General features: G+C 68.2%; 49 protein-coding genes and 11 pseudogenes (1 of these 60 cut by a window edge). 32 read left to right on the top strand and 28 right to left on the bottom strand.

Annotated features, from left to right (window positions below):
• Window positions 1–191: 191 nt before the first annotated feature.
• A complete protein-coding gene (locus tag ACWDAG_RS41790) occupies window positions 192–542 on the top strand; it encodes a peptidase inhibitor family I36 protein (RefSeq protein ID WP_450700802.1) in 351 nt (116 codons plus the stop codon).
• A 174-nt stretch (window positions 543–716) separates the two neighbouring features.
• On the opposite strand, the pseudogene ACWDAG_RS41795 reads toward ACWDAG_RS41790, so the two are convergent.
• Window positions 717–839: pseudogene (locus ACWDAG_RS41795) on the bottom strand (IS701 family transposase); the annotation flags it as partial.
• Window positions 840–1108: 269 nt separating this feature from the next.
• On the opposite strand from ACWDAG_RS41795, the gene ACWDAG_RS41800 reads away from it, so the two are divergent.
• From ACWDAG_RS41800 to ACWDAG_RS41815, 4 genes are all read left to right on the top strand, one after another.
• A complete protein-coding gene (locus ACWDAG_RS41800) occupies window positions 1109–2080 on the top strand; it encodes an ankyrin repeat domain-containing protein (RefSeq protein WP_450700803.1) in 972 nt (323 codons plus the stop codon).
• 32 nt (window positions 2081–2112) lie between these two features.
• Window positions 2113–2445, top strand: a complete 333-nt coding sequence (locus ACWDAG_RS41805; protein WP_450700804.1) for a HEAT repeat domain-containing protein — start codon at window positions 2113–2115, stop codon at window positions 2443–2445.
• 480 nt (window positions 2446–2925) lie between these two features.
• Window positions 2926–3276 carry a hypothetical protein gene (locus ACWDAG_RS41810; protein WP_450700805.1) on the top strand — a complete coding sequence of 117 codons (351 nt, stop codon included), beginning with the start codon at window positions 2926–2928 and terminating at the stop codon, window positions 3274–3276.
• A gap of 136 nt (window positions 3277–3412) precedes the next feature.
• Window positions 3413–3997, top strand: a complete 585-nt coding sequence (locus tag ACWDAG_RS41815; protein WP_450700806.1) for a GNAT family N-acetyltransferase — start codon at window positions 3413–3415, stop codon at window positions 3995–3997.
• 389 nt (window positions 3998–4386) lie between these two features.
• Here the strand turns inward: ACWDAG_RS41815 and ACWDAG_RS41820 are convergent, their stop codons facing one another.
• On the bottom strand, window positions 4387–5082 hold the full coding sequence (locus ACWDAG_RS41820) for a TetR/AcrR family transcriptional regulator (protein ID WP_450700807.1): 696 nt from the start codon (window positions 5080–5082) through the stop codon (window positions 4387–4389).
• A 104-nt stretch (window positions 5083–5186) separates the two neighbouring features.
• Between ACWDAG_RS41820 and ACWDAG_RS41825 the strand changes: the two genes are divergently transcribed.
• Together ACWDAG_RS41825 and ACWDAG_RS41830 are read left to right on the top strand one after the other, a co-directional pair.
• Window positions 5187–6563: a serine hydrolase domain-containing protein gene (locus tag ACWDAG_RS41825; RefSeq protein ID WP_450700808.1), complete on the top strand. Its 1377-nt coding sequence runs from the start codon at window positions 5187–5189 to the stop codon at window positions 6561–6563.
• Between the two features lie 740 nt (window positions 6564–7303).
• Window positions 7304–7894: an alpha/beta hydrolase gene (locus ACWDAG_RS41830; RefSeq protein WP_450700809.1), complete on the top strand. Its 591-nt coding sequence runs from the start codon at window positions 7304–7306 to the stop codon at window positions 7892–7894.
• Window positions 7895–7950: 56 nt separating this feature from the next.
• Here ACWDAG_RS41830 and ACWDAG_RS41835 read toward each other — a convergent pair.
• The 3 genes and pseudogenes from ACWDAG_RS41835 to ACWDAG_RS41845 form a co-directional block, all read right to left on the bottom strand.
• A pseudogene (locus tag ACWDAG_RS41835) lies at window positions 7951–8058 on the bottom strand (ATP-binding protein); the annotation flags it as partial.
• A 410-nt stretch (window positions 8059–8468) separates the two neighbouring features.
• Entirely contained in the window at window positions 8469–8771 is a 303-nt protein-coding gene (locus ACWDAG_RS41840) for a hypothetical protein (protein WP_450700810.1), read from the bottom strand.
• Window positions 8772–8895: 124 nt separating this feature from the next.
• On the bottom strand, window positions 8896–10119 hold the full coding sequence (locus ACWDAG_RS41845; protein ID WP_450700811.1) for an acyl-CoA dehydrogenase family protein: 1224 nt from the start codon (window positions 10117–10119) through the stop codon (window positions 8896–8898).
• 374 nt (window positions 10120–10493) lie between these two features.
• On the opposite strand from ACWDAG_RS41845, the gene ACWDAG_RS41850 reads away from it, so the two are divergent.
• Entirely contained in the window at window positions 10494–10661 is a 168-nt protein-coding gene (locus ACWDAG_RS41850) for a hypothetical protein (protein WP_450700812.1), read from the top strand.
• Window positions 10662–10767: 106 nt separating this feature from the next.
• Here the strand turns inward: ACWDAG_RS41850 and ACWDAG_RS41855 are convergent, their stop codons facing one another.
• Window positions 10768–11217, bottom strand: a complete 450-nt coding sequence (locus tag ACWDAG_RS41855; protein ID WP_450700862.1) for an SbtR family transcriptional regulator — start codon at window positions 11215–11217, stop codon at window positions 10768–10770.
• Window positions 11218–11623: 406 nt separating this feature from the next.
• Between ACWDAG_RS41855 and ACWDAG_RS41860 the strand changes: the two genes are divergently transcribed.
• Both ACWDAG_RS41860 and ACWDAG_RS41865 read left to right on the top strand, forming a co-directional pair.
• On the top strand, window positions 11624–13036 hold the full coding sequence (locus ACWDAG_RS41860; protein ID WP_450700813.1) for a DEAD/DEAH box helicase: 1413 nt from the start codon (window positions 11624–11626) through the stop codon (window positions 13034–13036).
• Between the two features lie 206 nt (window positions 13037–13242).
• Entirely contained in the window at window positions 13243–13485 is a 243-nt protein-coding gene (locus tag ACWDAG_RS41865) for a DUF5302 domain-containing protein (RefSeq protein WP_450700814.1), read from the top strand.
• Between the two features lie 640 nt (window positions 13486–14125).
• Here the strand turns inward: ACWDAG_RS41865 and ACWDAG_RS41870 are convergent.
• A complete protein-coding gene (locus ACWDAG_RS41870) occupies window positions 14126–15811 on the bottom strand; it encodes a ribonuclease J (protein ID WP_450700815.1) in 1686 nt (561 codons plus the stop codon).
• Window positions 15812–16888: 1077 nt separating this feature from the next.
• On the opposite strand from ACWDAG_RS41870, the gene ACWDAG_RS41875 reads away from it, so the two are divergent.
• Window positions 16889–17293 (top strand): type II toxin-antitoxin system PemK/MazF family toxin, encoded by a 405-nt coding sequence (locus ACWDAG_RS41875; RefSeq protein ID WP_450700816.1) that lies wholly within the window; start codon window positions 16889–16891, stop codon window positions 17291–17293.
• A 285-nt stretch (window positions 17294–17578) separates the two neighbouring features.
• On the opposite strand, the gene ACWDAG_RS41880 is transcribed toward ACWDAG_RS41875, so the two are convergent.
• The 4 genes and pseudogenes from ACWDAG_RS41880 to ACWDAG_RS41895 form a co-directional block, all read right to left on the bottom strand.
• Window positions 17579–18034 (bottom strand): phosphotransferase, encoded by a 456-nt coding sequence (locus ACWDAG_RS41880; protein WP_450700817.1) that lies wholly within the window; start codon window positions 18032–18034, stop codon window positions 17579–17581.
• 621 nt (window positions 18035–18655) lie between these two features.
• Window positions 18656–19231, bottom strand: a pseudogene (locus ACWDAG_RS41885) (PLP-dependent transferase); the annotation flags it as partial.
• Window positions 19232–19237: 6 nt separating this feature from the next.
• Window positions 19238–20053, bottom strand: coding sequence for a pyridoxamine 5'-phosphate oxidase family protein (locus tag ACWDAG_RS41890; protein ID WP_450700818.1), 816 nt, complete (start codon window positions 20051–20053; stop codon window positions 19238–19240).
• A gap of 231 nt (window positions 20054–20284) precedes the next feature.
• Window positions 20285–21157, bottom strand: coding sequence for an alpha/beta fold hydrolase (locus tag ACWDAG_RS41895; RefSeq protein WP_450700819.1), 873 nt, complete (start codon window positions 21155–21157; stop codon window positions 20285–20287).
• Window positions 21158–21241: 84 nt separating this feature from the next.
• Here ACWDAG_RS41895 and ACWDAG_RS41900 point away from each other — a divergent pair, with 84 nt between their 5' ends.
• The 6 genes and pseudogenes from ACWDAG_RS41900 (at window position 21242) to ACWDAG_RS41925 (ending at window position 26710) form a co-directional block, all read left to right on the top strand.
• Window positions 21242–21799 (top strand): CGNR zinc finger domain-containing protein, encoded by a 558-nt coding sequence (locus ACWDAG_RS41900; RefSeq protein ID WP_450700820.1) that lies wholly within the window; start codon window positions 21242–21244, stop codon window positions 21797–21799.
• A gap of 79 nt (window positions 21800–21878) precedes the next feature.
• Window positions 21879–21995 (top strand): annotated as a pseudogene (locus ACWDAG_RS41905) (IS5/IS1182 family transposase); the annotation flags it as partial.
• A complete protein-coding gene (locus ACWDAG_RS41910) occupies window positions 21961–22359 on the top strand; it encodes an FCD domain-containing protein (protein WP_450700863.1) in 399 nt (132 codons plus the stop codon). The pseudogene ACWDAG_RS41905 and the gene ACWDAG_RS41910, both read left to right, overlap by 35 nt.
• Window positions 22360–22487: 128 nt before the next feature.
• A complete protein-coding gene (locus tag ACWDAG_RS41915; protein WP_450700821.1) occupies window positions 22488–24650 on the top strand; it encodes an MMPL family transporter in 2163 nt (720 codons plus the stop codon).
• A 3-nt stretch (window positions 24651–24653) separates the two neighbouring features.
• Window positions 24654–25331: a response regulator transcription factor gene (locus ACWDAG_RS41920; RefSeq protein WP_450700822.1), complete on the top strand. Its 678-nt coding sequence runs from the start codon at window positions 24654–24656 to the stop codon at window positions 25329–25331.
• The gene (locus ACWDAG_RS41925) at window positions 25328–26710 is read left to right on the top strand and encodes a sensor histidine kinase (RefSeq protein ID WP_450700823.1); all 1383 of its coding nucleotides are present in this window, start codon (window positions 25328–25330) and stop codon (window positions 26708–26710) included. Before ACWDAG_RS41920 ends, ACWDAG_RS41925 begins: the two co-directional genes overlap by 4 nt.
• A 211-nt stretch (window positions 26711–26921) precedes the next feature.
• On the opposite strand, the pseudogene ACWDAG_RS41930 reads toward ACWDAG_RS41925, so the two are convergent.
• Window positions 26922–27114, bottom strand: a pseudogene (locus tag ACWDAG_RS41930) (transposase); the annotation flags it as partial.
• 14 nt (window positions 27115–27128) lie between these two features.
• Entirely contained in the window at window positions 27129–27980 is an 852-nt protein-coding gene (locus ACWDAG_RS41935) for a putative RNA methyltransferase (protein WP_450700824.1), read from the bottom strand.
• A 410-nt stretch (window positions 27981–28390) separates the two neighbouring features.
• Here ACWDAG_RS41935 and ACWDAG_RS41940 point away from each other — a divergent pair, with 410 nt between their 5' ends.
• Window positions 28391–28843 (top strand): DUF5707 domain-containing protein, encoded by a 453-nt coding sequence (locus ACWDAG_RS41940; RefSeq protein ID WP_450700825.1) that lies wholly within the window; start codon window positions 28391–28393, stop codon window positions 28841–28843.
• A 56-nt stretch (window positions 28844–28899) separates the two neighbouring features.
• Here the strand turns inward: ACWDAG_RS41940 and ACWDAG_RS41945 are convergent, their stop codons facing one another.
• Window positions 28900–29520: a TetR/AcrR family transcriptional regulator gene (locus tag ACWDAG_RS41945; protein WP_450700826.1), complete on the bottom strand. Its 621-nt coding sequence runs from the start codon at window positions 29518–29520 to the stop codon at window positions 28900–28902.
• A 36-nt stretch (window positions 29521–29556) separates the two neighbouring features.
• Here ACWDAG_RS41945 and ACWDAG_RS41950 point away from each other — a divergent pair, with 36 nt between their 5' ends.
• The 3 genes and pseudogenes from ACWDAG_RS41950 to ACWDAG_RS41960 form a co-directional block, all read left to right on the top strand.
• Window positions 29557–30354 carry an alpha/beta fold hydrolase gene (locus ACWDAG_RS41950; RefSeq protein ID WP_450700827.1) on the top strand — a complete coding sequence of 266 codons (798 nt, stop codon included), beginning with the start codon at window positions 29557–29559 and terminating at the stop codon, window positions 30352–30354.
• A 219-nt stretch (window positions 30355–30573) separates the two neighbouring features.
• Window positions 30574–30903 (top strand): annotated as a pseudogene (locus ACWDAG_RS41955) (integrase core domain-containing protein); the annotation flags it as partial.
• Window positions 30904–31026: 123 nt separating this feature from the next.
• Window positions 31027–31191: pseudogene (locus tag ACWDAG_RS41960) on the top strand (mycothiol transferase); the annotation flags it as partial.
• A gap of 475 nt (window positions 31192–31666) precedes the next feature.
• On the opposite strand, the gene ACWDAG_RS41965 reads toward ACWDAG_RS41960, so the two are convergent.
• Complete coding sequence (locus ACWDAG_RS41965; protein WP_450700828.1) at window positions 31667–32005, bottom strand: inner-membrane translocator; 339 nt, start codon at window positions 32003–32005, stop codon at window positions 31667–31669.
• A 95-nt stretch (window positions 32006–32100) separates the two neighbouring features.
• Window positions 32101–32310, bottom strand: a pseudogene (locus tag ACWDAG_RS41970) (transposase family protein); the annotation flags it as partial.
• Between the two features lie 62 nt (window positions 32311–32372).
• Between ACWDAG_RS41970 and ACWDAG_RS41975 the strand changes: the two are divergent.
• A pseudogene (locus ACWDAG_RS41975) lies at window positions 32373–32948 on the top strand (transposase); the annotation flags it as partial.
• A gap of 245 nt (window positions 32949–33193) precedes the next feature.
• On the opposite strand, the pseudogene ACWDAG_RS41980 reads toward ACWDAG_RS41975, so the two are convergent.
• Window positions 33194–33493: pseudogene (locus tag ACWDAG_RS41980) on the bottom strand (hypothetical protein); the annotation flags it as partial.
• Here ACWDAG_RS41980 and ACWDAG_RS41985 point away from each other — a divergent pair.
• Together ACWDAG_RS41985 and ACWDAG_RS41990 are read left to right on the top strand one after the other, a co-directional pair.
• Window positions 33467–34981 (top strand): hypothetical protein, encoded by a 1515-nt coding sequence (locus ACWDAG_RS41985; protein ID WP_450700829.1) that lies wholly within the window; start codon window positions 33467–33469, stop codon window positions 34979–34981. The pseudogene ACWDAG_RS41980 and the gene ACWDAG_RS41985 sit on opposite strands and share 27 nt — an antisense overlap.
• 432 nt (window positions 34982–35413) lie before the next feature.
• Window positions 35414–35746, top strand: coding sequence for a hypothetical protein (locus ACWDAG_RS41990; RefSeq protein WP_450700830.1), 333 nt, complete (start codon window positions 35414–35416; stop codon window positions 35744–35746).
• Window positions 35747–36097: 351 nt separating this feature from the next.
• On the opposite strand, the gene ACWDAG_RS41995 is transcribed toward ACWDAG_RS41990, so the two are convergent.
• Window positions 36098–36913 (bottom strand): ArsR family transcriptional regulator, encoded by an 816-nt coding sequence (locus ACWDAG_RS41995; RefSeq protein WP_450700831.1) that lies wholly within the window; start codon window positions 36911–36913, stop codon window positions 36098–36100.
• A 512-nt stretch (window positions 36914–37425) separates the two neighbouring features.
• Here ACWDAG_RS41995 and ACWDAG_RS42000 point away from each other — a divergent pair.
• The 4 genes and pseudogenes from ACWDAG_RS42000 (at window position 37426) to ACWDAG_RS42015 (ending at window position 39363) form a co-directional block, all read left to right on the top strand.
• On the top strand, window positions 37426–38103 hold the full coding sequence (locus tag ACWDAG_RS42000; protein WP_450700832.1) for a hypothetical protein: 678 nt from the start codon (window positions 37426–37428) through the stop codon (window positions 38101–38103).
• Between the two features lie 506 nt (window positions 38104–38609).
• Entirely contained in the window at window positions 38610–38978 is a 369-nt protein-coding gene (locus ACWDAG_RS42005) for a VOC family protein (RefSeq protein WP_450700833.1), read from the top strand.
• A gap of 24 nt (window positions 38979–39002) precedes the next feature.
• Window positions 39003–39281 (top strand): annotated as a pseudogene (locus ACWDAG_RS42010) (transposase); the annotation flags it as partial.
• Window positions 39268–39363 carry a hypothetical protein gene (locus tag ACWDAG_RS42015; protein WP_450700864.1) on the top strand — a complete coding sequence of 32 codons (96 nt, stop codon included), beginning with the start codon at window positions 39268–39270 and terminating at the stop codon, window positions 39361–39363. The pseudogene ACWDAG_RS42010 and the gene ACWDAG_RS42015, both read left to right, overlap by 14 nt.
• A gap of 79 nt (window positions 39364–39442) precedes the next feature.
• Here ACWDAG_RS42015 and ACWDAG_RS42020 read toward each other — a convergent pair whose 3' ends face one another.
• From ACWDAG_RS42020 to ACWDAG_RS42045, 6 genes are read right to left on the bottom strand one after another with little or no spacing between them, the layout of a single operon-like run.
• Window positions 39443–40945, bottom strand: a complete 1503-nt coding sequence (locus tag ACWDAG_RS42020; RefSeq protein WP_450700834.1) for an aldehyde dehydrogenase family protein — start codon at window positions 40943–40945, stop codon at window positions 39443–39445.
• Window positions 40946–40949: 4 nt separating this feature from the next.
• Window positions 40950–41996, bottom strand: coding sequence for a branched-chain amino acid ABC transporter permease (locus ACWDAG_RS42025; protein WP_450700835.1), 1047 nt, complete (start codon window positions 41994–41996; stop codon window positions 40950–40952).
• Window positions 41993–42871 (bottom strand): branched-chain amino acid ABC transporter permease, encoded by an 879-nt coding sequence (locus ACWDAG_RS42030; protein ID WP_450700836.1) that lies wholly within the window; start codon window positions 42869–42871, stop codon window positions 41993–41995. Before ACWDAG_RS42030 ends, ACWDAG_RS42025 begins: the two co-directional genes overlap by 4 nt.
• Window positions 42868–43635: an ABC transporter ATP-binding protein gene (locus ACWDAG_RS42035; RefSeq protein WP_450700837.1), complete on the bottom strand. Its 768-nt coding sequence runs from the start codon at window positions 43633–43635 to the stop codon at window positions 42868–42870. The genes ACWDAG_RS42030 and ACWDAG_RS42035 overlap by 4 nt, the downstream gene beginning before the upstream one ends.
• Window positions 43628–44404, bottom strand: a complete 777-nt coding sequence (locus ACWDAG_RS42040; RefSeq protein WP_450700838.1) for an ABC transporter ATP-binding protein — start codon at window positions 44402–44404, stop codon at window positions 43628–43630. Before ACWDAG_RS42040 ends, ACWDAG_RS42035 begins: the two co-directional genes overlap by 8 nt.
• Window positions 44401–45744 (bottom strand): ABC transporter substrate-binding protein, encoded by a 1344-nt coding sequence (locus ACWDAG_RS42045; RefSeq protein WP_450700839.1) that lies wholly within the window; start codon window positions 45742–45744, stop codon window positions 44401–44403. The genes ACWDAG_RS42040 and ACWDAG_RS42045 overlap by 4 nt, the downstream gene beginning before the upstream one ends.
• Window positions 45745–45887: 143 nt before the next feature.
• Here ACWDAG_RS42045 and ACWDAG_RS42050 point away from each other — a divergent pair, with 143 nt between their 5' ends.
• The 4 genes from ACWDAG_RS42050 (at window position 45888) to ACWDAG_RS42065 (ending at window position 51030) form a co-directional block, all read left to right on the top strand.
• On the top strand, window positions 45888–46733 hold the full coding sequence (locus tag ACWDAG_RS42050; RefSeq protein WP_450700840.1) for an IclR family transcriptional regulator: 846 nt from the start codon (window positions 45888–45890) through the stop codon (window positions 46731–46733).
• Window positions 46734–46929: 196 nt separating this feature from the next.
• Window positions 46930–48390 (top strand): aldehyde dehydrogenase family protein, encoded by a 1461-nt coding sequence (locus ACWDAG_RS42055; RefSeq protein ID WP_450700841.1) that lies wholly within the window; start codon window positions 46930–46932, stop codon window positions 48388–48390.
• 535 nt (window positions 48391–48925) lie between these two features.
• Window positions 48926–50347, top strand: coding sequence for a M1 family metallopeptidase (locus tag ACWDAG_RS42060; protein ID WP_450700842.1), 1422 nt, complete (start codon window positions 48926–48928; stop codon window positions 50345–50347).
• Between the two features lie 227 nt (window positions 50348–50574).
• The gene (locus ACWDAG_RS42065; RefSeq protein WP_450700843.1) at window positions 50575–51030 is read left to right on the top strand and encodes a transposase family protein; all 456 of its coding nucleotides are present in this window, start codon (window positions 50575–50577) and stop codon (window positions 51028–51030) included.
• Window positions 51031–51359: 329 nt separating this feature from the next.
• On the opposite strand, the gene ACWDAG_RS42070 is transcribed toward ACWDAG_RS42065, so the two are convergent.
• The 4 genes from ACWDAG_RS42070 to ACWDAG_RS42085 all read right to left on the bottom strand — a co-directional run.
• Entirely contained in the window at window positions 51360–51971 is a 612-nt protein-coding gene (locus ACWDAG_RS42070) for a hypothetical protein (RefSeq protein WP_450700844.1), read from the bottom strand.
• Window positions 51972–52037: 66 nt separating this feature from the next.
• Window positions 52038–53213, bottom strand: coding sequence for an ATP-grasp domain-containing protein (locus ACWDAG_RS42075; protein WP_450700845.1), 1176 nt, complete (start codon window positions 53211–53213; stop codon window positions 52038–52040).
• 9 nt (window positions 53214–53222) lie between these two features.
• Window positions 53223–56237, bottom strand: a complete 3015-nt coding sequence (locus ACWDAG_RS42080; protein WP_450700846.1) for a lantibiotic dehydratase — start codon at window positions 56235–56237, stop codon at window positions 53223–53225.
• Window positions 56238–56326: 89 nt separating this feature from the next.
• Window positions 56327–56560, bottom strand: partial view of a thiamine pyrophosphate-dependent enzyme gene (locus tag ACWDAG_RS42085; protein WP_450700847.1) — the final stretch only. It continues 336 nt past the right edge of the window; 234 of the gene's 570 nt are visible here — the last part of the coding sequence; its start codon lies beyond the right edge, outside the window; it ends in the stop codon at window positions 56327–56329.

Below are 56560 nucleotides of genomic sequence, written 5' to 3' on the forward strand. Positions count from 1 at the left end.
CGCTACGACAAGACCGCGACCGTCTACCTCGCGGGACTCCACCTCGCCGCCATCTTCATCTGGTCGGCGAGGTGATCCAAAGGAAACGGCCTAGCCCTGACGCTTACTGGGTAGGACCAGTTGCCATTCTTCTGATCCGTCCCCGGACAACCCCACCTCGTGAAGTGCGAGGTCAAGCCCAGGAGATGCCCATGCGGAAGTTGCGACTTCGAGCCCTCCTATTCTCGCTGCTCGCCATGACGACCAGCGCGGTGGTGCTCGCCCCGACGGCGTCGGCCGCCGAGCCGTGCGGTGCCGGATGGCTGTGTCTGTACAAGGGCCGCAACTTCACCGACATCGCTTACATGACGCAGAGGCACAACTACTGCCGCAACCTCAGCGACTTCGGGATCACCAACGTGGGGTCCTACCGCAACAACCAGTCCGTCTACGCCGACTTCTTCGATGCGAGCCAGGACGACCTTGTCTGGAGCATCCGCCCCGGTGGCAGCAGCTCCGACGCCACGTCGTTCACGGAGGAGCATTTCGTCTGCACCCGCTGACCCGTCTGGTCCAGGCCCCTTCGGCGACCAGGCGACGGGAGAGCACAGGCGCCGCTCGAGGGCGAGCTGGTGGCGCCGGTGAAGCGGCCAACCGGCGGAATTCGAAGCCCTCACCGGTTTGATCGAGCTGCGGTTCTCCCGCTTCAACTACCGCACGCTTCACCGGAAGAACGACCCCAAGTACCGGGCGATCGTGGAAACCATCTTCCGCTCGGCGCCGGACAGCAGGGCGGGCACAAAGGCGCGGGCCGTCGCCCGCGGCTCCACTCGCTTGAACCGGCCCGCGATCCGGGCCATGGCCTGGTCGAACGTCGCACGCCAACGGGCGGCACCTATGCTGTTGTCCGCGGCCACAGCATGATCGTCAGGGGTCCGCATGAACCCTTGATGATCATGCGGTGACCGCTCCAGATCTACCGGGTGTGACAGGCTGCTTCAGCCAGGGGGGTCCGCGCAGAACGAGGCTCTGGATCGACCGCCCATGCGACATGCCGTCAACGGCTCAACCCCTGGATGTTCAGCCCATGGCTCCGGCCCGGGGGACGGCGTAACGGACTCGGCCGGCGATGTCTCTCCCGGCCTGCGGCTGCGTGGCGATCGAGACCAACAGGGGGTTGGGGACGGGCGAGGATCCATTCATCACGGCGGTGCGGAGCGGGGACGAGAACGCGGTCAGAATACTGCTCGAGGACGGGGCGGATCCCGATGTCTTCGACGAGCAGGGCACCCCCGCACTCTGCCTGGCCATCTCAGCGTTCAACTCGACGATCGCCAGCTACCTGGTGGAAGGCGGCGCGGATCCAGACCGCCGGTTGCCCGACGGGACCACACCCCTCTTGCGGGCCGTCGACAGCGGTTCCATCGGTCTCGTCTTCGGCCTGCTCGGTGACGCCGCGATGATCAGCGAGGCCACCCGCGCGGATCTGCTGGCACGCGCCCGGCGGTGGCAGGAGATGGGCCCGGTTGCCATGCTCCGGGAGCGGACCGGCACCTCGGACGAGGTCGAGCGGGTTCGCATCCGGGACAGGCATTGGTCCACCGAGTACCACGAGCTCCGGCTCGGCGGAATGACGGTCCGCGACGGCCACACGGGGATCCTCACCCTCCTCGAGAAACACTTCGGACTGCACCTGGGCTTCGAGGAATTGGCGGCCCGCGCATGCGCACTCGAGTACCCGGACTGGGAGCACGCCGTCTGGTCGGAGATCCTCGGAACCCTTGCCCGGAGACAGGACGAAGAGACCTGGGAGGCTGCGGCGGTACTGCGGGGCCATCCCGATCCCCTGCATCGCCGCTTCGGCGCGGAGGTCCTGGTCTGCCTCCACATCGAGGCTGAGCTGACGAACGTCCCGAGTCCGTTCGAACAGCGCACGCTCGAGCTCTTCCTCGACTGGGTAAAGGAGGAGGGACACCCGGACTCCTGGTCGAGACCCTGGCCGGCCTGGGCCAGCATGAGGACCCGAGGATCGAGCCGCTGGGGCTCTCATTCCTTGCCCACGCTGCCCCACAGGTCCGTGTGGCGGTGCCTTCGACCCTGAGAATTGTGAACTCGGAGGGGTCTGGGCGGAAGATGTTCACCTCCGAGGGGCTGAACGCCCTGCTTGCACTGGCCCGGGACACCGACTCCTCGGTTCGCCAAGTCGCCTGCTACGGGCTCGCGTACAGCCTGAATCCGCAACCGGCCATCGGGGACACTCTGGCCGATCTGCTCGATGACGAGGACCAGAAGACCCGGATCTGGGCCGTCTACGGACTGGCCGAGCGGGATGATCCGCGCTGTATCGATGGCGCAGACCGGGTGGGACCCGTCGACGAGTACGAGTCGTGGTCCTGGATACTCGGTGCGCCCTCACGGTACGAGCAGCGCCAAAGGGAGCGGGAAGCTCCGGCCACGACCAAGTAGCGAATGCTCGCCTCTGCATCCCATCGCGTGCCGGCTGTGGACATCGGGGCCAACTCTGTACTGCCCACCCGGTACATGATGTGACTGGCCACCCGGGGTCCCGACGCCGCCGTGGCGGACACCTCAATCCTCGAACCCACCACCGAAGCACTCGGCCAGATACGACCAATACAAGATCACGAAGTCGCACTGGAGTCTAGGCGGCAGGCAAAGTGACGTGTGCCCCCACAGTCTTGCCGCGTGCCTGGGGGGTGGTGGTCCAGCCCCTGGTGTTGCTGAGCGCGTCGACGACAGGCAGCCCGCGGTGGCGTTCGGCCAGGGGCGGGGGAGGGGCGAGCAGCGGGCGAGGGCGGGCTGTTGCCTGCCGGCGCCAGGGCCAGTTGGACCGGCCGGCCTGGGATCAGCTCGAATGCCCCGGCAGCGCGACACGCGTCTGGCAGGCCAGCCTCGGCGTTTCTTCAGCAACGTGCTCGGGCCCCGTTGCGAACAGGTCTGCCGCGACTGGGCCCTGCCCCATGCCGCCCCGAGCTTCTGGGCGGTCTGCCCGCCCGTATCGGACACGGCGTCGTCCATGATCCCAAGGCCCGCACCGGCCACGAGGTCGACGCGGCGGTCATCGGAATCGCTGATGGCGTCAAGCCGCCGCTCCTGGCCATCGGAGACGCCAAGTGGAACGACGCCATGGGCATGGCCCACGTCGACCGGCTCCGGAACATCCGCGCTCTCATCGCCCCGGCTGGACGCTACGACACGACCGGCACCTGGCTCATCTTCTTCAGCGGAGCCGGAATTCAACGACAAGGCGCACGCCGCGGCGGCAGCCGCTTCTGACGTCCAGCAGATCGATCTGGTAACCCTCTACGGCCACTTGAACGCAGCGCGAACCGATACCCGCGAAACGGCGTCAGGCTCCCGAGCTGGCACAAAGTGCCAGATCACATAGGGGTGTGGGTGTATCGTCCCTCGCATGGCTGAACTGATCGCTCCCACGGGGCGGCTGCATTCCTCGTGGCTCAGGGCGCGTGACGAGTGGCAGCCTGGCGCTCATCAGGACGGGGCCGGCCTGCGTCTGGTTGGGGACGACGACCTCGACAGCCCGGAAGGGTTCGCCTCATGGGTCGAGCGACTGCGGCAGCAATCGGACCGGTCGCTGCCTGTCGGGGAAGGGCGCGTCCACGCCACCCACTGGTGGATCGTCGACGGCGAGACGTACCTCGGCGCCATCGACCTTCGGCACTATCTGAACGCCTTTCTGCTGGAAGGCGGCGGACACATCGGCTACAGCGTTCGCCCTTCTGCCAGGCGACGCGGACTGGCCACGTGGGCACTGGGAGCGGTTCTGCTCAAGGCGCCGGCGCTCGGTCTGGATCGGGTCCTCCTCACCTGTGACGAGGGCAACGTCGGCTCGGCGCGCACCATCGAAAGCAATGGCGGTGTCCTCGAAGATGTCCGCAGCACTGAAACCGGGGTCAAGCGCCGCTACTGGATCACACTCGATTCCGCTGGTCACAGCCATGGATTGATGGCCGCGACGAGGACGGTCGCCTCGTAGCGGACGGCTAGTGCGTACCGCGTGGCCACGGCGCGGTGCGTTTTGAGGCGATTGATGCCGCACCGAGGGCATGTCGAGCCTTGGAGTCCTGCGAGTCGGACTTTTGGCGGGCGGCCAGGCTGCGTGCCCTTCGCCAACAGTGGCTCCGACGCGGCCCATTGCTCGTCCGACAGATCTCCACGCGCCGCAAATCGAGAGCATGTCACGACCGAGATCGACTCTCGACCCACACCCAGCACGGGTCTGAGCGCCTCACCTAGCACGGACTCATGTGTACCGCTCAGGGGGCACATCGGTGTCCCGCTCCATCTCACCTCGCCTGCTCTTGCGTCGGTGCGAAGCCGAAAAGGGGCCATGGGCTGGTCGAGCGGGTGCTGTCCGGGCCGCGGTCACTTGCCCCGGCCGGCCCGGTCGTCGGTGAGGCGGGCCTCGATGCCGTCGAGGAGGGACTCAAGGCCGAACGCGAAGGTGCTGTCGGGCGCTGCGGCGTACTCCTTGGCGGCCGTGGTGTCGAGGCGCTCGCGCAGGCGCGGGAACTGCATGGCGGTCTCGGTGGCGCGTGCCATGGCGTCGGCCATCAGTTGCTCGGCGTCTGCGCCGTTCTTGCTCAGCCGGCGGTTCAGCGAGACCTGCGCGGCAGGGCCGAGCGCGCTGCCGAGCACGAAGGTGAACACGGCGCCGGCCGCCTGGTCCGCGTCGGCGGCGGCGAAGCCTGCCTTCTCGTAGATGGCGAGGCTGAAATCGTTGTGCTGGGCCTGGCCGGGTCCGTACAGGAGGTGGCTGCCGAATGCCTGGACGAGCCAGGGGTGCCGGGTGAGCATCGCGTGCATGCTGTTGGCGTGGGCGGTGGTGGCCGTGCGCCAGTCGGTGGCGTCGAGATCGGGCAGCTCCACCTCGTGCCAGATGGCGTCACTGGCGAGTCGGACCAGGTCGTCCTTCGTCTTGATGTGCCAATAGACGGCCGTGGCAGCCGAGCCGAGCCGTTTCGCCAGGCTCCGCATATTGAGGCCGTCCAGCCCCTCGTCGTCGAGCAGCTCGATGGCCGTATGGACGATCCGGTCTGCGGTCAGTGTGTCTCGCGGCATGGCCACCACCTTACTTGTACTTAGTTCATGAAATGGCTTGCACTTTGTTCAAGTCGCTCCTAGAGTGTGTCTCGTACTTAGTTCAATTACCTGAAGGGGGAGCAATGCTGCAGGGCAAGCTGTCGGAGTTCGTCAAGGCGCAGGCCTCGGAGTGTGGAGTTCCTGGTGTCGCCGTCGGGGTGCTCCTGGACGGCCGGGAGATCTACGCCTCGCACGGCGTGACGAGCCTGACCAACCCGCTGCCGGTCGACGAAAAGACCCTGTTTCCCCTGGGATCGGTGTCCAAGACCTTCACGGCGACCGCGCTGATGCGCCTGGTCGCCGAGGGAAAGGTGGACCTGGACGCGCCGGTGCGGCGCTACGTACCCGAACTGAAGCTCGCCGACGAGCAGGCCGCGGCGCAGATCACCGTCCTGAACCTGCTCAACCACACCGCGGGCCTGGACTGGAACCTGATCGACGACGGCGAGGGTGACCGCTCGCTGGCCGGGCTCGTGGCGAAGTTGCCTCAGTTGCCGCTGATCGCAGCGCCCGGGGTCCGCGCCTCGTACAGCCAGGCCGGATACAACCTGGCCGGGCGGATCATCGAGAAGGTCACGGGCCTGCCCTTCGAGCAGGCCGTGGCCTCGCTCGTCCTGGAGCCGGTGGGCCTTGCGGACACCGTGTACGGCCTGTCCGAGGTGATGGTCCGCAAGTTCGCCGTGGGCTACAACCGCGGCGACGACGGCGAAATGCGCCCCGCCCGGCCGTGGGCAGCGTTCAAGGAGGGCGCGCGCGGCGACAACCCCGGTGGCGGCCTCGCCTCCTCCGTGAGCGATCTGCTGCGCTGGGCACGATTCCAACTCGGCGACGGCGAGGGCGTGTTGCCCGCCGCGGAACTACACCGCATGCGGGAGCAGACGGTCGAGCTGCGCGCCAGCACTCTCGGCGACGGCTTCGGCATCTGCTGGTTCCTGCACGATCTGGACGGCCTGCACGGGATCGGCCACGGCGGCTCGGGCAACGGCCAGTTCGCCGAGCTGCTCATCGTGCCCGAGCGCAACTTCGCGGTGGTCTCCCTGGCCAACGCCGGCCCGGACGGCTACCCCTTCAACCAGTCCGTCGTGCGATGGGTGCTCGAGCACTGCCTCGGCGTCGTCGAGAAGACGGCGGAGCCGGTCCCCTACGACGAGGGACGGGCCCAAGAGGTCGTCGGCCGCTACGAGATCGACGCCATAAACTTCGACATCGCCACCGACGGCACCCGCCTCACCCTGGCGGTCGGCATCAAGCCGGAGATCCGCGAGGCATCGGACGAGGAAATGCCTGCGGACTACCCGGCCGCGGCCATCGGCTTCCTTCCCGGCGACGGAGACGAGTACATCGTCACTGAAGGCGGCCTCAAGGGGCAGCGCGGCTACTTCTCCCGCGACGCGGACGGCTCGGTTACAGGCGTCGACCTCGCCGGCCGACTCTTCAGCCGGGTCGCGAAAGCATCCTGATCCAACGCCGGTATGGGCGGTCGCGAGCGACCGCCCATACCGGCACCTCGAACCGACGGCAGTCGGTAACGGACCGGGCCCGGGCCGGATGCCTTCGACGACTTGGTGGTCCGCACGGTCCTCAATCCCGAGACCCCATCTCTTCCGCAAGGCCCGCTGTCTGCTCGCCGGAGAACCCGATCCGCGCGACACGCCCTGTATCTGCCCGTGCTGGCTGGCCTTGCCAAGGGCGACGCCACACGCGGGGGCATGGTCGGCTACCTGGAACGGTGTGCCGGGCGGACTCATACTCCAGTGAGGTTGCGTGGTCCATCCAGCAGCTCGTCGGCGGATCGTCGTCGGTAGTGACTGCGGCGGGCTGTTGCCTGGTGGCCCCGGCGCCAGTTGGACCAATGCAGCGGTCTGGCCGCGGAGGCGGCTGGTGGGTTGAACGCGACGGGGAGGAGGCGGCGGATCTCCGGGACCATAGTGCTCGACTGCATTGGCAGTCCAGTTCACCACGGGGTTTGCGAGGAGCCTTCCTTCCGCGCGCTGCCATCGCAAGCCTCGGCTGTCGTCGAAGATGGCCTGGCGAACCACCAGTCCTGGATTGAATCGCGGCTTCCGCACGCTCTCGTCAGACCTCTGTCGACGGTCACGTAATTCCCCAGGGTTCATGGTCATGCAATTCCCCAGGTGGTGGTTGTGGCGACGTTCGAGCACCCTGAGTTACGTGATCCACTGACTAGTAGTCTGCGGCCATGTCTGATCCCGTCCCCTTCGCCATGCCCACCCGTTTCGACGGAGGCCGAGATCGTGTCGCACTTGTCGTTCCAGGTGTCGGCTACTCGCCTGCCCGGCCGCTCCTGCACTTCGCCCGGAACGTCCTGCTCCAGCACGGCTGGACGGTCCAGGAGCTGTGGTGGCAGATCCCCGATGGGTTCGCGCTGTTCACGGTGGACGATCGGATCGCATGGGTGGAACGGCAGGTCGCCGAGGCCATCGAAGCAGAAGCGGGGGCTTGTCGGCTCGTGGTCGGCAAGTCCCTGGGCTCCCTCGCCTGCGGCATCACAGCCGACAGCAACATCCCGGCAGCCTGGCTCACCCCGGTCCTGACCATCAACCACGTTGTCGCGGCTCTCCGGCGAACCATGGAGCCGACCCTCCTCATCGGCGGAAGCGCCGACAAGCTCTGGGATTCACGAATTGCCGCGTCCCTGCGACACGACGTCCTGGAAGTGCCCTCGGCGGACCATGGCCTGGAGCTTGCGGACGATGCCGCGGGATCGGTTGACGTCCTGCGGCAAGTCGTTTCTCGGCTGGACCGCTTCATCGGCTCGCTCGACCGCTGAGGGCTTCTAACAAGATTGGCTCGGGCGAGTTCCAATTGGCAGCCGGCGGTGGTGTCCGGCTTGCCGACGGGGCCCTTTGGTCGTTTGTTGGGGCGGTAGCTGGGGCCGTTGAGGGTGACCTGGTGACTGGAGTTGATCAGCCGGTCCAGCAGGGACTCGGCGACCGGGCGCTGGGCACGGGGTCGCCTGCCTCCTGATCGCTCGGGAACACCGGCGGCCGGCGCCGGAACGGTGTGGCGGTCAGGACTGTGGCGGTTCCTGTCGCGAAGGCCCCTAATCCGTTGTGAGGGTGGTTCCAGAAGGCCGCAGTTGGGCCTCTGGGCTGTCCGGTGTGACGGACGCCCGTAAGGCCCCTGGCTGACGAGGTCTCCCGATAGAGCGGCGCCGTCACGGTGGTGGGTTCCACGCGGCATGCGGACGCCGGGCAGATGCCTGGGAATCTCCCCGGCCGTGATGCCTCACGAGAGAGCGGCGCGGTTCCGGCGTCTCCACATCCCGTGAACCCCACCACCGCATGCCGCCCGTTGGGATCGACCGGGCAGAGAGGCATCACGACGTCGCGCTGGTCGACGAACTACCGGCCAGGCGGCGGATCAGCGATGACGCCGCCGGCTACCGGATGCTGCTGGAGCTGGTCCAGGCAGTGGCATCGTGCGAAGGGGGCGAACACCCGGCGGGTCGCCAGGCCGTCGAACGAGGTCCGTCCGAGCCGTCCGCCCTCGACCGAACGCTTGAGGGACTCGCGGAGCGTGTCGAGTTCGGCGCCGCTCACGGCCGCGTTCACCGCCACGCACCCTGCCGTGTCGAGACACCGGCGCACGGTGTCGACGGCGGTGAGCGTGTCGACACGGGGTACTTGGTCTGCCACGAGTTCCATGGCGGCGCCGTCCCAGGACCAACGGCGCGTGTTTCACGCAACCGCAACGATCCGTCCCGCAACTCGTGTGTGAGGTCGACGACTTGTCGCTCTTGCCGCTGATCCGGTGCTGCTGGTTCCCCGGTCAGGCCGGCAGTACGAACGGAGGGTGGGCGCCGTTGAGGAAATAGTCCCCGGCGTCGCGGAACTGCTGGGCGACGGGCCTGTGCAAGGTGTGGGCCCGGGCATTGCGCCAGAAGCGGTCGAGGCCCAGGCGTGCGGATACGGAGCGGGAGCCGACGACGTCCAGGGCGCGGCTGGTGGATTCCTGCGCGGCCTTGGAAGCGGCGGCCTCGGCCATCGTCACCTGGACCGAGATGTCGGCGTATTCGTCGTAGGTGAGGTCTTCGCCGCGTGCCAGTCCTCCGTGGACGGCTGCCAGTGCCTGATCGGTCAGTGCGGCGGCGGAGCGGGTGAGGATCGTGAGTTCCCCGTAGGTGGTCAGTACGTGCGGGTCCCTGGGAGAGCCGTCCGGCCAGGCGGGGTGCCAGGACGACTGGCCAGCTCTGCTGTACTCGCGCGCTTCGGCGAGTGCGCCTTCGGCGAGGCCGAGAAGGAGTTGGGCGGAGAGGAGACGCCCGATCGGTGAGGCCAGAGCGGCCGACGGTGAAAGCACGTCGTCGTCGGCGGCGAGGGAGCCGAGCACGTCGTGGACGGTGACGGGCACGGCGTCGAATTCCACGTCACCTCCGGCCGCGAGCCGCTGTCCGAAGCCTTCCGCGGCGTCGATCCTCACGCCGGGATGGGCGGGAGCGACGACGACGGCGACTGGTTCGCGGTTGTCGGCCCGCTCGGCCCGCACCGCGAGGCGGTCGGCGACCAGAACTCCGGTGGCGTAGCTCTGCCGGCCGTCGAGGACATAGCCTTTCCCCTTCCTGGTCAGGACCAGCGGGGGACCTTGAGCGGCGAGACCTCCTCCCCAGCACCACTGCTCCGTCGCCGACAGCCGTTCGATCCGAGTGGCGAGGTCGGGTTCGGTGAAGGACCGGGCACTCCATGACAGGAAGTAGTGCGTGCCCAGCAGTTGGGCGATCGCGGCGTCGGTGGACGAGATCTCCCGGACGACCGCGTACGCGGTGGGCCAGTCCGCGCCGCCTCCGCCGAGTTCGGCCGGTATGAGCAGGGTCAGCAGTCCGGATTCACGGAGTGCGGAGACCTCGCCGAAGGGGGGCTTGCCCGCATGTTCCCTGGCCGCCGCATCCGTGGCGAGGTCGTCCGCCGTCTCACGGGCCACATGCAGCCAGTGGGCGCGGCCGGGCCCACTCCCGTCGGACGCGGCGGGTTGGGTCGGCATGGTGGCAACGCCCATGGTGGGTGGTCTCCTCAAGAGTGTCGGTTGGCGTGGTGTATTCATCCGCCGGGAGCACCGGGCTATTCCTAGTAATCCGATAGGAATTATAGGGAATGCGCGAACGGCGGGGTGTGCCTGGTGGAGGTGCGGTGGTCGGTGTGCGGGCGGAACTGCGTGCGGGCCGTGAGGCGGCGGACAGTCTGCGAGATCACCCCTGTCTCAAAAGTGACGTGACTAAACCGGGGTGAAGACCTCATTTTTCGCGTGGGTTGTGTCGGCATGCGAGACAGTTGCTGCTGATGGACGAACCGTGCTCGGCGCTCGACCCGACGTCCACGCGACGCGTGGAGGAAACCATCCAGGGCCTGGCGTAGGAGGTCACGGTCGTCATCGTGACCCACAACATGCAGCAGGCGGCCCGAGTCTCCGACCGGTGTGCCTTCTTCCTCGCCGAGCAGGGCGAACCGGGCGGCATCGTCGAACGCGGCCCGACCGACGCCATGTTCCATTCCCCGCAGGACAGGCGCACCGCTGACCATGTCAATGGCCGTTTCGGCTGAGCGAATCGCAGAGCGCCTTTACACCGGGTCGGCTGGGCGAGACCGGTCCCTCGAAGTCAGGACGTCGGTCTACTCGACGTCTCCGGTTCCTGCGACTCGTCCTTCATCAGGCATGCATGCCTGCCGTGCCGAGGCGGCGTCGATGCGCTCGCTGTCGGCAGGTCGCTCCGCAGTAGCGGGCAGGCCGGCCGGTGGGCCGGAGCTGGAGCCAGGCGCCGCATTCCTCGGACTGTGACGCTGTGTGAAAAGGACCGGTGGTTTTACGAAACGCTGGGCCTTGCGTGACGAATGAGGGCGCCCGCAGGCACTCCAGCGTCAGCCGCACCATGCGGGCACCTCCGTTGCGGTCGCGATGCGTGGCCCGCAGCGTCGCGCACCCGATGGCCAGGGCTGCGACATCGTCCATGTTCACATCGGTGCGGACGTCCGCAGGCGCGCGCTGGGCCGCGCGAAGCAGTTGGTCAAGGGCCTGTCGGAAGCGTCGTGCCGACGCGGCCGGACTCGGCCGTGGCCAGCTCGTCCGGCTGGCGCCGTCAGCTTGGCGCTCCCTGTCCAGGCTTCCACATGCCGACGCTGACCCTGGTCGGGCGGTCCGGTCCGGACGGTGACGTGGACCGCGTGGAACTGAGGTGCGGCCGGTGGGCGCAGAAGCCGGGCGAGATCGTGCCCGGCGCGTCGTTCTGGCCCCTCCGTCGAGATCGGCTCCACCTTCAAGGCGTCGGACAGCTCGCCCGTGGGGTGGGGCCGTTCTTCAAGGGGAACGGTTGTTCCAGGCCGACCCGCTGCCGGCACTCGTACACAGGGGGGATCGGTATCAGCGGCGCGAGGTTATGCCGTGTGTTAGTCTCACGCGTTTGCGTGGTCGTCGCGGTGGGCGATTCTGTCTGTTCCGTTCGGCTTGTGCGTGAGCTGTTCAAACCTGCCGGGCCTTCCTCGGTAAGTTCCCCTGCGGAAGGCTGTTTATGAAGCATCCCAATGACTCCGGCATCGCTCACGGCGGTCCCGCCCAGCCTGGGGCAACGACCCCGGCGCTGCTCCCGGCCGTCACCTTCGCCGGTCTGGAACTGCCGACGGAGATGCTGCGGACACTGAGCGAACTCGGGGTGCGCGAACCCTTTCCGATTCAGGCCGCGACACTGCCCGATGCCCTGGAGGGGCGCGACATCCTGGGACGCGGGCGCACAGGATCAGGCAAGACGCTCGCTTTCGGCCTGCCGCTGCTCGCACGGACGGCCGGGCGGCGCGCGGAACCGAAGCAGCCCCTTGCTCTGATCCTGGTGCCCACCCGGGAGCTGGCCCAACAGGTCACCCAGGCGCTGGCGCCGTACGCCGAGGCACTGCGGCTGCGGATCGCCACGGTCGTCGGCGGAACGTCGATCGGCCGGCAGGTCGCCGCGCTGCGGCAGGGAGCCGAGGTGGTCGTCGCCACCCCTGGACGCCTGCATGACCTCATCGAGCGCAACGCCTGCCGCCTGGGACGGGTGAGGATCACCGTGCTGGACGAGGCCGACCAGATGTGCGACTTGGGATTCCTGCCGCAGGTTGCCGACGTGCTCGACCAGGTGCACCCCGACGGTCAGCGGATGCTTTTCTCGGCCACTCTCGATCGCGACGTCGATCAACTGGTCCGCCGCTACCTCCACGACCCCATCGTCCACTCGGTCGACCCGGCCGCGGGCACAGTCACGACGATGGAGCACCACGTTCTGGTCGTCCACGGCCCTGACCGCTACGCCGTCATCACGGAGATCGCTGCCCGTGACGGCCGCGTACTGCTGTTCCTCGACACCAAGCACGCCGTCGACCAGCTCACCCGGCATCTCCGGGCCAGCGGGGTGCACGCCGGGGCCCTGCACAGCGGCAAGTCCCAGCCACAGCGGACACGGACCCTGGCGCAGTTCAAGAACAGCCAGATCACCGTTCTGGTGGCGACCAATGTCGCGGCCCGTGGCCTGCACGTCGACGACCTCGATCTCGTGGTCAACGTCGACCCGCCCACCGATGCCAAGGACTATGTGCACCGGGCGGGCCGCACCGCCCGCGCCGGTGAGTCCGGCAGCGTGGTCACGCTCGTGCTGGCGGGCCAGCGCCGTGAGACGAGCCGCATGATGGCCGGGGCCGGCATCGAGCCGACCGTCACCAAGGTGCGCTCGGGCGAGGCGGAGCTGAGCCGGATCACCGGCGCCAAGACACCCTCCGGGATCCCGCTCGACGGCGAGCCCGCCGTCCCCCGACCCAAGAACACCAACGCTCCCTTCCGCGGCCTCGGCACCAGCAAGGGCACCTCCCGCGGCGCCGGCACGTCCCGAAAGGCGGGCGAGGCCCGCAAGCTCGCCGAGGCCCGCAGGGCCGCCCTGGTGCGTCGCAACGGCTGAGAGCCGTTGCCCTGGCAGCCCGGCCACGGGATCGACGGCCTCGGCCCGGCCCGAAGCCGTCCTGTGTGCCTCACCTACGAAGTCAACACCGTTGGCCGGGAGAGGGATGCCCGCCGAAACAGAGCAGGATGATGTTGCCGGCGCCTCGCACCGCGCCCAGCATGACAAGCTGTGCTTGCCCACCCCCCCGAACCCAGGAGGTCACCATGACCGCAGAGCCCGTATCTACGGAAGGTTCGGAGCCGGCTGCCCCTGAGGCGTCCCCTCTGGAGCCGGACAACGACGGCAACTACGACCTCAAGCGCAAGTTCCGCGAAGCCCTGGCGCGCAAGCGCGGTGCGCAGGTGGATGCCGCTGATGTTGCCGCCAAGTCCGATGCATCGAAGGTGCGTTCGGCGCACGGCCCGGCTGCGAGCCAGCGGTCGTTCAGGCGCAAGAGCGGCGGCTGAGTCGATGAGTCCCGCGATCTAAGCGCTTCACCGGCACTCGCGCTATCCATCGCGTGTCCCGTGCAGTGTCCCGTGCAGTGGCCCGCGACCTGCGCACGCTCGTGCGCGCGTCGCGGGCGGGGCGTAGCCGGGGGACTCGCCTGGGGGAATGGCCCAGATGCGGTTGGCTCGGATCGTTGGCGCCGCCGAACTGGAATTCCGGGATGAGGGCAGTGCCTTGTTCGAGTGCACGCGGCCGGCGTTGCGCGCGTTCCCCCTCCTGCTGCGGCTGAACGACGCACAGACGGTCGCGTTCCGGGCAGCGGTCGCCTTCGTGCCCGGCCACGACGTGCAGGTGCCGACCTGCTTCCGAGTGGACGCTGTCCGATCTTGTACAACATCTGAGCGGGGTGCACCGCCGCCATGTCACCGGTTCCTCCCGCGGCGGCTTCGGCCGCGAGTTTGCGCAGGCGGCCCTGGAGCGCGGCGACAGGGCCGTCGCCCGCAACACCGACTCCCTCGCGGACCTGTCGGCCGCCCGCGGCGAGGCGATCCGCCTCGTCGAGCCCGGCGGCTTCGCTACCGTCCGGTCCGGGCGTGCCCGACCTCGATGCTCGCGGGGCCGCCACCGGAACCGCGGACCGTGCTGCCGGGGCGCGGCTCAGGCGTCGATGATGACGGGGATGATGAGCGGCTTGCGGCGATAGGTGCGGAACGCCCAGTTCGCCACGGCGCGGGCGACGAGTTGTTCGAGTTGGCGCGCGTCCCCGACGCCTTCCTCGGCCGCGGTGGCCAGGGTCTTCTCGATGACGGGGATGACCGGCTCGAAGGTGGCGTCGTCGTGGACGAAGCCCCGGGCCAGGAAGTCGGGGGCCTCCGCGAGGGCCCCGGTGTCCGCGTCGACGATCGCCACCACCGTGACCACGCCTTCGGCGGCGAGGGTGAGGCGGTCCTTGAGCGACGCTTCCGTGGCGCCGCCGACTTCCATGCCGTCCACGTAGACGTTGCCGGCGGGGACCTTGCCGGTGATGGACGCCCGCCCGTCGACCAGGTCGACGACGACGCCGTCCTCGGCGATGACGACCCGGTCGGGGTCGACACCGGTACGGATGGCGAGGTCGCCGTTGGCCCGCAGGTGGCGCCATTCGCCGTGCACGGGCATGACGTTGCGGGGCTTGACGATGTTGTAGCAGTAGACGAGTTCGCCGGCGCTGGCGTGCCCGGAGACGTGCACCTTGGCGTTGCCCTTGTGGACCACGTGGGCGCCCCACCGGGTGAGTCCGTTGATCACCCGGTAGATGGCGTTCTCGTTGCCGGGGATCAGGGAGCTGGCGAGCAGGACGGTGTCGCCCTTGCCGATGCGGATCACGTGGTCGCGGTTGGCCATCCGTGACAGCGCGGCCATCGGTTCGCCCTGGGAGCCGGTGCACACCAGAGTGATCTTGTGGTCCGGGAGCTTCTCCAGCTCCTTCGTGCTCACGACCAGACCGGAGGGGACCTTCAGATAGCCCAGGTCGCGGGCGATGCCCATGTTGCGGACCATCGACCGGCCGACGAAGGCGACCTTGCGGCCGTGCTGGTGGGCGGCGTCCAGGACCTGCTGGATGCGGTGCACGTGGCTGGCGAAGCTGGAGACGATGACCCGGCGCGGTGCGGTGCGCATCACCTGCTCGATCGCCGGGTTCAGCTCACGCTCGGAGGTGGTGAAGCCGGGTACTTCGGCGTTGGTGGAGTCGGTGAGGAACAGGTCCACGCCCTCCTCGCCGAGGCGGGCGAAGGCGCGCAGATCGGTGATGCGGTCGTCGAGAGGGAACTGGTCCATCTTGAAGTCGCCGGTGTGCAGCACCATCCCGGCCCGGGTGCGGACGGCGACCGCGAGGCTGTCGGGGATGGAGTGGTTGACCGCCACGAATTCGCAGTCGAAGGGCCCGAAGCCGCGCCGGTCGCCCTCCCGCACCCGCACCGTGCGCGGCCGGATGCCGTGTTCCTTGAGCTTGGCCTCCAGGAACGCCAGCGTCAGCTTGGAGCCGACGACGGGAATGTCGGACCGCTCGCGCAGCAGGTACGGCACGCCCCCGATGTGGTCCTCGTGGCCGTGGGTGAGTACCACGGCCACGATGTCGTCCAGCCGGTCCCGGATCGAGGTGAAGTCCGGCAGGATCACGTCCACGCCGGGCTGGGTCTCCTCGGGGAACAGCACGCCGCAGTCGACGACGAGCAACTTGCCCGCGTGCTCGAAGACGGTCATGTTGCGGCCGATCTCGCCCAGGCCGCCCAGGGCGATGACCCGCAGCCCTCCTTCGGGAAGGGGCGGGGCGGCTTTCAGTTCGGGGTGCGGATGACTCATACCCTGACGGTACCCGGAGAGCGGGACAGGGTGATCCATTGCCTGTGCGATCTCCCTTTCCCGACGGAGCGGGGCACCCGCAGCGTGCCTCGGCACGATCGGATCACGCCGGCGACCGGGGACAGGGAGCGGTGCAAGCGGTACCACCTTCCGTGGCCGAACCGTTCACCCGGTGCTGGAGAGGATCTCGTGCACCCTGTCGTGGTTTCCGGCGTTCGCTGCCTCCCGGCGGGCCGCGGCACTGGTCCACTCGCAGTAGTCGAGACTCGGGTGTCCTCGGCGCTCAGGACCAAGTGGGCTGAGAGGGCCCCGAGGCAGCTTCCTTCGCCGGGCAGACAGATGGCGGTGTCCCAGAAGCGCTTGTCGCCCCGCTCGCCATGCAGGAAGCCAATGTGGTGCCCCATCGAATTCGCGCTGCGCCACTGCACTGCCGTGGCATGCGAAGTTCTTTCCAGGGGGCACGTGACGTGCCACGTTCGAGTCAGGGCACGGGTGGGCTCCGCGGTTCTCGGCCCGCAGTCGCTTGATCTCCGCGGCTTCCTCGGACGTCACTCCGGGCCGCTGCCCGGACATCACCGGTATCGGAAACCTGATTCACGCCTCAGCCAGGCAACCACCCAGAAATGTCAGAGTGTTCGATATCCCTCCCGCGCGGCGTATCGTCCGAATCCACCGAAACGCAGAAGCGAAGGCAGCACGTGCCGCGGATGCCACCCCGTTACCGCCCGGCCGAACTGGAGATGAGGTGACCCAAACGGACGATCGTGACACCACTGCGGGAACTCCCGAGCTGATTCGCGTCGAGGACCTCTGACCTCCCGATGAGCCCCGACGCGCCCTGCAGCTTCGCGTCTGGCACATGGCCCCCGGCCGCCGTCATGTTCGCCGACTACGCCATGGCCGACGACCGACTCACGCCGCTCATTCGGAAAGAGACCGGCCGCCCCGACGACGACCGCCCCCTGTGGGGCATGATCTTCAGTCTTCACACACCGATGATCAACGGTGGCCGTACCCGTCTCCACAGCGCGTCAGGGCCGCGCAGCGTCTGTCTGCCGTCATGTGTCTGGAGGACTTGTGCAACGTGGCGAAGTCTGGTGGGTCCAGTTCGACGAGCGGAGGTTGGTCGTACTGCTGTCGGGAGACGACACGTCCGGGATCCGGGTGATGCAGGTCGTCGCTCCGGCGGGCGTCGACATCAGCGGTCTGGGCATCGAAGTGACGGTCGGTGTCGGTGAAGGACTGCCGTTCGAGGGCGTGCTGCGGCTCGCGTTCCCGCGTCCAGGCTTCACCCCGTGTACGTGGCTGACCACTGTGTCCCGGGACGACCTGAAGGAGCGGGCGGCCGTCCTGTCCTCCGTGAAGCTCAGCGAGATTGACGAGGCCTTCCGGCTCGCTGAACAAGCGCAGGAGCGGACCCCGGCCGCGACCGCGAAGCTCAGCGAGATAATGGATGCCCTCCGTCTCGGTGAACTCGGGTAGACGGAGAAGGAGCCGACGCCCGCGACGGCGTGGGCGATCTCGGGCGAGATGATCGACGCTGGCCGCCTGCTGCCTCGGCGGCCCCCGCACCACCGAGATCACGATCTACGGCTGACTGGTTCACCGATCGGGACGCGATCTGACGTGAGTCGCATTTCGGTTCCGGCGTCTGGTGACAATTGTCCTCTCTACAGCACGCCGTGCAGGGCGTTCGTGGTGAAGCCGTCGTCTTCCTCGCGGTAGCCGCGCATCACCGGGGAGACCTTCACCCAGCTGCCCTGCTTCTCAGCGACGGCGCCGGAGTTGCCGGCGCGGGCGGACTCGGTGACCAGGCCACGGCGGGGGCTGCGGCCGGTGGGCCGGATGTCCAGCTGGGCGCGGGCTCCGATGCGGGTGAGGGTCGACTAGCTGGAGCAGGACGTGGCCGACGCCATCGTCCGCTACGAACGAGGGCACCGGGTAGCCCGGTTGCAGCCATTGGACCGCGTTGCGTTCGATGGCTGTGGCCAGGTCGTGCACGGCGGTGGTGCGGTCGCTCATGCCGAAGTCCAGGACCGTGGCCACTCGGCCGTCGGCGTCCCACAGCAGCTTGGAGGCGTGCCAGTCGTTGTGGGTCCACAGTGGGGCGAGGTCGTCGAGGTGCGGGGTCAGCCGCGTGTGCAGCGGCACCAGGACGCGTTCGGTGTCCTCGCGCCACGGGAACTCCTTGAGGGCTTCGTCCAGTTCGGGCCGCTCGGCCACATGTCCTTCCAGAGCGAGCAGGGCTCGCTGGACGCGAACACCGTGAACGACGCGACCAGCGGCTGCACTCGGCGGCGCGGCGCGTCGAATCCCTCAGCCGCCAGGTGCAGCCGGGCCAGTGCCTCGCCGGCCGCCCGTGCGTGCACGGCGGATCGGAACGGCGACCAGGACAGCGCGTCCCGAAGTCCAGCAGGACCGCGACCAGCCAGGCCGCCGCGAAGGAGAACGCGAAGCCGAGCAGGGTCTCCTGGAGGGTCGGCAGCGTCTGCGCCCACAGGTCCGCACGGTTCGCCCAGCCCTGCTCGACGACGCGTGCGGGTGACGGCACTGTCATCGGATCGACCCCGACGGCGGTGACGTACAGCTGCCAGCCGCCGACCACCACGGCCGGCACCAGCAGCGGACGGCGGCCACAACGACCGTAGCAGCGGCCTCACTTGGCGGCCGGGAGATAGTCGTTGCTGAAGAAGGCCGAGGCGTCCGGGGCCTTCGTCAGCTTCTTGCCGTCTCCGTCGACCAGCAGTCCGGCCTGGTACTCGAAGTCGGCGAAGGCCTGCCAGCGCCCGCCAGGCCCCGGTGGCCGGCGGGAGGGGGACCTCGGAGGGCGTCAGTACGGTGTTTTCAGGACGCGCCCTTGGCCGCGCGGAACCCTGCCTCCAGGTCCGCCTTGAGGTCGGCCAGGCTCTCGATGCCCACCGACAGCCGTACCAGCCCGGGGGAGGTGCCGGTGGCCGCCAACTGTGCCTCGTCGAGCTGGCTGTGGGTGGTGGACGCCGGGTGGATGATGAGGCTGCGGACGTCGCCGATGTTGGCGAGGTGGCTGAACAGCTCGACGGCGTCCACGAACCGCTTGCCCGCCTCGATGCCGTCCCGCAACTCGAATGAGACGATGGCACCGGCGCCGCGCGGCAGGTACTTCTGCCCGGTCTCGTACCAGCGGCTGGACTCAAGTCCCGGGTAGTGGACGGCCGCGACCTCGTCGCGCTGCTCCAGCCAATCGGCCAGGGCCTGGGCGTTCGCGGAGTGCCGCTCGATGCGCAGGCTCAGCGTCTCCACCCCCTGGAGCAGCAGGAACGCGGAGTGCGGGGAGAGCGCCGGGCCGAGGTCACGCAGCAGTTGCACCCGGAGCTTGATGGCGAAGGCGCCGGGGCCGAGGGCGGGCCAGTACTGCAGACCGTGGTAGCTGGGGTCGGGCTCCCGATGTCACGGCTGTCGTCGGGCGGACCACGTTGGTTCGGTGGGTCGGTCGGCGGTGCGCGCAGGCGGATTGACCCGCGAGTAGGCGTGAAACCGCCACCTCAGGGAGCTGGCGTGGTCGATCTGCACCACCTTGGCGATGTTGAACTCGACCACCCGTTGGGCTCCGGGGTACTTCTGGGCGCGGGCAGGATCCCAGTCGATCCGGCCCTGTCCGGTCAGCTGCAGCGTGTGACCGTTTTCCCAGTCCAGGAAGAGCAGGCCGGCCGCCGGATGGAGATGCATGTTGCCGAGCGTCATGTAGAACTGATTCCCGGTGTAGTCCGGCCAGACGATTTTGTGCGGGCTGACGACCGTGACGAATCCCGGCATGCCGCCGCGGTGCGAGGAGTCGGCGCCGTGCTCGGGCGAGAGACTCGCGATGAAGAACGTGTCGGCGCCCTCGATCCACCGCTGCTGGTTTTCACTGAGTTCTTCGCAGGTCACGGCCGGTCGGGCGCCGCCGGGTACGGTCTCTTTGACAGTGCGTGTCTGAAGGTACTTCGGGCAGTTGCCCAGCACCTGCTCGGTTCGCGTGATGAGGCGGTTCCCGTCGCGCCTGGCGACTCCGTTCATCCGGATCCGGCGTCGCGTCTGCGGCTGGAGGGCGAGCACACCGATGTCCCGTTCGGTGTGGAAGGCCTCGCGGAGCGGATCACCGGGCGCGGGCAACGCGTCGATGACGACGGTCCGTTCGTCCACCGCTTTGGCGAAACCGGTCGGCCCGTCGACGATGGTCGACCAGATCGCACCCTCATCGTCGGCCCCGGCGATGACGAGCATGCGCTGGTCCCGGATGAACGGGACGAACCCATGGGGGATCTCCGGTCCGAACATCGGAGATCCCCATCCGGGCCCGCCTTCGCGTGCCTGCCGCTGGATTGCCTGCTCGCCCTCATGCTCGACGGTCTTGATATCCATCAATCCTCCTTTGCCTACGCGAGGGGCCGGACGGTTTGCGGCGTCACCAGGACAGTCCACCGAGACCCGGCCACGCTTCGATCGCGGGACTGATCACTTCCAGGAGCGGTCGAGAAAGTCGGCGATCAGTGGGGCGATCTCCGGCAGATGGGTTTCCAGGGCGAAGTGGCCGGTCTCGAAGAGGTGGAGTTCGGCGTCGGGTACGTCGTGGAGGTAGGCGCGGGCCCCGGGCTCGGGGAAGAAGGGATCGTTGCTTCCCCAGGTGATGAGGGTGGGAGGAGTGTGCCGGCGCAGCCATGCGTGCCAGTGGTCGTAGTGCTCGACGTTGGTGTGATAGTCGAAGATCAGTGCCTGCTGGGCCCCCTTGCGGCCGGGCAGGTCGAGGAAGTGCTGGTCGAGGGTGTAGCCGTCCGGGGTGATGAGGTCGGGGTCGGGGACGCCGGTCTCGTACTGGCTGCGGGTGCTGTCGAGGGTGAGCATGCTCTGGATGGTGTCCTCGGCGCCAGGGGTGCCGGGGGTCAGGCCGATGAGGCCGCGAGCCGCGTCGGAGAGCCCCTCTTCGTAGGCGTTGCCGTTCTGCACGACCAGCCCCGCGATCCATTCCGGGTGGCGTTCGGCGATACGGAAGCCGATGGGCGCGCCGAAGTCGAAGACGTACATCACGAACCGGTCGAGGCCGAGGCGCCGGACGAAGCCTTCAGTGATGTCGGTGAGCCGGTCGAAGGAGTAGGTGAAGTCGTCCGGGGCCTCGGTGTGGCCGAAGCCGGGGTAGTCCGGGGCGATCAGCCGGTAGCGCGAGCCGAGCACGTCGATGAGGCCGCGAAATTGGTGAGAACCGGACGGGAAGCCGTGCAGGAGCAGCAGTACCGGTGCGTCGGCCCGGTCTGGGAGGGACTCCCGGTAGAAGACGCGGACGCCGTCGACATCGATGTGGCGGTGGACGGTGCGGGCGACGGTGACATCCATGCTAATTCCTTCTCTATCGATGTATGCATTAGGTATAGCGCCGGCTTGACTAATGTGTCAATACGTCGAGGTATCATTAGCCGCATGAGTGATCTTGTGCCGCTGACCGGAGAACCGCTGGCGCTGGACCTGGTCAACACCCGTCCGACCGCAGGCGACCTGCTCGCGACCACGGACGACCTGCGGGCCTGGTGGATCCTTCAGGCCGACCGCCTGCCGGACGAGGTGCCACAGGCGGTCAGCGCTGCGGATCTGGCCGCCGTGAGGGCCGTACGGGAACACACCGCCCGCGCCCTCGACCACGTCCGCCGAGGCCACGAGCCCTTGGCCGCTGACCTGGACGGGCTCAACCAGGCGCAGCGCGCCGCGCCGGCGATCAACGAGCTGACATGGAACGGGTCGGCGGTGGCGGCCACGCGCCGGCGCGACGGCTCACCGGGGCTGCGGCTGGCCGCCTGCCTCGCGGAGGCCGCCGCCGAACTGCTGGCAGATCCGGCGGTCACCAGGATCCGGGAGTGCGAGGCGGACGACTGCGTGATGCTCTTTCTGGCCGCCCATCCGCGCCGCCGCTGGTGCTCGGCCACCCGCTGCGGCAACCGGGTGCGGGTCGCCCGCCACTATCAGCGCAACAAGGCCAGATGACACCGGCCGCGGATGGGCCAAGTCAGGGCCATGTCCAAGAGCTACACGGGTCAGACCTTCCTCGACCGGCTCACCGTAGGCCGGCATCAACTGCTGGGCGGACAAGGGCTACCAGGGCGCGGGCGGCACGGTCCGCCTCGCTCACCGAGGTGCGGGTGACTGTGGAGACCCTGGCGCTGCGGCAGGCGATCGAACACGGCGACCTGGCCTGGGAGTCGCGTCTGCTGGCCGCGCACCACACACTCGCCTCCGTCCCCACCACGGACGAGGACGGCACCATCAGCGCGGAGTGGCTGGTTGCGCACGCCCGCTTCCACGAGGCGCTCGGCGAAGGCGGCCCGAACGTCCGGCTGAACCGCCTCGCCGACTCCCTGCGTGACGTCGCATATCTCATGACGCACTGCGGCTGCTCCGCAGTCGATGCTGACCAGGTCGCCGTCGCGCAGGCGGTGGTCGTCGGGATGCCGTGCGCGACGGCGTCGTGCACGGAGGCGGCGAGCAGGACATGTCGGCGTGACCGTGAGGCGCGCGCCGTCGGGCCGGGAACCGGGCGTTCCTGACGCGGCACCGCACGAGCGTGTGCCGGTCCGTGCCGGGCGCTGAAAGCGTCCGGTAAGGAAGCTCTCCCTACCTTCCGTCAGTGAGGTGAGCAGCGGCTGCCGCCGCTGCCGGTCACTGGGAGGGAATCGTGGAGAAGCTGAGCGGATGGGTGATCCGCCATCGGCTGGTGGTGGGTCTCAGCTGGCTGGTGATCACAGTGGTGGGCGTGCTGGTGGCGCCGTCGCTCTCGGGCCGACTGCAACCAGGCACCCATGTCACCGGCCCCGGCTACACCGCCAACGTACAGATCGCCCGGAGTTATGGAGGCGCGACCCAGGACCCCGCAGTCGTGGTCCTGGACCTCCCGACCGGACAGACCGTCAACTCGCCGCAGGCGCAGGCGACACTGCGGGCGGTGGACAGGGGCATCGCCACGGCGGCGCCGAGCCTGCGCCTGGTCTCCTACGCCTCGACCGGCAGCCGGACGCTGGTCGGGAACGGTGGGACGAGCACGATCGTCCTGGCCTATCCGCCGAAGCCCGGTGACGACATGGCCACCGATCAGGTCGACGCCCTCACCAGGGCCGCCACGACCGCGGCGCCCGGTCTGACCGTGCACGGCACCAGTCTGCGGGCCCTGGAGGCCGGCAACACCACCGGAGGCGGCAACTCCAGCGTCACCAGTGAGCTGATCATCGGAGCGATCGGCGCGCTGGTGATCCTGGCCTGGGTGTTCGGGTCGCTGCTGGCGCTCTTGCCGCTGGGCATGGCCCTGATCTCGGTGCTGACGATGCAACTGCTCGTCTACGGGCTGACGTTCCTGATGCCGTCGTCCTCGCCGATCCACCCGGCCGTGCAGTACATCGTGGCGCTGCTGGGCCTGGGCCTGTCGATCGACTACTCGCTGCTGGTGGTCACCCGCTGGCGCGAGGAGCGCGCGGCCGGCAGGGGCAACGACGAAGCGGTGCGCGCGGCCGTGCAGCGGGCCGGGCACAGCGTCTGGTTCAGCGGCATGGTGGCCTCGCTCGGCCTGTTCGCGCTGACCGTCATCCCCAACTCGATGGTCCGCGGCATCGGTGTGTCCGGGCTGTTCATCCCCTCCACCGCGACCCTGGTCGCGCTGACGCTGCTCCCCGCGGCGCTGTCCAAGATCGGGCCGCGGGTGGACTGGCCGCGGCGGGCGTCGCGACGGCAGGCGGACAGCCGGTTCTGGACCGGCTGGTCGAAGTTCGTGATCAAGCACCGCGTGGCTTCGGCGGTCGCGGGCCTGGGCATCCTGGCCGCGCTGACCGCCACCGCCGCGACCATCGACATCAGCAGGCCGAGCAGCCACGCACTGGCCACCGCCGGCGCCTACACCGACGGCCTGCACACCCTGGAAACCGACGGATTCCCGTCCGGGACGTTGACCGCGGTGCCGGTGTACGTCCCGCACGCCGTCGACGCGGGGAACACCGTGAACGCCCTGGACACCGTTTCCAGCCTGCACGGCGCCGTAGCCCCGGCAGGACCGGCCTGGCACACCAGGGGCAGCGCGATGGTCATCGCGATCCCGCACCACGAGGTCGGCAGCGCCGGCGGCGGCACCTCGCTGGCCGACATCCGCCGCAGCGTCCCATCCGGTGTGCTGGCCGGCGGCGAGGGCGCACAGAAGATGGACGAGACCAGCGCCACCTACGGCTCGTTCCCACTGCTGTTCGCTGTGGTCGCGGTGGTCACCTTCCTGCTGCTGACCCGCGGAATGCGGTCGGTCCTGCTACCCGCCAAGGCCGTGCTGCTCAACATGCTGTCCGTGGCGGCCTCCTACGGCCTGCTGGTGATCGTCTTCCAGCACGGCATCGGCATGAAAGCGCTGTGGGGCGCGTCCACCTACGGGGCGATCGACTCCCTTGCCCCGGTGCTCATCTTCGGGTTCCTGTTCGGCGTGTCCATGGACTACGAGGTGTTCATCCTGGCCAGGGTCCGCGAGGGATACGACCGCACCGGATCCACGCGGGAGGGCATCATCGAGGGTGTGTCGCGCACCGGCCGCCTGGTGACCTCCGCCGCGTTGATCCTGTTCTTCGCGCTCGCCTCGTTGGCCACGGCGAACGACGTCACCGTGCGCGAGATCGCCATGGGCCTGGCGTTCGGGGTGGTGCTGGACGCTATCGTGGTCCGGATGCTGCTGCTGCCCGCACTGGTCTCGCTGTTCGGCGACTGGAACTGGTGGCTGCCGGACCGGGCCGCGCGACTGCTCCGGCTCCCGGTGACGCGGCCGGCCGACGAGGCCCTTCCGGAGCTGGTTCCGCAGCGGATCGGGGAGGCATAGGCCGTGCGGGTGCTGGTGGTCGAGGACGAGCCGGACGTCGCCGAGGCCCTGGTCTGGGGCCTGCGGGCCGAGGGATACGTCGTCGACGCGACGGACAACGGCACGGAGGGGCTGTGGATGGCGACGGAGAGCGCCTACGACGTCATCGTGCTGGACGTCATGCTGCCCGGCCTGGACGGGTACCAGGTGGCCAAGCGCCTGCGCGAGCGCGAGCGCTGGACGCCGATCCTGATGCTCACCGCCATGGACGACGACCTCGACCACGCCGAGGGGCTGGACTCCGGTGCGGACGACTACCTCTCCAAGCCGTTCTCCTACCCGGTCCTCCTCGCGCACCTGCGCTCCCTGACCCGACGCACCCTCGGTGCCAGGCCGACGGTGCTCATCGCCGCCGGCCTGGCACTGGACCCCGCCGGGCGCACCGTCACCCGCGACGGTGCGCCTCTGGAGGTGACCGACCGGGAGGCCGCCGTGCTGGAGTACCTGCTGCGGCGCAAGGGCTCCGTCATCTCCAAGGCCGAACTGCTGGAACACTGCTGGGACGCCCACTCCACCGGCGACCCGGCGATCGTCGAGGTCCTCGTGCACCGGCTGCGGCGCAAGATCGAGAGGCCGAGCGGGCCGACCGTCATCGAGACCGTGCGCGGCAAGGGATACGTCATCAGAAGCGAGAAACCATGAACGGGCTTGCGCGCGCCTGGCGCCGTCTGGCGCACGGCGCGCGCCCTCGCACCGTGCGGACCCGCGTCACGGTCATCGCCGGTCTCGCGCTCACCGCGGCCGTCATCATCGGGCTCCTCGTGATGTACCTGCTGCAGGTCGGCCAGGTCAAGCGCACCATCGCCGGGCAACTGCGCACCTACGCAGTCCAGATCGAGCAGTCGGCCACCGCCGGGGCGTTCCCGCAGCCACTGCCGCAGTCGGTGCTCGACGCGCAGGCCCAGTCCCAGGTCCTCGCCCCGGACGGGACCGTCATCGCCTCGACACGCAGTCTGGCCGGCAGGCCCGCTGTGTTCGCGCTTGCGGCGGATGCCACGACCCCGGTTCGGCAGAAGGCCGCCGACGGCGTCCTTCCCGGCGAGCTCTCCGTCCTCGGCGAGCACACCGAGGTCGGCGGCCGACCGGTCACCGTCATCACCCTGACTGCCACCAACCAACGCGACCAGGTCGACGAGACCTTCGGCCGGCTGCTCGTCATCGGTGTGCCGGGCACGCTCCTGGTGGCGTGCGGCACCGTGTGGTGGGTGGTCGGCCGCGCGCTGCGGCCGGTGGAGCAGATCCGGCGCACCGCCACCGCCATCACCGCCACCGAGTTGTCCCAGCGCGTCCCCGAGCCCGGCACCGACGACGAGATCGGCCACCTGGCCCGCACCATGAACGACATGCTCGCCCGGCTGGACGACTCCGCCGCGCGGCAACGCCGCTTCGTCGCCGACGCCAGTCATGAACTCCGCAGCCCCCTGACGGCCATCCGCACCGGCCTCGAGGTCGGACTCGCACACCCCGACCGCGCACCCTGGCCCGACATCGCCTCACGGGCCGCCCGGCAGACCGAACGCCTCGAAGCGCTGATCTCTCAGCTCCTCGCCCTGGCCAGGGCCGACGCCGGAAAGCTGGCCGCGCGCCGGCAAACCGTCGACCTGTCCGCGTTGCTCGCCGAGATCGGGGCGACAACCACGGCGCCGCACCTGGAGATCGAACTCGCGGTCCCGGTGCACACGACGGTGACCGGCAACCCGGAGGACCTGTCCCGGCTGCTGCGCAACCTCATCGACAACGCGGCCCGGTACGCGCGGACGAGGGTGTCCGTCACGGCGGAGGTCGAACCGGACGGCATCCGGGTCGAGATCGGCGATGACGGACCGGGAATCCCGGTCGAGGAACGTGAGCGGGTCTTCGACCGCTTCGTCCGCCTCGACGCCGACCGGGGACACGGCACCCGCTCCACCGGGCTCGGGCTGCCCATCGCCCGGGAGATCGCCACGGCGCACGGCGGCACGATCACGCTCACCGAGACCGACGGCGGCGGAACGCGCGCCGTGGTGGCCCTGCCGCGCTGACCTCGGGCGACGTCCCTGGGGCACCGCAGTCGGCGCCAGGCGCATTCGCCCGCTACCGTTCGGGTGTGGTTCGCCGCGATCGGGCGACTGACCTGGCGGCTCCTGGTGTTCCTCGAAGATGCACACGTGCGGGGAGTGCTCCAGCAGGTGGGAGCCGTCTACCACTTCCGGCATCTGCGATTGCAGGAACGCCTCGCTCCGCCTGTCCCGGACGCTTCCACACCGTCTGCCAGGGGCCCGAACGCTTCACGGGGTAGATCTCTCCAGGGGATTCCGGTGCGGTACCGGTAGATGATCCCTTCGATGATGCGGCGGTGATCGGCGAACGGACGCCCTGCCTTCCCCGTGTTGTGGGGAAGACAGGGCGCCAGCCGAGCCGACTGTTCCTCAGTCAGCAGGCACATACGCCCGCTCGTGGTCACCGAGGCCGGTAGGCGGTGGCCAGCACGGAGACGGTTACTTGATCGGGCAGGGAGCCGTCATCGGCCAGATTTGCACGGCTCACATGGCGGGCGCTCGGCGTCATCGCCACCAGGTCCAGGGCGTCCTGCTTGGACAGATCCGCGGAGTATTCAACCTCTTCGGTGACGGCGGCCTCAAAGAAGGGGTCCAGCGCCTGGTGCAGGCGCTGTTCCTTGGTCGGGTCGATCGTGACCATCGCAGGCAGCCGGTCGTGCAGCTCGGCCAGGTGCCGCCCGGTGGGACGGACCACGATCAACCTGCCGGTCCGGCGCAGCACGCGGTGGAACTCGGCCGGGTTGCGCGGGGCGAACACGTCCAGCACGACATTGGCCACGTCGTCGGCCAGCGGGAAGGGACGGAAGACGTCCCAGGCGACCGCGGCGGCTCGGTCGTGGGCACGGGCTGCCGAGCGCAGCGCGCGCACCGACGTGTCCAGACCCAGACCACGGGCGCCGGGCAGCCGGTCGAGTACACCGGCCAGGTAGTAGCCCGTGCCACATCCCACGTCCACAATCGTGGCCTGCTCAGGCGCGCTATCGATCGCCAGGCGGGCCCCGAGGTTGCGGATGGGCGCGTAGGCGCCGGTGGACAGGAACCGGCTCCGGGCCTGAACCATGGCCGTGTCATCGCCGCTGGTGGCGCGGGTGCCCGTCAGCAGGCCGGCGTAGCCGTGGCGGGCGATGTCGAAGGTGTGGCCCACCGGACAGCGCAGTGCTCCGCGGACGGGGTGCAGAGGGCGCGTGCGGCACGTCGGGCAACACATCAGGTCGAGGGACAGTTCGAGGGCAGGGGGAAGCGACACGGGCACGAGGCACTCCTGGCAAGGGCGAAGGGAAGAAACCGTGCCTGCACGCGTGCACAGTGCGTCACTGCCTCAGGAAGGAACGGGCAGCGTCGGGAACGTTGTTCACGCAGGAGGCACACCAAGGAGGGCGACGCCGTCCGGCATCGCCCTCAGCGCCTTCCGGTCACAGGAAGCAGCAGTGCGGGGTGCTCATGAATGCCACGTCATGAGTCTACGAGCATCGGAGAAGCTCCCGACGCCCCAACGGAGTTGGGAGACACGACCTAGATGTGACCTAGATGACCCAGACTGAGTTGAGTTTCCGTACTCACGTCCCAGACGGCTTCGTATTGCGAGCATCGGTGCAGCGGCGTGGTCGAGAGCGCCGGGTTCCTTCAGCCGAGAGTGTTCGAGAGAGTTACGGAGAACTCGCCATGTCCCGTCGTATCGCCCTGTCCGTCGTCGCCGGTGTTGTCGTCCTGGCGGGTTGCGGGGCCTTCGCTCTCGCGTATGCCGGGGACCAGCCGCCCGCCCTCGCGCACAACACCGCCCGCTACACCGCCCCGGTCGGCGAGCGGGACGGCTCGTTCACCTTCTCCACCGAGGTCGCGGCGTCCTCCGGGGTGAAGGCCCTGAAGGTGCTGGGCTGGCCTGAGAAGTCGGGACTTGCCGTGAAGCAGCCGACCGCCAAGGAGATGAGTCGTGCGGAGTCAGCCCGATGCAAGCCCGCCGGCGCGGACACCGTGCGGTGCATATACACGGCCGCGGTGACGGCTGCCGAGGCCGCTTCGTCCCCGCGCGGCTCCTGGCATGTCGCCGTCCTCGCCACTGCCAAGGACGGCACCACCACCCTGGACACCGAGGCGGCGGACTTCACGGTCGGCTGACCGGACTTTCGAACGGCAGCCGGGGCACTCTCCGGGCAGCCCCTAGTTGTTGCGGGTCAGGACGTTGGTGACGTGAGTTGTTGGAAGATCAGCTGGTGAGCAAGTTGTGCCGTCGCGAGCAGGTCCTTGCGAGCCGTGGCGACGTTGGACCGCACTGACAATCCGTGCCAGACGGATTGGACGAACCCGGTCAGGACTGCTGCGTTGGTGCCCGCGGCCAGTTCCCCGTCCTGGATCGCTCGTTCGATGCGTACGAGGAGGGCCTGCTCGTTCGAGCTGTGCAGTTCAGCGACGTAGGCGCTGGTATCGAGCGTGCTCGTGCTGTCGGTCATCACGGCGCTGCTGATGAGACATCCGGGATGCGTGTCGCTTGGCTGGGTGAACTCGTGGACCGAGTCGGTGAGGATGCGTTCGATGACCGTCTGGATGTCCTTCTCGCCGACAGCCTGCTGGTAGATCTCGCGGTAACGCTCGGCGTAGGTCCGCACCGCTTCCTCGAACAGTCCGGCCTTGCTGCCGAAGGCGGCGTAGAGGCTGGAGGTGGAAAGCCCGAGGGCTGCGGTCAGGGTGCGGGTCGAGGTGCCGGAGTAGCCGCGTCGCCAGAAGAGGCGAGCGGCGTCAAGGACCGCACGGTCGCGGTCGAAGGCTCGGGGGCGTCCACGGTTGCGTTCGGTCACGCTTGCATTGTAGATCGTTCGCTCCATAATAGATTTATGGAGCGAACGATTCAGAAGAAGCTGTCGGTCGGCGGGGACAGCTGGGTCACGGTCGATGTGTACGGGGAGCCGGATACCCCGGGCCTCGTCATCGTCCCGGGCGTGATGAGCGATGCACATACGTGGCGCCACGTTGCGGGCGCCATCGACGCTTGGCCCTCAGTGATAGTCGTAAACCGCCGGGGACGTGCCTCCTCAGGGCCGTTGACCGGTTCCTACTCGCTGCGGACAGAGGTTGTGGACCTCGGCGTGGTCCTTGACGAGTTCGACAGCACGAGGGCGCTCTTCGGCTGGAGCTACGGCGGCTTGATCACCTTGCTGGCCGCCAACGATCGCCCGATTCCCCAGGTGATCGCCTACGAGCCGGTGATGCACCCATTCGGACACCATGCACTGCAGGACCTGAAAAACGCGGCGGAGACGGCGGACTGGGATCGCTGCGTCGAGATCGTCAATCGTCAGATCTCCGGCTTCTCCGCTGCGCATGTCGAGGAGCTTCGGACCGATCAGCACGGTTGGACGATCTTGCGTCGCTTGAGCGGACCGCTGTACGCCGAACTCAGCGCGCTCAACGCGGCGCCGCCTCCGGATGTGATGGCGCGACAGGCAGATCAAGTCGACCTGATCATCGGCCAGTGCAACCGCGGAACAGCCCCCTACGGAACGTCGTTCGACAACGTGCGGCAGCACGTCGCTCACGCCGGAGTCCACGAACTCCCCGGCCAGGGCCACCTGGCCCACATTCAGGCGCCGGCAGAGCTTGGCCACCTGCTCAACAGCCTCGCCACCATCTGAGGGACATGCATGCCAACGCACCTCTGTCCATTGAGGGCCGCAGGCGACTCGTCGAGCGATGCCACACCGGGCGAGGTGGTGGAGCGGATCGAGCAGATGCGCCGAAACCACAAGTGGTCAGCAGGACGTATCGCCTTCGAACTCAGCCAAACCGGGCACGCCGTGAGCCGTCGCACCCTCACCCGGACCTCGCCCATCTCGGTCTGAGTAGACGACGATTCATCACACGGCATCACCCGCATCGAACGGCTCGTCACTGACAATGGCGCCTGCTACCGCGCCGACGCATTCACCCGCGCCCTACTCGGCTCACGGCACCAACGGATCCGACCGTACACGCCCCGGCGCAACGGGAAAGTGGAACGATACAAGCGGATCCTGTCAGAAGAGCTCCTGTACGCGCGCACTTGGACCTCCGAAACACGGCGAGTCCAGGCGCTGACGGTGTGGAACATCCACTACAACTACCACCGGCCTCACACCGCCCTCGGTGGACAACCACCCGCAGCAACACTCGGCCAGACCCTCACCAACGTATCGGCCTCATAGACCCAGTAGGGCTTCGCTAGGTGTATGCGTTGGCGTTGATCAACGAGCATGTTGGGTGAGTGGACACGCATGAAGTGAACCGATTACGGGCCGCGTTGGGACCGTTCGTGGCCGATGTGCACGGGCGGGCTGGACCAACTCGGCGCCTACACCACCCGTAGCGAGGAACGGCCCAACCTGCGCCGTATTCTCCTGGACCTCATTGAGGAGTACGCCCGCGGCGCTGGTCACGCCGACGTCATCCGTGAATCGGTCGACGGGCTCACGGGCCAGGACCCGCCGAGGTGAACCGCGGCACCTCGTGGCGGGAAGGGCGAGTTCCTGCCGCGTGATCACGGTCGGCAGCCTCAGAGGACCTGCCACGCGTCCTTGTTGATGCCCCGGTCTTCCCGGGCTCGTTCGTGGTATGTGTTCAGACGCTCGTGGAGGTAGCCAAGGATGGGCGGAGGATCATGGTGGCGGGACCTTTCCAGCATCTCCCACAAGACGATGTTGACTTCATGGGCAGCCTCGATGGCTGGACGATCTGCCAGCAGCACCAGTGCTTGGAGGAGAGCCGAGCGCCTGCGCTCAACTCCTCCATCGACGCAAGGAGCTCCTTGTGCGCATCGGAGTCTTCCTCCGCAAACCGTGCGAACTTTGATGCGTCAGCCAGCTCCTTTCCTTCACACACGCAGGCGTAGGCAATGAGCGTTTTCCAACCTCAGTGCCTGTGCCAGATCCCAGATCCAAGGCGCCTCCGATGGCTGTGACTACGTCTGGGTCAGGGCCAGGACCCAAGCGTGTGGACTGCCAGGAAGACGCAGAGCGTCAGTTGTACCGACCCGACAACTCGATGCCCGATCCGCAGCAGCACGACGGCCGTTACGCCGACCGCCAGGGCCAGAGCGCCGAAGCCCACCACTGGCGCCCACCCCAGGGGCGGCATGCTGGGCGCTGTCTGTCCGGAGCCGGCGTCCATCCGGCCCAGTCCCCGGACAGCGAGCACGATAACGACCAACAGCCCGGCCGCCACGTCCGCCACCAGTACGAGGAGCAGGAGACAACCTGCGTTGAGGGCACCCTCTCCGCCGGAGGGCTGCTTGTCGGCAAGTTCGCGCATGCCTCAACGGTCGCCCGGAATCCACCCTTCCGAACGGTCCGTCGCCGACTTGCAACTGACGCGTACTCCGCTGTTCATTGAGCCTTTTTTAAACCTCAGTTGGAGCAGGTCAGGTGCGGGACAAGGACGGCTTGGACGAGGTGGGTCATGCGGGTGACGGAGCATCGAAGCTTGCGCAGTAGCCGCCAGGTCTTGAGCGCGGCCATGGCCCTGTTCGACGAGTGCGCGGATCTTGGCGTGTGAGGGGTTGACCGCTTGCTGACCTGCGGACAGCGTCTCCCAGCGGCCCAGTAGGGCAGCCGGACAGCGAGCGTGGATGTACCCAACGGCAAGGCCGTATCCTGCCGTGGTCGAAGCAGGCGGCTCCTTCGCCTTCGACGAGTTCGGGCAGCTCGGCATCCGCCCCACCGCCGGCGTCTGCTGGGCGAAGGAGGGCAAGTCCAACAGGTTGTCGGCGACCTTCCACCGCACCCACGGGGCCACCTACTTCCACGGCTGCTACTCGGTTGGCGACGACACTCTCTGGGGTGTCAACCGCCGTCACAATGGCACCGTCCCGTCGCTGGCCGCCCTGCAATCGATCCGGGCCGCCCGACCGGACGGCGCCCCGATCTACGTGATCCTGGACAACCTGTCCGCCCGTAAGGGCAGCAAGATCCGCCGGTGGGCCCGGAAGAACGAGGTCGAGCTGTACTTCACGCCGACCAACGCCTCCTGGGCGAATCCGATCGAGGCGCAAACCACACTGTGCAGACAAGGGAGTTGCAGCGATACCGCGCTGGCGCAACCAGAAAGCCCGGCACCTCGATGTCCTGGCCGCTCAGCGCCGTGAACGGGCTTGCATCCGCACGAGAAGGGAATCCGCTGGGGCGGACGTCCCCTTACTGTCCCAGCGCACCAGTTGTCTCACACCGTCTTGATGCAGCCGCCTTCGATGACGTAATCAGCACCGGTGATGCTCGCCGCGCGGTCCGAGGGGAGAAACGCGACGATGGCCGCGACCTCGTCGGCCTCCACCATGCGGCCAGTTGCCCATCGTTGCCCATCGCTACGGGCACCCCGGCCACGAAGTCTCGGTGGCCAACGCCGTTCGCCTGGGCGAGGCGGGCGCCGAAGCCATCGGCGTCCTCCCACATCCCCCGTACGCGTCGGACCGGGAGAGACGGTGTTCACGCGCACACCCTGAGGGCCGAACTCCTCGGACAGCGCCTTGCCGAACGCGTTCAGCCCTGCCTTCGCGACGCCGTACTCGATCGGACCCGTGCCCGGCAGGCGCAGGGGTTTCCCCCTTCCGGTGAGTCGGCTGTCTCGGTCGGTGCAGAGGTCCCCAGAGCGGAACCCGTCCGTTAGATGACGGACGCTCGGGCGCAACCTTCCGGTGTTCTGACGTGTCCACGTAGTGTGCTGACAATATGCAGAACATGGCGGACAGCGGCGGCCGCCGCTGTCGCGACCGCCGCTATGGCGTTCGCAACCCCGGCCGCGCACGCCGCCGGAACGACGCTCGTCCTGGACACCCAGGAGAACTACTACCTCCCCACCGAAGGCGAGGGCCCGAACCTGGGCCTCGGCATCACCGCCTCGGGCGGGGACGCCCATGACGTCTCGGTCGCGGTCGACGCGTCGTCCCTCGCCGGGAAGGCCACGATGGTGGTCACGGGGGACTGCGTGAGCACCGGCACCCTGAAGGTGAGGTGCGACGTGGGCCCGCTGTCGGGCAAAGAGTCGATCGACCCGTTCTTCCTGAAGCCCACCGCGGCCGCCAAGGCGGGCGACACCGGCGCCATCACCTACACCGCCACCGCCTCCGACGCGGCCACCGTGAAGGGGAAGACGGACGTCCTGGTCGGCGGGCCGAAGCTCGTGAGCCGACCCTACCCGGCGCTGAAGGGCATCGCACCCGGCGCCGTCTTCAAGCGCACCCCAGCCTTCGCCAACACCGGCAAAGCCCCCGCTGACAAGGGCATCATGCTGCTGGTGCAGGACTCAGAAGGCGTCTCTCTCGCCCGTGACCACTCCAACTGCCACTACTCGGACGGGCCCGACGCCGGCGCCTGGTGCCGATTCGACACCCCCGTCGCGCCCGGCGCGGCCTACAAGACGGACGCCCCACTGCGCTACACCGCCTCCAAGGACACGATGTACGGCTACAACACCTACGTCGTGTGGCCGGTCGGCGGCACCGCGCCCGACTCCTTCGACCCGTCCGGCTTCCCCCGGACCGGCACCGGCGCGCCGCTCGGCCTGAAGTCCGTCGCCGCCGGCTCGGGATTCACGGGCTCCGGGTACGGCACCTTTGCCACCACCCAGCACGCCGACTACCAGGCGCTCGGTGACACGGTCGAGGGCAAGGTCGGCGAGACGGTGAGCATCACCGTGGGCGTGCGGAACACCGGGCCGGGCCGGATGGACTTCCGGTGGGGGGACGCCGACAACTCCGGCACGTTCGTGGTGACCCCGCCCGCCGGCACCACCATCACCGGCGTCCCAGGCCCCGACGAGCAGGGCGACCCCGGGCCGCTGTGGAACTGCACACCGGGCAAGGCCGGCGCGAAGAGCTACACCTGCGCCATCGGCAGCACGGACTTCCGGCCGGGCGACGCGGTGACCCAGGAGTTCACGGTGCGGATCGACCGGGTCGTCCCCGGCGCGCGGGGCAGCGTGCGGGCGGTGGAGAACCCCCAGTACCCCAATCGTGACGACGACGCGGCGAACGACACCGCGGCGATCGCGGTGAAGGCCACCGGCGCGGCGCCGTCCAGCCCGTCGCCCAGCGCCTCCGCATCTCCGTCGGCCAGCGCGAGCCCGTCCGGTTCCGGGGCTGGAACCGGGAGCGGGACGACGACTGGCGGCGGGCTCGCCGCCACGGGCGCGGACGGAGTCCTGCTGCGGGCGGGCACCGCCGTCCTGCTGGTGGCGGGCGGCGCGCTGGCGTTCCTGGCGGCGCGGAGGTCGCGGCCGCAGGGCGGCCGCTGACACCTGTCCTGTGTCAGAGCCTGTGTCTGAACTGCTGAGGTGAATCTCCGGCCAGGTCTAGCCTGGCTGAGTGTTCGAGTTCGTCGGGCCGCCGCTTCAGCGGTGTTGTCCGGTGTGCGATGCCCCGTTGGAGTCGCGGGCGGCGCCTCGGGCGGTGTTCTGCCCGACACGCTGCCGATGCGCCTCCTATCGGCGGAGGCAACCGTTCGCCGAAGCGCCGAACTGACGCTTGAGTGAACGGTCGCCGCGACCGTTTCGGCTCCGTTCGGTCAATTCGGGTCGATGCTGGTGGACGGTCTCTCGGCAGGTTGACGCTGGCCCGTATCGCGGGAGGCCGCCCACACGTCTGATGAACTTCCGCGTGAGGGAGCCAGTTCGACGGACAATTCGACACCACGGAGCTCGGGAGCTCAGGCAAATCCGCTTGAAGTCGTGGCTGAGCTCAAGGGAGCGGTAGTGAACGGGACGTGGTGGCTCACACAGGGCGACATGCGGATCGGCGAACTTCGCCAGTACGCAACTGATCAGCCAACGTTCCTCTGCCACTTCATCCCGGGACCTGGATGGGGAGGGGTCCGTGCGCTGTTCGAGAGCTGGGCGGCCCTGCACGGCCCGGACCCCGACGGCTCTCGAACAGCGCAGGCCATCAAGCCCATCATGGACCTCGGGCTAACGCTGGTTCCCGAAGTCGAAGGTCGGCCCATGGCGCTCTTCAAAGAGTGCATCGTCCGTATCGACGGTGACATCGCCCGCGTGCGCTGCTGACCTCGACGAAGTCGCCGACCACAAAGAACAAGCTCAGGGACCCGGCCGTACCAGTCGTGTCCGAGAGCGCCACGCGAGAACTGGGCCCGGAGCGTCCCGTTCACCCCGTATGATCGCCTGCCGACCGGCCGGGTGAGGGCGTCGAATGCCCCACCACCGTCATGGCGGGAGTCGATCTTGAACAGGCAGCCGGCGACACCCGCGGTCTCGGGTACGACCCACGGTGGTCGGCCAGGTCACGCTGGAAGATCCATCGGTTCCTGTCCATCCAGCGGGCGCTCCCGGGGAGTCAGGGGGCTGGCCGGGCGGTCTGCTCCACGGGGCCGCCCGGCGTGGTGGGACATGCCGCGACTACAAAGGAGATCGACGTGGCTGTGCCAGGTGGTGGCCAAGGGGTGTCGCGATGTGTCTGACGGCTTGCCCCATGCGCAGGGTCCGAATCAGGGCCGCCTGCCGCAGCACGGCGGCGTAACGGCTGACCGCGGCGTCTGACGCTCCGAGCTGCGAGGCCAACTGTCGTCCGGTGACGCCGCCGGACGTGACGATCGCTGCGAGTACTTCCGCTCTGCCGTCGCCCAGCAGGGAGCGGAGCGCGGCCATGTGGTCCAGCTCAACCCGTGGAGGGGCGCCGGCGGGGATCCGGATGGTCAGGCGATCGCTGGTTGGTTCAGCCAGGGTGACCCGCCGGTTGAGGGCGACTGGCTGGATCTGGAGCGAGCGCTCGCCGAGCTCAAGGTCTGCTTCGAATGCCGTCGGCACCTCGACGACGCCAGGCCGGAGCCTGACGTCGTGTCCGAGCCGGTGCAGCATCTTCGAGGCACCGTCGGCGACGTAGAAGTGTGACAGGTCGGCGGCGCGGGCCGCGACTGCCGAGCTGATCCCCGAGTGGTGCGGGTCGACCGCGTCGCTGCGCAGGTGGTCGATGGACGTGGCCAGGATGCTGTTGGCGCGGTCGTCTCCTTCGGCAAGGGCTTTGGTGAAGGGTGTCGGTCGGCGGTGCGCGAACAGGTGGGAGAGATACACGTGGTCTACGCCCTCAGCGAGGTCTGGGGAGGTGCTGCGGGAGTAGAGCTGCGTCAGCGGTTGGTCAGGCTGTCTGCCGCCAGCAAGAGCACGCCCAGCAGCGGTCAACTCCGCGTCGAAGTCGGCGATGCCGGAAATCCTCACGTTGCCTAAACCCTCCGACCCTAGATGAATGCGTATCAACTACCCCCCCATGGTCTTGACGCTCTCGACTGGGCTTTTGCGCTACGCGGCAAAAGCTACCCGAGCGGAGGCCTAGCCGAAACGATGGGGGACACAACGCCGGCACGGCGCTGTGCGGGGTGGGACAGCGCTGACCCCCCTGGCTGACCTCGCACCTAGGACGAATCTAGGGCGGCCAACGGACCCGTGTACATAGGTCTTCACGGGTGGTCAGCCGTTCCCGCGCAACGCAGAGGACAGCGACGAAACGTTCGGTCAATGCAGTAGCAGGAAAACGTCAGGTCGGGGTCATGGCGAATTAAAGACCTGCCAGCCGAATCCGGCTCGCGGAAAGCAACGAAAGGACACGCTCGGAGGCGTCGCCGAGGAGTGTTCGTCATCGCACGAAAGTGCGGGCGGGCGATTCCATGAATGCGGCGCAAGTACATGAAGCACATGACATTACATCAGAGAACCACGAAGAGGAGCTGGACATGAGCGTACGAATGAGGACAGCACAGCGCACAGCCCGGGCGTTGACCGTGACCGGGATGCTGATGGCGAGCCTCACACTCGGCAGCGTCGCTACCGCGGTGGCGCAGCCCACTTCTGAGAACCTCGGGGCAGAGAAGGCAGTGCTGGTCAAAGTCGTTTCCGCCACGGACCACAAGGCTGCCTATGCCAGCCTCTCCACCCCGGACAAGGCACTGTTCGCCAAGGCTCTCCGGCACCAGAAGGTCAAGGAGGTGAAGCACACACACCGTATGTCATCGGCGGAGGTCTCGGCCGCCGTCGCCAGCGGCGATCTGGCGGCAAAGCCCGCGTTCGCGGCGATGAGCAGTGGGGGCGGCTGCTGGTCCGCCTACGCCTACGACACGTGGAGCAACCTCACCGTTCCCGAGGGCAACACCTGGTTTACCCTCAACTGGTGCAGCGACGGCACCAGAGTCACGACCTTCGACTATCGCAACGTGGGTGCTCAGGGTCTCAACACCTTTCAGTTCACGGGCATCGAAGCCAACATCGAGAAGAACTTCGACTGGGAGGCGCGCGAGGCCATCGAGTACCGGTTCAGCTTCGAAGGCAAGCGCTTCTACGTCTGCTCGCAACTCCGCGGTGGTGCGACCGGCCTGTACTCACACCGGCAGGACTGCAACATATTTGCGGGTTGATCTGCGCCGGCGGGTCGACATGCAAGAGAGCTTTCGGCAGCTTGCTGGAGCGCTTGTCAGTCCCTGCTCCTAAACCCCGGAGCAGTGGGCCGGTAACCTGATATCAGGCGGACCGAGGGTGAACAAGCTGACCGGCGCTTTCAGATTGATCAAGCTGCTGGGCCCTCGGTGGCCCTGAGCAGCGGTGGTGTGGACCAACGCCACGGCGTTTGCCCCTCCTTCCGTTGTGTCACCGCAGCCTCATGGATTCCCGTTCGGGGAACGGTCACGGTGACCGTTCCTCGAACGCTTGGGCAAAGGTGCGATGCAGTGTGTGGCGAGATGTGCCGAGGCCGGCGTCTCGGTTCATCGTGTCCGGGGGGTGTGGATGCATGCCGTTGTCTCAGTTCATCGTGTCTGCGGAGAGCCGGTTGGGTGCGGCCTTCCGTGGAAATGATCGCGAAGGCAGTGGGTGACCGCCTCTATGGTGTGCATCGCGAACGTCCACTGATCGACCCGGAGGTGTCATGCCCCTGCAGATGAGACTGTGCGCGATAACACTCGACTGCTCCGATCCGCTGGCGCTGGCGGCCTTCTATCAGCAGGCCACCGGCCTCGAACCTCACCCGAAATCCGACGTCAACTTCGCTGGTCTCAACTGTGAGAACGGACTCTTCATCGGCTTCCAACGAGTCGACGACTACCGGCCTCCCCGCTGGCCTGACCAAACTGTTCCTCAGCAGTCCCACCTCGACTTCGCGGTGGATGACCTGGACGAAGCCGAGACCCGGCTGCTCGAGCTGGGGGCGAGCAAACCTGATCATCAGCCGAATGAGGACAGGTGGCGGGTCCTCACCGATCCGGCTGGGCATCCTTTCTGCCTGGTCAGAGGCTGATAGACGCTGATGTCGACGACGTGCGCCGACGAAGCGGCGCCGGCCGCGGGCGGACACGTGGTGGTGGACATCGACGCAGTCCTCGTCCTGGCGCACTCCGAGAAGCAGGAAGCCATCGCGACCTGGAAGAAGACGTTCGGCCACCACCCGCCGATGGGATTCGTCGACCACGGCCGCGGCGGGTCCGGTGAGCCGGTCGTGGGCTTGCTGCGGCCCGACAACTCGGGCTCCAACACCTCCGCGGACCACATCAGGGTCACCAACGGTCTTGTCCGGACTCTGCCTCGACGTGACCGGCGCGGCGACGGCGAACGGTTCCAAGGTCCAGCTGTGGAGCTGCACCGGCGCATCGAACCAGAAGCGTTCACTCTCCAGCGGAGGCTGACGGACGAACGGCGTTCGGCCGGCCTGCGGGTGCGCCCGTCGACCGGCCGGGCGCCGCGTCATTCTGCCGCCGCGGTTCGTCAGAACGGGAACTCGCGCGGCTCCCCGCGCATCGTGATCCAGCGGAGTTCGGTGAACTCCTCGGCCGCGAAGCCCGTGCCGAAGCGGCCCCAGCCGCTCTCCTTCACACCCCCGAAGGGCATGTTCGGCTCGTCGTTGACCGGTTGGTCGTTGACATGCACGATCCCTGCCTCGAGGCGGCGGGCGATGTCCAGTCCGCGATGGGCGTCGCCGGTCAGGACACCCGCGGTCAGCCCGTAGCGGGAGGCATTGGCGCGTTCCACGGCGTGGTCGGCGTCGTCGACCGTCTCCAGGATCACGACCGGGCCGAAGGTCTCTTCGAAGGCGAGTTCGGCGTCCTCGGGGACGTCGGTCAGGACGGTGGGCGGGTAGCACGGCGGGTCCGGTGTGCCCCCGGTCAGGAGGCGGGCGCCCATCGAGACGGCCTCCTCGACGCGGCGGTCCAGGAGGGACAGCGCCCATTTGTTGATCACTGGTCCGACCACGGTGCGTGGATCGTGCGGGTCGCCGACGGGCAGGGTCGCTGCCTTCTCGGTGAAGAGGCGGGTGAACTCCTGCGCGATCGGTCGCTCGACGTAGATGCGGCGGGCGCACATGCACACCTGTCCCTGGTGCACGAACGCGCCGTAGATCGCGGCGTCGACGGCGTAGGCCAGGTCGGCGTCGGCGAGGACGAGGAGCGGGTTCTGGCCGCTGAGCTGGAGGACGATGCGCTTGAGGTGGCGGCCGGCCGTCTCGGCGAGGCGGCGGCCGGTGGGCGTGGAGCCGGTGAAGTTGACGCGGCGTACAGCGGGATGGGAAAGGAGCGCGTCCGCTATGGCGCCCGCGTCGCCAGGGGCATGGGTGATCACGTTGAGGACGCCCGGAGGGAGTCCGGCCTCGGCGAGGATCTCCGCCCAGAGCGTGCCGCCGGTGAGGGGGGACTCCTCGGACGGCTTGAGGACGACGGTGTTGCCGAGGGCGATCGGGCCGACGAGGCTACGGCCGGACAGCACCAGGGAGGCGTTCCACGGGGCGATGGCCGCGACCACTCCGACCGGCTGGCGGACGGCGAGTGCTCGGGTGCCGGGGATGTCCGAGGGCAGCACCTGGCCGACGGCTGAGTAGGGGAGCCCGGCGGCCTGGCGGAGCAGCGAGACGCCGAAGTCCACCTGGACCGTCGCGAAGTGGCGGCCGCACCCCGTTTCCCTGGCCAGCAGGGTCATGACCTCCTCGCGGCGGCGTTCGAGGATGTCACCCGCGCGCAGCAGGACCCGCTGTCGCTCGCCCGGCGACGCCTCGGCCCACCCGGCAAAGGCCGTCTGGGCGGCGTCCACGGCGCGGCGAGCGTCCTCGGCATCGCCGGCGGCGACCGTCGCCATGACGGACCCGGTCCAGGGGTCGTGGTCGGGGTAGGTTCCTCCGCCCAGCGGCTCGGTCCACTCACCGCCGATGTGGTGGCGCACCGTGACCGGGCAATCCGGTCGGCCCGCGTCCGCCGCCGTGGGGTCAGGAACGTTCACCTGGTCAAGTCTCCCTCGATGACGACTGGGCAGGGGCCCCCTGCCGCCGCAGATGGTAACCGACAGGTAGCAACTGGACGCGTAGCCGGTCGTTCAGCAGACTCCACAGGCCGCGCGGGAGGAAGAGGGCGAAGGCCACGGCGGCCAGGCCGAGCCCGATCAGGTACCAGGCCCCCTGGTCGGCGAACAAGTACTGCACGGCGAAGAAGAGGACGGCGCCGATGATCGGCCCCTCGAAGGTGCCGATGCCGCCGACCAGCACCATGAAGATCATGTACGCCGACCACTGCACCCCGAAGATCGACTGGGGCTGGATGAACAGGGTGTTGGCCAGGGTGAGAGCGCCCGCGGCACCGCATCCGAAGCCGGCGAGGACGAACAGCATGAGCTTGAGCGGCCTGACGCGCACGCCGAGCGAGGCGGCGGCGTCCTCGTCGTCACGGATCGCCTGCAGCGCCGCTCCGGTGCGGTGCCGCAGCAGGAGGAACAGCAGGACGAGCAGGAGGACGGCGAAGGCGAGGGCGAGCCAGTAGGTGAAGGCGCGGCGCACCTCAGGGGCGTAACCGCTCAGCCCCTGGAGGGAGATGCCGGTTCCGCCTCCGAGACTCTGGTCCAGCATGACGAACAGGGCGATCGCCTCGGCGACGACCCAGGTGCCCACGGCGAACTGACCGCCTCGTAGCCGCAGGACCAGCAGGGAGAGCACCGCCGCGAGCACGGCGGAGGCGAGGGACGCCAGGACGACGGCGAGGTACGGCTGTATGCCACGCTGGGTGAGGTAGATCGTGCCGTACGCGCCGAACCCGATGAACGCCTGCTGGCCGACGGAGACGAGCCCGGCATATCCGGCCAGGGCGTTCCACATGACGGCGAGGATGAGGAAGATCAGCAGGGTGGTGAGCTGCTGGACGATGTTCGCGCCGAGGATCTGGGGGACGGCGAACAGGGCGATCGCGACGAGGACGAGGGCACTGGAACCGATGCGGGACGCCAGGCCGGCGCGCTGGACGGACCATGCGCCGGGCGGGGCGGGAGCGGCTGCTGTGGTCATGCGTGGGCTCTCCGGGTGGCGATGAACCGGCCGCGCGGGCCGGCCAGGATGACGAGGAAGACCAGGTGCCCGGCGAGGATCGCGTACTGCGGGTCGATCTGGGCGCCGAGGGTCTGGGCGATGCCGAGGACGACGCCGCCGGTCAGCGTGCCCCACAGGGATCCCAGACCGCCGATGACGACCGCTTCGAAGGCGAAGATGAGCTGGGTCGGGCCGCTGGAGGCGTCGAAGGTGGAATGCACGGCGAGGAAGGTTCCGGCCAGCGCGGCGACCGCGACGGCGATGGCGGCTGCCCGGGCGTAGACGGACGCCGCCGGTACGCCCACGAGCGCGGCGGTGTCCGGATCCTGGGCGGTGGCGCGCATCTCCCGGCCGAACCCGGTGCGTTGCAGCAGGAACTGGAGCGCGCCGAGGACCGCGACGGCGACGGCGAGGATCAGCACGCCGAGGTACGGGACGGACAGCTGGTCGGTGATCTTCCAGCTGCCGGTCGACAGCGAGCCCACGGACGGGCCCAGGGAGCGCACGTCCGGGGAGAAGATCTGCAGCAGGGCGTTCTGCATGACGATGGCGAGTCCGAAGGTCGTCAGCAGCGGGGTGAGTTCGCCGCCGCGCAGGCTGCGGGCCAGGACGGTGCGCTGGAGCGCGTAGCCCAGGGCGAGCATCACCGGAAGCACCGCGAGCAGCGCCAGGAACGGTGACACGTCGGCCTCGGTGGAGACCCACCAGACCCCGAACGCGCCGAGTACGGCGAGGTCGCCGTGGGCGAGGTTGATGATGCGCATGACGCCGAACAGCAGGGACAGGCCGCAGGCGAAGAGGGCGTACAGGCCGCCGAGGAAGAGGCCTTGGACGATGGCGTTGATCCAGCTCATGTCCGCTCCGGGGTGGGGTGGGCCGCCGGTGTGTCGACCGGGGCGGAGGTCGTGCCGGCCCGGCCGAGGCCGAAGTAGGCTTCGGTGACCTGGTCGCGGGTGACCTCGCCGGCGGGGGCGTCGAGGACGACACGGCCTTCGAGCATGCAGACCACGCGGTCCGCCACCGACATCGCGCGGCTGAGATCCTGTTCGACCAGGACGACGGTCGCGCCGTCGGCGATGAGCGCCGTGAGCGACTCGTAGACGGAGTCGACGGCGACCGGGGCGAGGCCGAGCGAGACCTCGTCGACCAGGAGGAGCCGGGGGTTGGTCATCAGGGCGCGGCCGATGGAGGTGGCCTGCTGCTGGCCGCCGGACAGGCTGCCCGCCCGCTTGTGGCGGATCGGCCGCAGCAGGGGGAAGGCGTCCAGGACGGCGTCGACGCTCCAGGGGCCGGACCTGGCGCGCCGGCCGGCGACGAGCAGGTTCTCCTCGACGGTGAGGTCGGGGAAGAGCTTGCGGCCTTCGGGGACGAGGGCCAGGCCACGCGCCACCCGCCGGTGCGCCGCCAGGCCGGTGATGTCCTCGCCGTCGAAGGTGACGGTTCCCCCGGCGGCCGGGTGGGCGCCGGCCACGGTGCGCAACAGGGTCGATTTCCCCGCCCCGTTGGCGCCGACCAGGGCCATGGCCTCACCGTCGGACACCGTCAGCGACAGGTCCCGTACCGCCGGGAGCAGTCCGTGGCGGGCGTCGAGGTGGGAGACGTGCAGCAGGTCAGCCATGGCTGCCCCTTCCCAGGTAGGCGTCGACGACATGCGCGTCACGCAGAACCGCCTCGGGCTCGCCCTCGGCGAGGACACGTCCGGCGTCCATGCACACCAGGCGGTCGATGACCTGCACCAGGACGTGGACGATGTGCTCGATCCACACGATGCTGATGCCAAGGGCCCGCAACTGCTTGATGGTGCCGACGAGTTCGGCGGCCTCGGCGTCGGTGAGGCCGCCACCGATCTCGTCGAGGAGCAGGACGCGCGGGTCGGTCGCCAGCGAGCGTGCGAGTTCGAGCCGCTTGCGGTGCAGCAGACCGAGGCTCTCGGCGCGCCGGTTGGCGAGGTCGATCAGCCCGCAGAGTTCCAGGACTTCGACGCACCTTCGGTGGGCCGCGCGCCGCGAGAGCCGGGTGCCGTAGGAGGCGCCGACCAGGACGTTCTCCAGTACGGTCATGCCGCCGAAGGGGCGCGGGATCTGGAACGCCCGGCCGATCCCCTGGCGGCACCGCAGCTCCGGTCGCAGCGGTGTGACGTCGTGGCCGTCGAGGTGGATGGTGCCCCGGTCGGGTGTGACCGATCCGGCCAGGGCGTTCAACAGGGTGGTCTTCCCGGCGCCGTTGGGGCCCACGATGCCGACGGCCTCGCCGGCGCCGACGCGGAAGTCGACGCCGTCCAGGACGCGCAGGTCACCGTAGTTCAGCGTGAGGCCCGACCCCACGAGGACGGGCTGGACGTCCTCCGTCCTCGTGGGGTCGGCCGCCGGGGTGCTCACGGCGCTCACGCGGTGTACGGGCGCAGACGCGCGGCGACGGGGACGTTGCTGTCGCACGCGTTCTCGCACACGACGAAGTCCAGCTTGTACGGGCTGCCCTTGGCCGCCTGCACCCACTGCCCGCCGAGGATGGGGGTGGCCACCACGTTGGCGTTGGGCCCCTTGCCCCATTGGAGCCTGCCGACCGGGGTCTCGACGTCGAGACCGGCGATCGCCTTGGCGACGGCCTTCTTGTCCCTGGGGTCGGTGGCGGCCCGGAATGCGGCCGCGGCGGCGTCGAACAGGGCGAGGCTGGGGCCGAGTTGCTGGGTCCACTGCTTGCCGGACGACTTCTCGTAGCCGTCGGCGAGGTCCTTGGACGAAATCTCGGTGAGGGAGGAGCTGTAGGGGAAGGTCGGGGTCCAGTAGGCGCCGCTCGCGATGCCGACGCCTATGGGGCCCAGCGCCTCGATCTGGGAGGGGAACAGGCCCGTCTTGGCGACCTGCACGATCTTGGGCTTGTAGCCCTGCTGCGCCGCCTGCCGCCAGAAGGTGGCGAAGTCGGAGGGGATGGGGAAGGTGCTGAAGATCTCGCAGTTGTGGGACTTGAACTTGGCGATCTGCGACGAGTAGTCGTTGGTGCCGTCGGTGTAGGCGCCGGGGTCGACGATGCCGTAGCCGTCCTTCTGCAGCAGCGGCCCGAGCGCCTCCCGGATGGCGTTGCCGTCGGAGTCGTTGGGCCACATGACGCCGGTCTTCTTGTTCGTCTTCACCTGCGGCCACAGATGCGTGTACGCCTGGTGGAACTGCTCGACGCCGAAGCAGAAGTGGAAGGTGTACTTGAAGGCCTGCTTCTGGGTCGGCTTGGCTCCACGGCCGAAGTACCAGGCTTCCCAGGGGACGACGGTGGAGATGCACGGGACGCCGGCAGCCTCGCAGGCGTCGGAGACCGGGTTGACCGTCTCCGGCGTCGACGTGGTGAGCATCAGGTCGATGCCCTCGGCGTTGATCAGGTCGTTGGCCACCTGGGATCCGCGCTGGGGGTTGGACTGGCCGTCCTTGTCGATGATCTTGACTTGGTACTTCTTGCCGCCGATGGTCAGGCCGTCGGCGAAGGCCTTGCGGGCAAGACTGAGCACGTACGCGTCCGGCTCGCCGAAACCGGCCGCGGGGCCGGTGCGCGGGCTGACGAACCCGATCTTCAGCGTGCCCGCTTCACTGCTGCCGCCGCCGCTGCCGCCGCTGCCGACCTTGCAGGCGGCGAGCAGCGGACTTGCCAGGGCGAGTCCGGACATACCGAGGCCCGCCGTGCGCAGAATCTGACGTCTGCTGGGTTCGGGGGCCGGTTCGGACATAGGAGACTTAGGCATGTTTGCCCTCCTGGTGAACCAAAGGTGGGGGGAACGTAGGAGTGGCTGTCACGAAAGTCAACGCAACGTTCTAATAAATGAAACATTCGGCGCTACCATGCGCCATGACCTCACGGACACCGTCGTCGGGATCCGACGAGCCCATGACTCCCCTGGCAGACGAGGACGCCGAGGAGCCCGCCAAGCCCCCGAAGTCGGCCGCCGCGGGCTTCTCCCAGTCACTCGAACGCGGACTGCTGATCCTCTCCTCGTTCAGCGAGAACCGCCCTGTGCTGGGCATTTCCGACCTGGGGCGCGCGGTCGGCCTGAACCGCAGCACCACCTACCGGTATGTGGCGACGCTCGCCAAACTCGGCTACCTCCAGCAGGATCCGGACTCGCGGAAGTACTCCCTGGGACCGAGGGTCGTCGACCTCGGGTTCGCCGCGATCAACTCCATGGAGATCACCCGCGTCGCCGGGCCGTTCCTCCAGGCCCTGTCGGACGAGACCGGCTACACCGTGAGCATGGCCGTGCTCGACGGCCCGGACATCGTGTACGTCGACCGGCGGCGCAGCGGTCGCGCGAGCACCTTCGCCATGGGCCTCCACCTGCATGTCGGCTCCCGCCTTCCGGCCTACTGCACCTCGATGGGCAAGGTGCTGCTCGCGTACCAGGAGCCGGCCGTACTGCGTGACCTGCTCGATCGCACGGACCTCGCCCGACGGGGACCGAAGACGATCACGGCCCGGGAGCAGCTCATGGTGGCGCTGGCACGGGTCCGGCGTACCGGGTTCGCGCTCAACGACGAGGAACTCGCTCCGGGGCTGCGGTCGTTGGCCGCACCAGTGCGGGACCGGTCCGGCGCCGTGGTGGCCGCGGTCAATGTCGCGGTGCACCTCACGGTGTGGAACACCTCGGTGGAATCGGTGATGTCGCGGCTGGAGGCTCCTTTGCGGCGCGCCACGACGGAGATCTCCACCCGACTCGGGTACCGGCAGCAAGCCTGATCCGAAGGGACCCGCGCGATGTTGTTCGAATAAGTGGAACATCTGTCGCTGCATACGGAACAACACGCACTCATTTCATTGACACCGGCTCCGGACGGGCGCAGACTCACGCCGCCATCGCTCTGTGGACTTTACTTCACCAGGAGAACGGAGCTCAGCAGAGCTGTTCCCCGTGCCGTACCGAAAGAAGCCCTTCATGTCTCTCACCCGTGAACTGCACATCGGCGGCAAGGACGTGCCCGCCCTCTCCGGCCGCACCGCCGAGGACATCAACCCCTACACCGGCGAGGTCTACGCGACCGTCGCCGCGGCCGGCCCGGAGGACGTGACCCGGGCCGTGGACGCCGCCGACGCGGCGTTCGCCGAATGGGCCGCGGTCACGCCGTTCGCCCGTCGCGCGATCTTCCTCAACGCGGCGGATCTGCTGGACGCACGTGCCGAGCAGGTGGCCGAGATCATGGCCCACGAGGCCGGCGGTACCAGGCCCTGGGCGTTCTTCAACGTGGCGCTGGCGGCGAACATCCTGCGGGAGGCGGCCGCCGCCATCACCGCTCCGCGCGGTGAGGTGCTCAGCGCACAGGAGGAAGGCACGCTGGGCCTGGCCGTGCGGGAACCACTGGGCGTGGTCGCGGCGTTCGCGCCGTGGAACGCCCCGGTCATCCTCGGTGTCCGGGCCGTGGCGGCACCGCTCGCCGCCGGCAACACCGTGGTCGTCAAACCGAGCGAGGACGCGCCGATCGCCTGCGGACTGCTCGTCGCGGACGTGCTGCGCGAGGCGGGCCTGCCCGACGGGGTACTCAACGTGGTCACCAACGCCCGCGAGGACGCGGCGGAGATCGCCGAGGCGCTGATCGCCGATCCCCGGGTACGTGCCGTGAACTTCACCGGCTCCACCGGCATCGGCAGGATCATCGGCACCCACGCGGCGCAGCACCTCAAGCCGGCCCTGCTCGAACTGGGCGGCAAGAACGCGGTGATCGTCCTGGACGACGCGGACGTGGACTACGCCGTCGACGCCGTCACCTTCAGCGTGTTCATGAACTCCGGGCAGATCTGCATGTCCGGCGACCGCGTCCTCGTACACGAGTCGCTGGCCGAGGAGTTCACCCGGAAGTTCACCGCCAAGGTCGCCTCCCTCCAGGCCGGGGACCCCGCCCACCCGCACACCGTGGTGAGCCCGCTCGTCACCGCCTCCGCCGCACAACGCGTCGCCGCTCTGGTGGAGGACGCGCTCGCCAAGGGCGCCACCGTGCTGGCGGGCGGCGGACGGCCGGAGGGCGCGGTGCATGCGGCGACCGTGCTCACCGGCGTTCCCAAGGACGCGGACCTTTACTACGCGGAGTCCTTCGGGCCGGTCTGCGTCGTCGAGACGTTCGGCGACGACGACACCGCCGTGGCCGTCGCCAACGACACCGACAATGGCCTGACCTGCGGCATCATCACCGAGAACGCCACCCACGGGCTCAGCGTCGCCCGCCGGATCCGCACCGGCATCGTGCACATCAACGACCAGTCCGTGGCCGACGAACCCAACGCCCCCTTCGGCGGCGTGAAGGCCTCCGGATACGGCCGGTTCGGCGGACGGTGGGGCATCGAGGCGTTCTCCAACACCCGCTGGGTGACCATCGCCACCCAGCAGGCTCACTACCCCTTCTGAGGTGCGGGGCGGCGGGCGGGTCCGAACCGGTGTCCTCGTGGGCACCGTGGGACCCGCTCGTGGCCAGTCCCCTGATTCCCTTGCGGAAGTCGATCGGGGAACACCCCGTGCGTTGCATGAAGCACTTGCTGAACTGAGGCCGTGACGAAGCCGAGGTGGCCCGCCACAGCCTCGTGGTGGCGGGGTGGTTCGGCTGTTCGGGGGCGGGCGCCGGACGGTGGCGTTACGGGCACGGCCGAGCCGTGACGAGAACGAGGAACGGACGGTGCACCGGCTGGCACGAGCGCGTAAGGCGCCGAGTGATCTGGTGTTGTGGGCCCGAGAGGTCGAGCTGAGCTGGATGGAAGGGGATGAACTGCGGATGGGTTGAACCGGGATCCTTACTGTGCGCCAACGTACGGCGAACATCCCCTGCGTACCCTGGCGTTTTCGCCGCCCAAGCGGAGCCGACCTCCCCTCTTCGCGCGGGCCTGTGTCGGCCGTGGGGAACCCTGTGACAAGATCCGCTGGCATGTCATCTGTCATGTCGTCTGCCATGCCTTCGTTGCCTTCGTCGCCCACGGGCCCCTCAAGAACCGGTCGCCGTCTGCTGGTCGCGCTGCTCGCGCTGCTCGCGACGGCAGGCTCCACCGTGGCCGAGGCCGGCACGCCGTCCGGCCCGGCGCCCGGCGCCGCGGTGAGAGCGGCCGAACCCGCGACGCCCGACCGCCCCAGCTACGACGTGAAGCTGCGCGCCGACGCCGACGGCTCCCACTGGGCGGGCCGGCAGACGGTGTCCTTCCGCAACGCCTCCAGCCGGCCCCTGCGTGAGGTGTACATACGCCTGTGGGGCAATGGCGAGGACGGCTGCGGGACATCCGGAAGACCGTCCCCCGTCCGCGTCTCCCACATGCGCGGCGGCACTCCGGGCCGCCCCGGCGTGAAGTGCACGGCGCTGCGCATCGCTCTGCCGAGGCCGCTCGCACGCGGTGAGCGGACGGCCGTCTCCTTCGACGTGGCCCTCACCGTGCCCGCACGCAACAACCGCTTCGGCCGCGAAGGCGCGTTCCGCTTCCTGGGCAACGCGCTGCCGGTCCTCGCCGTGCACGACGCGAGGGGGTGGCACCTCGATCCGTATGTGTCGTACGGCGAGAGCTTCTACACCCTGGCGAGCGACTTCCGGGTGCGCCTCGACCACCCGTCCGCCCTGAAGGTCCCGGCGACCGGCAGCACATGGACCCGCCCCGGCGGTACCGGGCGTACGGTCACCCACAGCGTCGCCAAGCGGGTGCGGGACTTTGCATGGGCGGCGGGCCCGTTCCGCACCGCGACCCAGACCTCGCCCGACGGCGTGCGCGTGAAGTCGTACTGGTCGCCGAACACGCCCGCCGCCGGTGTCCGCCTCAACCGCAAGGACGGCGTCGCCGCCATCGACCGGTTCGGCAGGGAGTTCGGCCGCTATCCGTACGGCGAGATAGACCTCGTGATGACTCCCGGGTTCGCCGGCGGCATGGAGTACCCCGGCCTGGTCATCCTCGGCACCGGTGAGGAGGGCGGCGCCACCGTCCATGAGATCGCCCACCAGTGGTGGTACGGCGTCGTGGGCAACGACGAGTACAACTCACCCTGGCTGGACGAGAGTTTCGCTCAGTACGCCAACGCGCGCTACTACCGCTGGGACGGGTTCGAGTGCTCGACGGACGACTCCTGGCCGAGCGCCACCGCCGCGCTCACCAACTCGATGGCCTACTGGTCCGCGCACCGTGGCGAGTACGTCCAGGTCGTGTACGGGATCGGCCCCTGCGTTCTGGCCGACCTGGAGCACGTCCTCGGGGCCGGCACCATGGCGCGCCTCATCAAGAAGTACGCCCACGACCACTGGTACGGCGTTTCCACCACCGTCGACTTCAAGAAGGCCGCACAGTCGATGACGCACAGGGACCTCGGCCCCTTCTGGCGGAAGCACCGCATCCGCTGAAGTCGCACTCCGCTCGCGGGTGACGGGCGTACCCCGTCGGCGCCACGATGACGGTGACCGACGGAGTAGCCGGGCAGGGCGGCGTCGTTCCGGCGGTGCATCCGGGTTGATGGGGCTTCAGGAGCTGGGGCAGGACTGCGGGGTGGTCGACGGGGGCTGACGCGGAGGCAGGCACGACTTCCGGTGATCATGAGGTGTCGAGTCCCTGATCACCATGGCGGAAGACCGTGTCTGCCTGCTCATCCTCGCTCATCCCGCGCGCTCTGGGCCAACTCGCCGACACCGCGCCGACCGTCCCCGATGACCTCCCCGGCCTGCTGACCTGCCTGGCTCAGGTGCCCGATCCCCGCCGGGACCAGGGCCGACGCCACCCGCTCGCCTTCGTCCTCTCCCTGGCCGCGTGCGCGGTCCTGGCCGGAGCGAAGTCCCTGGCCGCGATCGCGGAGCGGGCCGCAAGACGCCCCGCCCAACGTCCTGGCCCGGCTCGTGGCCCATGCCGGGAGCCGGCCCCCGGCCCCGTCGCCCCGGCCGAGGCCACCGTGCGTCGTGTCCTCCAACGCATCGACGGCGACGCGCTGGATACAGCGCCGGTGGGACAGGGTGCTGCCGCTGCGGACGCTGCTGGTGGAACAGCCCGAAGACGCCGACGAGTGCGCCAAGAGATCCGATACCTACAGCCCTGAACAGTCCTCATTGCTGGGCCGATCCATCTGAGCATTCACTAATATGTTGCCAATATCGGTTCGGTGGTAGAAGACGACGCGACCAGCCCTTCGCCGATGTATCAGGCGGGCATCAAGGAGAATTTTCAGATGCCGCCTCACCGACCCAATTACCTGGCCGGTCTGAGCGACGAGATCTGATGTGCTGTTTGGCTCATCGAGATAAAGCAAGACAGCAGCCCGCGTGAATCCTATCAGCCTGCCCAGCGAATCCGGTACGTGCGGCCGAGGAGCCCTGGATGATGAATTCGGTGCTTTCTCATTCATTTTCACACGTCGCCATTTTCCCATTAGTAAAGAAAACGGTGTAGGGGAGGGGACTCGGTCAGCAGCATCGTGACCCGGTGGGCGAGGCGCTGCCAGGCATCTTCTTGGGCATAGGTGAGGCGTACGTTCTCTTCGTCGGATGCTTGGATCGCTGCAAGGAGGATGAGCGTATCGGCGTCGGGTGTCAGGTCCACCAGCGAGAGGACACGCGCCAATGCGCCGACGAGACTGACCGCATTCCCTTCTGGTGAGGAGCCGCCGCTTCCAACGGCAGCCAAGAGGTCTGCCTGGTCGGAAGGCACTGGCGGCGCCGAAAGAGCCGCCGACAGCCGACGCAGCAGTGCGTAGAGCATGTCAATGTCTGCCGTGGCCATGTTGGCGGTGCGCAATCCTTCGTGTTCCCACTTCCCGTTCGGTGTCCACACCCGTGGTCCTCGTGTGACGGCTTCGGCCAGTACTTCCTGGATGCGTCGGAAGGCCGCAAGTGCGTCTTGGAACTGCCTGCCATCACGTCCGGTGCGGTTGGATTCGGCCATGGGTGTGAGCAATTGTTCTTCGACCTGGCGGCATTGCGTCCTGAGCTGGGGGTCCACAACCACGAGCCGAACTGACATGTGCTGTTCCTGCTGCTCCATGTTGACACTGTGCCAGCTGCGCTGAGGGGGCATGACAGCGACCTGGCCCGGCGGCTTACACCCGTATCACCCTTCAGGAAAATGTCCGCGCGCATTGAACTCCGTCATCCGGTTGATCAGATACGTCAATTGAGCGTTGGACGGAGCAGAGACGAGAGCATGGCCGACGCGCCCGTAGTAGCCTGTGCGGCCAGTATTGTCGTCCTGGTAGCTGAGTTCGTGGCACGTGAAGTGCTTCTCAAAGTCCGCTTTCGTCACAGTGACGCCAGGGAAGCGTCGAAGGTATACGTACGCGAAGTATTCGGCGGGTTCTTGGGGGATCAGGTGGGGGGACGCATCCTCGCCGAGCGCGAGGCTGACAGCGGAGTCGTACAGGTTGATGCCGTAGGTCAGCTCGACGATTTCCGGTAGATGCGCACCCGACAGTCGGGCGGCGCACTCTCCGAAGACCAGCGTCCCGTCAGAGTGGAAGGCTTCCAGATGGAACACACAGTCCGGAGCTTTGAGACCCCCCAGGGCTTCGGTCGCTAGTTTGCCGGCGCGAGCCACCAGATCGGGGTGCTCTGTCGGAGACAGGATCTGGGAGGCGAGTATGGCGCCGTCGTGCGTGTTCATGGGCGGTTCGTGGTATCGAGCGACGGAGTTCCACAGAATTCGGCCGCCGCGCCATACGCCGTCGACGTGGAGTTCGTCACCGGGAACATAGGACTCCGCCACGAGCGCCACGTCCGAGTCGCGTGGTTGTCCGCGAAGGTATTCGTCGAACGTCGACTGCGAGAGGATCTTCGCCGTTCCGGCGGCTGCGAAGCCGTTGGCGGGCTTGATGACGAAGGGGACGCCGAGCTCCGCAGCGAGCATCGCATAGCTGGTGCCGGTGTCCACGTACCTGCAGTTCGCGCGCCGTATCCCAGACGGCAGTGCGGCTTTCTGCAGATACTTGTCACGGAACCGAAGGGCGAGTGCGTAGTCACCATCTCCGGGGAGCCGCAGGTGGTCGCGGAGCAACGCGGCGGTGAAGACGCCCTGTTCGTGAGCGGTTACGACTCCGTGGACGTCGTCGAGGTCCGCGCTGAGCAGGGAGCGCATGACTTCTTGACCGTCCTCAAGATTGTGGACCCGCTGTACGCGACTCCCGCGCAACGCCTCCTTGTATTTCTCGACTATGTAGAAGGGCTTCAGCCCTCGACGCTCGATGGCCTTGGTGAGCCCCGGCCGATGGCCCAGCACGATCATGGTCCCCATTCGTGCCCCTCAACTCTCCTTGTCCAGGTGCCGCTTTTGGTCGGCGACGGTCTGCAGCACGCCTCGCGCAATCGCGTAGGAGCCTTGCTCGGTTTCCGAATCCATCCCACCCAGCCGGTTGTGATGCATGTGCAGGACGCTGCGGAACGGGACGGGTGCGGTGCCGAGGCGTCCTGCGGCGAACGTGTCCCGAATGAGGTCGCCGTAGTGCGTGAGGGCGGCGGCTCGCTGGTCCCAGATCCGCGTCAGCTGTTCCGCAGCCTGCGTCCTCGGCAGACCGATGCCGGAGGCGAGGGGAGCGAGGAGCGTCACGGCTTCGTTCCGGTATCGCTGGAACACGTGGTGATGTGCGCCTTTGGGATAGGCGTTCAGCAGCCAGTCCTGCCAGCCTTCCCCGATGAGTCGCGATGCCATGTCCATGTGGTTTGCCGCCAGGAGGACTTCGGTCGGCAGCTTGAGAACGCCCTTGTCTCTCAGTTGGAGCTGCTGCACGGATGCCCTTGAGTCCGCACAGAACACCAACTCCGCAGCTTCCATCGCCTCGGGTCCGCCATAACGGGCGATCTCTGGACGGTAGCTGTCCAGCAGAAGCTCACGCAGTCCGCCTGCTGCGGCGAGCCGGTCGGCCCATTGGTGTACCGCCGGAAACAGTTCGCAGTTCAGCCTGGCTGATGTGCCGTGAAAGCGGATGCGCAGGTGAGGTTCGTCGTCCTGGTAGCGGATGTAAAACCATCGGTCGGTCAGCGATGCGGCCTGCCTCAGCAGTGAGGGCAGTTCGCAGGCGAGGATTTCGTCGTGCCTGTCTGCGGCCGCGTATACCTTCAAGCACAGCCAGTCGCCTCCCGGTCGATGAACCTGCCGGGTCTTTGCGGGGTCAATCACGGTGCTCAGGGGCAACGTGGTACGAGTGGCCGGGTGGATGCGCTGCTCTGTGGGGACGAGCGGTACTGCCAGTTCACATGCGCGCCCACCGGCCCACCCTGTGCCGTAGGCCCCGCCCAGGGGTTCTTCTCTCACGACTGTGCCAGGAGTGCGGAGCAGTTGCTCGTGGAGGATGTGGACATCGGCGGCCGAGCGGAGATCCAGCGGCAGCAGTTGGTCCGCGCAAGCGGCCTCGACCCGGTCTGGAACCCTCCACTCCTCGCGCCATTGATCAAGCAGGTGCCGCCACTGTGTCCGGTCCAGCGTCGGGTCGGTGAGTCGCTGATCGGGCAGCCAGCGCGCCGAGGCCAGAATGGTACGCCCGTAACGGATCCGCGGTAGAAACGGAAGCCGTTCAGCGGCCGTCCCCCAGCTCCACATCGACCACTTGGGAGTGCGGAAGGCACCGATCTGGAACAGCATTCGGACCGGGTCAGGGGCCGTCGTCCGCATCTCATTGGCGTTGAAGGGCAGCGGTACGACCTCCTCCCCGCTGCGCAGGGAGACCACGTAGAGGCGGTCGTGGTGCGCACCCACGGCCAGGTCATCCAGCCTCAGTACCTGCGGGTCTGCGGTGTCGGCGAACGCCCCGAGCACCAGTGTGTCCGGTGTGAGGCGAGGTACCTGCGCGACGTTGGCGCTGCGAGCGGGGATCGTGGGGGCGACGAGGTGAGCTGCAGTCGCCGGCGACCAGGTGGCGGTGAGGTCGTCGACGCAGCGCGCGAACGGGTCGCGCAACTTGGGCAGCAGATGCAAAAAGCGGCCGAACATCGCCCCCGGCCTCGTGTAGTTCATCGATGAGAGCACGAGCCGGAAGTCGCCCGCTGCAAGGCCTTCTTCCGATCTGGCGAAAAGCCTTGCCACGGGTTCGATATAGGCGCCGGCATCCCGCTTTCGTGGGTGGGCCAGACGGTCGGCTACGTCCTCGTCGATCAGTACTTCAGTCTCGCTGCGGGCAGCGGCACGTTGGGCGAGACGGCACATCTCGATGTCGCGCTCAGCAGTCAGCTCATCGGAGTGCGGATTAATGCGTCGGCCTGGTGATGCCGGAGATGGAACACCCAGTCCCACATGTGGATCCAGCAGCTCCCGGACCGGGACCAGGCCGCGTAGTCCGTAGCGCTCCAGGAACAGCCTGTGGTACGCGGCTAACGGGCGAGATGGCGGCGGTGCCAGACGCCATGCCAGTGACGCGGCATCCGCCATCTCGGTTGCCACCATACGCGGCAGCACAATGGCTGCGTCCATCCCGAGATCGACGTGCAAGGGTCGGTCACTTGGATGGATGTCGCGCATCTGCCTGGCCGCGGCCTGCAGCTGGGAATAACCGCTGCCGATGGGGGATGCAGCGTAGTCATCGAGAGCATCGGCGATCGCGCCGAGCGGTTCCTGCAGAGCCGTCCGGCCGGTGGCGGTGAGTGTCCTCAGTACATGCCCGAGAGGATCTGGATCCGTGAGCGGCGGATGCAGTTCGGTGAGCAGGATCTGCTGGTCGACCAATTCGCCCAGTTGCTGTTCGACTCGGTCTTCATCCTCAGCGGGGCAGGCCGCGGTGACTTGGCTGGCCAACTCCCGGAAGAGGACCGGCATTCGGGCACAGTCCATCGCGGCACGCACCGCCGGGGTATACGGAATGCTCATCTCGCATGTGTGGCCCTCGTCTTCGTCCTCCGCCACGAGGAGAGGGGGCACGATCAGACGATCGCCCCTCACGTAACACAGATCGTTGGCGGTCACACGCAGGTGGGAGCGTACCGCCGGATCCCGGTTGAGATCACGGATCACGTGAATCAGCCAGGCCAGATCGGGGCGGACGTGTTTGTGGTGGCGCGCACCGATGCGGACCTCGGAGGAGTCCGCAAAGGTCGCCGGGGCCACGCCCGCCATGAGGCCGAATGGGGTCGCCCGACGCTGCATGCGCTTCACGTATCGCAGCGCGGACGCGGCGCCTCGGCGGAGTTGTTTCGGCTTCACGACCTCACCTGCCGCGGCCCTCTGAAGTGTCCGGTCCAGGGGGAGGCTGGAGACGGCGATTGCTTCGCGTACCGCAGCGTCGTCGGCGACTGCCGTGAGGTACGCCCGCGCTTGCTCGAGGTCCTCCATGTCCTCGGGGGGAGGGGGCGTTGGTGCAGTGGCTGTCAGCAGGGACAGTCGGGCCACCGCGAATTCCGGTTCCCGAAAGACCGTGCGTATCACCGCACCACCTGCCGCAGATGGCTGGAGAACCGGTGGTGCACCTCGTCAAGCTCCATGTCGATGCGGGGCGGCGGGGGCGTCGTCCCCGGCGATGTCAGTGCGCAATGGATGAATACAGGTGACGAACATGTGAGGCTCGACGTCAATGCGTCCTCGAAGTCTCCTACGTTGTCCACGTGCTCAACCTTTGCGTATCCGGCCGCCTGCGCAAGGGCACTGAAGTCGACGTG

It is taken from the genome of Streptomyces sp. NPDC001157 (genome assembly GCF_053598255.1).

Excerpts from the sequence above, each read along its gene's own strand:
- ACWDAG_RS41790 (WP_450700802.1), top strand. The coding sequence starts at position 192 with ATGCGGAAGTTGCGACTTCGAGCCCTCCTATTCTCGCTGCTCGCCATG.
- ACWDAG_RS41800 (WP_450700803.1), top strand. The coding sequence starts at position 1,109 with ATGTCTCTCCCGGCCTGCGGCTGCGTGGCGATCGAGACCAACAGGGGG.
- ACWDAG_RS41805 (WP_450700804.1), top strand. The coding sequence starts at position 2,113 with ATGTTCACCTCCGAGGGGCTGAACGCCCTGCTTGCACTGGCCCGGGAC.
- ACWDAG_RS41815 (WP_450700806.1), top strand. The coding sequence starts at position 3,413 with ATGGCTGAACTGATCGCTCCCACGGGGCGGCTGCATTCCTCGTGGCTC.
- ACWDAG_RS41820 (WP_450700807.1), bottom strand. The coding sequence starts at position 5,082 with ATGCCGCGAGACACACTGACCGCAGACCGGATCGTCCATACGGCCATC.
- ACWDAG_RS41825 (WP_450700808.1), top strand. The coding sequence starts at position 5,187 with ATGCTGCAGGGCAAGCTGTCGGAGTTCGTCAAGGCGCAGGCCTCGGAG.
- ACWDAG_RS41830 (WP_450700809.1), top strand. The coding sequence starts at position 7,304 with ATGTCTGATCCCGTCCCCTTCGCCATGCCCACCCGTTTCGACGGAGGC.
- ACWDAG_RS41840 (WP_450700810.1), bottom strand. The coding sequence starts at position 8,771 with ATGGAACTCGTGGCAGACCAAGTACCCCGTGTCGACACGCTCACCGCC.
- ACWDAG_RS41845 (WP_450700811.1), bottom strand. The coding sequence starts at position 10,119 with ATGGGCGTTGCCACCATGCCGACCCAACCCGCCGCGTCCGACGGGAGT.
- ACWDAG_RS41860 (WP_450700813.1), top strand. The coding sequence starts at position 11,624 with ATGAAGCATCCCAATGACTCCGGCATCGCTCACGGCGGTCCCGCCCAG.
- ACWDAG_RS41865 (WP_450700814.1), top strand. The coding sequence starts at position 13,243 with ATGACCGCAGAGCCCGTATCTACGGAAGGTTCGGAGCCGGCTGCCCCT.
- ACWDAG_RS41870 (WP_450700815.1), bottom strand. The coding sequence starts at position 15,811 with ATGAGTCATCCGCACCCCGAACTGAAAGCCGCCCCGCCCCTTCCCGAA.
- ACWDAG_RS41890 (WP_450700818.1), bottom strand. The coding sequence starts at position 20,053 with ATGCTCGTCATCGCCGGGGCCGACGATGAGGGTGCGATCTGGTCGACC.
- ACWDAG_RS41895 (WP_450700819.1), bottom strand. The coding sequence starts at position 21,157 with ATGGATGTCACCGTCGCCCGCACCGTCCACCGCCACATCGATGTCGAC.
- ACWDAG_RS41900 (WP_450700820.1), top strand. The coding sequence starts at position 21,242 with ATGAGTGATCTTGTGCCGCTGACCGGAGAACCGCTGGCGCTGGACCTG.
- ACWDAG_RS41925 (WP_450700823.1), top strand. The coding sequence starts at position 25,328 with ATGAACGGGCTTGCGCGCGCCTGGCGCCGTCTGGCGCACGGCGCGCGC.
- ACWDAG_RS41940 (WP_450700825.1), top strand. The coding sequence starts at position 28,391 with ATGTCCCGTCGTATCGCCCTGTCCGTCGTCGCCGGTGTTGTCGTCCTG.
- ACWDAG_RS41950 (WP_450700827.1), top strand. The coding sequence starts at position 29,557 with ATGGAGCGAACGATTCAGAAGAAGCTGTCGGTCGGCGGGGACAGCTGG.
- ACWDAG_RS41965 (WP_450700828.1), bottom strand. The coding sequence starts at position 32,005 with ATGCGCGAACTTGCCGACAAGCAGCCCTCCGGCGGAGAGGGTGCCCTC.
- ACWDAG_RS41985 (WP_450700829.1), top strand. The coding sequence starts at position 33,467 with ATGGCGTTCGCAACCCCGGCCGCGCACGCCGCCGGAACGACGCTCGTC.
- ACWDAG_RS42000 (WP_450700832.1), top strand. The coding sequence starts at position 37,426 with ATGAGCGTACGAATGAGGACAGCACAGCGCACAGCCCGGGCGTTGACC.
- ACWDAG_RS42005 (WP_450700833.1), top strand. The coding sequence starts at position 38,610 with ATGCCCCTGCAGATGAGACTGTGCGCGATAACACTCGACTGCTCCGAT.
- ACWDAG_RS42025 (WP_450700835.1), bottom strand. The coding sequence starts at position 41,996 with ATGACCACAGCAGCCGCTCCCGCCCCGCCCGGCGCATGGTCCGTCCAG.
- ACWDAG_RS42030 (WP_450700836.1), bottom strand. The coding sequence starts at position 42,871 with ATGAGCTGGATCAACGCCATCGTCCAAGGCCTCTTCCTCGGCGGCCTG.
- ACWDAG_RS42035 (WP_450700837.1), bottom strand. The coding sequence starts at position 43,635 with ATGGCTGACCTGCTGCACGTCTCCCACCTCGACGCCCGCCACGGACTG.
- ACWDAG_RS42045 (WP_450700839.1), bottom strand. The coding sequence starts at position 45,744 with ATGCCTAAGTCTCCTATGTCCGAACCGGCCCCCGAACCCAGCAGACGT.
- ACWDAG_RS42050 (WP_450700840.1), top strand. The coding sequence starts at position 45,888 with ATGACTCCCCTGGCAGACGAGGACGCCGAGGAGCCCGCCAAGCCCCCG.
- ACWDAG_RS42055 (WP_450700841.1), top strand. The coding sequence starts at position 46,930 with ATGTCTCTCACCCGTGAACTGCACATCGGCGGCAAGGACGTGCCCGCC.
- ACWDAG_RS42060 (WP_450700842.1), top strand. The coding sequence starts at position 48,926 with ATGCCTTCGTTGCCTTCGTCGCCCACGGGCCCCTCAAGAACCGGTCGC.
- ACWDAG_RS42070 (WP_450700844.1), bottom strand. The coding sequence starts at position 51,971 with ATGGAGCAGCAGGAACAGCACATGTCAGTTCGGCTCGTGGTTGTGGAC.
- ACWDAG_RS42075 (WP_450700845.1), bottom strand. The coding sequence starts at position 53,213 with ATGGGGACCATGATCGTGCTGGGCCATCGGCCGGGGCTCACCAAGGCC.
- ACWDAG_RS42080 (WP_450700846.1), bottom strand. The coding sequence starts at position 56,237 with ATGGAGGACCTCGAGCAAGCGCGGGCGTACCTCACGGCAGTCGCCGAC.